The organism is Tatumella sp. UBA2305 (assembly GCF_002345795.1).
GTDB lineage: Bacteria > Pseudomonadota > Gammaproteobacteria > Enterobacterales > Enterobacteriaceae > Tatumella > Tatumella morbirosei.
Window position 1 is genome coordinate 1 of record NZ_DDVT01000013.1, and the last position, 44,649, is coordinate 44,649.

Sequence of the window (44,649 nt, forward strand, 5' to 3'; positions counted from 1 at the left end):
TTAAAAATGGGGAGATTACCGGGGGATTACCCCTACACCTCATAAACTTTACACAATTGCAAGGTACATAATATTTTAAGAGAGGGTCAATAAAAATTGACGGTTTTGAGATGTCGAATACAAAAAAGCCCCTGTATTAACAGAGGCCTGATAGAAAATTCATGACTAAATGTTCTTAGGTAAATCCTAGAACGGGATATCGTCGTCGAAATCCATTGGCGGTTCGCTGCTGGCCGGTGCGCTGCTCTGTTGCGGACGAGCTGCCGGAGCACTGCCGCCGCCGCTGAACTGGTTGCCGCCTTGAGGCTGCTGTGGCTGGCCCCAGCCATTGTTGTTGTTCTGTCCGCCTGCGGGGGCGCCACCGCCGTTGCCGCCCTGACGACCACCCAGCATCTGCATGGTGCCGCCTACGTTAACCACGACTTCGGTAGTGTAACGATCCTGGCCACCCTGATCCTGCCATTTACGGGTGCGCAGTTGACCTTCGATATATACCTGAGAACCTTTACGCAGATACTCACCAGCGACTTCGGCCAGTTTGCCGAACAGAACCACACGGTGCCATTCAGTGACTTCTTTGTTCTCACCGGTCTGCTTATCACGCCAGCTTTCCGACGTGGCCAGTGTAATGTTGGCAACCGCACCACCATTTGGCATATAACGGATTTCCGGGTCCTGCCCCAGATTCCCGACAAGAATTACTTTGTTTACGCCGCGACTGGCCATATAGGTCTCTCCTGAAGAATAATTACTCTGAGTCTAAGCGGATAATCATACCACGTCACGTGTTGTTATTGATACTTTCGAACCGGCTTCCATCCGCATAGCCCCGGGTCTGTTATCTCCGGCTGCCAGGCAATTGTGATGGCCGTCACCCCGCGCGTCTTAGCCGCTTTTAACCACAGATTAGCAGTACTTTTTGTTTTTCACTGGAAACCGAAAATGAACAAATTATTTTAACCTGACCTTTAATCCGTTAGCCTGCTTCCTGTCTCATCTTGCCCCGAAATAGCGCGGAGACCTTCACCGGATAACGCACAGCCTTGTCGTTTAAGCTTTCGGTCCTGTCAGACCGCCTTTTCTGTAAACCACTGGATATTTAATCAGTTTATTTTTTATGCCATAATGATGTGTTTGATTCTTCCCATGTCTCGTCCGAAGGCATGGACGACGCTGATAATCCGGGAAAGGTGAATGGATAAGATCGAAGTACGGGGTGCCCGCACCCATAACCTGAAAAACATCAATCTGATTATCCCCCGTGACAAGCTGGTCGTAGTCACGGGTCTGTCTGGTTCAGGTAAATCGTCACTGGCCTTCGACACGCTGTATGCGGAAGGTCAGCGTCGGTATGTTGAATCGCTGTCGGCCTACGCTCGTCAGTTTTTATCACTGATGGAAAAACCGGATGTCGATCATATCGAAGGTCTGTCTCCGGCTATTTCTATTGAACAGAAATCGACATCTCATAACCCGCGTTCGACGGTCGGTACTATTACCGAAATTCACGATTATCTGCGTTTGCTGTTTGCCCGTGTCGGTGAACCTCGCTGCCCGGACCACGGTGTCCCGTTAGCGGCACAGACCGTCAGCCAGATGGTTGATCAGGTGCTGCAACAGCCCGAGGGCAACCGCCTGATGCTGCTGGCACCCATTATTAAAGACCGCAAAGGTGAGCACAGTAAAACCCTGGAAGGACTCGCCGCCCAGGGGTACATCCGCGCACGGATCGACGGAGAAGTCTGTGATCTCTCTGATCCGCCAAAACTCGAATTACAGAAAAAACACACCATCGAAGTGGTAGTCGATCGTTTCAAAGTTCGTGATGATCTGGCCACCCGGCTGGCCGAGTCGTTTGAAACCACACTTGAGCTTTCCGGCGGTACCGCCATTGTCGCGGATATGGACGACAGTTCCGTACCTGAACTGCTGTTTTCCGCCAATTTCGCCTGCCCGATATGCGGTTACAGCATGCGCGAGCTGGAACCCCGGTTGTTTTCCTTTAACAACCCGGCCGGTGCCTGCCCGACCTGTGACGGTCTGGGCGTACAGCAGTTTTTCGATCCGCAACGGGTGATCCAGAATGAGGAAATCTCGCTGGCCGGAGGGGCAATCCGTGGCTGGGACCGGCGTAATTTCTACTACTTCCAGATGCTGCGTTCACTCAGTGAACACTATCAGTTCGATATTGAAGCCCCGTTCAATACCCTGAGTGACAATGTCCGTAAAGTGATCCTCAACGGTTCAGGCAAAGAAAATATCGAATTTAAGTATGTCAATGATCGTGGCGACACCTCAGTAAGGCGTCATCCATTCGAAGGTGTGCTGCATAATATGGAGCGACGTTACAAAGAAACGGAATCCAATGCAGTGCGCGAAGAGCTGGCAAAATATATCAGTAATCGTTCCTGTACCAGCTGTGACGGCACCCGGCTGCGTAAAGAGGCCCGCAATGTGTTTGTTGCCGAGACCACCCTGCCGCAGATTTCGGAAATGAGTATTGGCCATGCCACACAGTTTTTTGAATCACTGCAACTCACCGGACAGCGTGCCGCAATTGCCGAAAAAGTGCTGAAAGAGATCAGCGAACGGCTGAGTTTTCTGGTGAATGTCGGCCTGAACTATCTGTCGCTCTCCCGTTCGGCCGAAACACTGTCTGGCGGTGAGGCTCAGCGTATCCGTCTGGCCAGCCAGATTGGCGCCGGACTGGTGGGCGTGATGTATGTGCTGGATGAACCCTCGATTGGTCTGCATCAGCGCGATAATGAACGCCTGCTGAATACGCTGATTCATCTGCGTAATCTGGGGAATACCGTTATCGTGGTTGAGCATGACGAAGATGCTATTCGCGCGGCTGACCATGTTATAGATATCGGTCCGGGTGCCGGTGTGCATGGTGGCCAGGTAGTCGCTGAGGGGAATGTTGACAGCATCATGGCCAACGAAGACTCTCTGACGGGGCAATTCCTGAGTGGCAAACGGAAAATTGAAGTCCCGGCGGAGCGGGTCAAAGGCGACCCGGCCAAAGTCCTGAAACTGACCGGTGCCAGGGGAAATAACCTTAAAGATGTCACCCTGACCCTGCCGGTCGGCTTATTTACCTGCATAACCGGAGTTTCAGGTTCCGGTAAATCGACGCTAATCAATGACACCTTATTCCCTATTGCCCAGCGCCAGTTGAACGGTGCAACACTGACAGAACCGGCTCCTTACCGTGATATCAAAGGACTGGAGCATTTCGATAAAGTCATAGATATCGACCAGAGTCCGATCGGTCGTACCCCGCGTTCTAACCCGGCGACCTATACCGGCATCTTTACACCGGTACGTGAATTGTTTGCCGGAGTGCCTGAGGCACGCACCCGCGGCTATACGCCGGGTCGCTTCAGCTTTAACGTTCGTGGCGGGCGCTGTGAAGCCTGTCAGGGTGACGGGGTGATTAAGGTCGAAATGCACTTCCTGCCGGATATCTATGTGCCTTGTGATCAGTGCAAAGGGAAACGCTATAACCGTGAAACTCTGGAGGTGAAATATAAGGGCAAAAACATCCACGAAGTGCTGGAAATGACTATCGAAGAAGCCCGTGATTTCTTTGAAGCCGTGCCTGCGCTGTCACGTAAGTTACAGACGCTGATGGATGTCGGGTTATCCTATATCCGTCTGGGACAGTCTGCCACCACCCTGTCAGGCGGTGAGGCGCAGCGTGTGAAACTGGCCCGTGAATTATCGAAACGAGGTACCGGTCAGACACTGTATATTCTGGATGAGCCAACCACCGGTCTGCACTTTGCCGATATTCAGCAACTGCTGGCGGTACTGCATCAGCTACGCGACCAGGGAAATACCATCGTGGTGATTGAACATAACCTCGATGTGATAAAAACCGCTGACTGGATTGTCGATCTCGGTCCGGAAGGTGGCAGTGGTGGCGGTGAAATTTTGGTCGCCGGTACGCCGGAAAGCGTGGTGGAATGTGCAGAATCACATACTGCCCGATTCCTGAAACCATTACTTAAAACCAAATAAATTCATCCGGTTATATTTATCCCTGCACCACCGTGAATGTTGCCTGTTTCTCTGAGAATTGCAGAAACAGGCAACATTCTGCGACAATCAGGTATACCTATTTCGACGGTCAGGGACTATCCTGAAGTTCAGGTTCACTCTCCCGCACGATCCCCGTGTGGGGGTGTTTGTTGTCTGTCTGACAGGAGAAATAATGAATATTATCCATGCTTACGCCGCACAGAACGAAAAATCCCCCCTCGCTCCGTTCAGCTACCAGCCACGTCAGCTTCGCGAACATGATGTGCAGATTGAAGTGCTGTTTTGCGGAGTCTGCCACTCTGACCTTCACCAGGCGCGCAACGAATGGCACAACACCGTTTTTCCGGTCGTTCCGGGCCACGAAATTGTTGGCCGTATTACCGCCACCGGCAGCTCTGCCAGCAAATTTAAGACCGGTGATATCGTCGGTGTTGGCTGTATGGTCGATTCGTGCCGCAGTTGTCCAAGCTGCCAGGATGGCCTGGAGCAGTATTGCGAAAACGGCTTTGTCGCTACCTATAATGGTAAAGACCGGTTTGATGGCAAAGTCACCTTCGGTGGTTATTCCTCAGATGTCGTAGTCCATGAGGATTTCGTGTTACGGGTTCCGGAGAATCTGGATCTGGCAGGAGTCGCACCACTGCTTTGCGCCGGCATCACCACCTACTCCCCACTAAGTCACTGGAAAGTCGGCCCTGGCCAGAAAGTAGGTATCGTCGGACTGGGTGGACTTGGCCACATGGGGGTAAAAATCGCCCATGCAATGGGAGCCAAAGTGGTGCTGTTTACCACCTCTCCTTCCAAGATTGCCGATGGCAAACGTCTGGGTGCTGATGAAGTGGTGGTCTCTAAAGATCCGGATCAGATGGCAAAACACGTCAACAGTTTCGATTTCATTCTGAACACGGTTGCGGCTCAACACGATCTGACGCCGTTTATTAATCTGCTGAAACGCGACGGGAATATGACCCTGGTCGGCGTACCGGAGCATGATCACCCGGCACCGAACGTTGCCAGCCTGATTTTCAAACGCCGCAGCGTATCAGGTTCTCTGATTGGTGGTATTGCCGAAACTCAGGAAATGCTCGATTTTTGTGGTAAGCACAATATCATTTCCGATATTGAACTGATTGATATTGCCCAAATCAACGACGCTTACGAACGGATGCTGAAAAGCGACGTGAAATATCGCTTTGTTATTGATATCAATACACTGCGTAACAGCGCGGCAGCATAATTTTCTGACCGCACACAGTAACGGCGGCTCCGGTCGCCGTTACTTATTTCGCTGTAACCCTCCGCCCCATCCCTGGCCCCACTGTAGCTTACTCATGCTGATAACGAAAAAAATCGATAAAGGCCCGCAACGCAGGACGCATCTGTCGTCTTGACGGGTAATACAGGAAAAAGCCATTAAATTCCGGACACCAGGCCTCCATCACTGATTTCAGCCGCCCTGCCCGTAGATCCTCAGCCACCGACTCTTCAAACAAGAAAGCCAGCCCGATACCGTCCAGTGCCGCCTGACGAATCAGAGATTGCTGAGGCAAAATCAGATTGCCTGTGACTTCAATACTGAATGGCTGACTATTCTGAGTGAGTTCCCAGCGGTAAACACGGCCACTCTGAAAACGGCGACGAATGCAGTTATGTTTACTCAAATCCCGGGGATGGCGAGGTTCAGGGTGATCAGAAAAGTAAGCAGGGCTGGCTACAATCAGGCTACGGCGAGGCCGGTCCAACGGGATTGCAATCATATCTGCTTCCAGGTTTTCTCCCAGCCGAATCCCTGCATCGCAACCACTTTGCACAATATCCTCAAACCCATCGGCAGTACGAATATCCAGCTCAATCTGCGGAAAGCGCACCATAAACTCAGGTAAACGTGGTGCCACCAGCTGCTCTGCTGCCAGAGAAGGCATAGTCAGGCGCAATGGTCCACGCGGCTTGCCGGTCAGATCCGGTACTTCCGCCAGAGCATTACCGATATCCGATAGCGGCCCGTTGACCCGCGATAACAACAAATAGCCTTCTTCAGTGGGTCGGGTCGAACGGGTAGTACGTGCCAGCAATCTGATACCCAGGCTGCCTTCCAGGTTTGAAACTGCATGGCTGACCGCAGAAGGTGCAATCCCCAGTTGTGCCGCGGCGGCACGGAAGCTACCGGTGCCAGCCACGGTAACAAATACCACCAGTTGTGAAAGCTGAATTCGATCCATTGTTCTAAATTTTAGAATGACCTGATAATGATTGTAGCGATTATCATACAGAGTAATGCGACTTATGATGAGTGAATCAACCAATAATTATCACAGAGAAACATCATGAATTACCGCACACTGGGAAACACTCAGGTCTCTGCTGTCGGGCTGGGCTGTATGGGTATGAGTCAGTCTTATGGCGCGACTGACGATAAAGCCTCTCTGCAGGCACTACAGCATGCAGTCGCGCTCGGGGTCACCTTTTTTGACACTGCTGAAGTGTATGGCCCCTATCGGAATGAAATTTTGCTGGGTAATGCGCTGAAATCCTGTCGGGATCAGGTCACGATTGCCACCAAGTTTGGCCTGACATTTAATCGCCAGCGTACTGATTTTGGCGAGATTACCGGGACTGATGGCAGCCCTGAAAATGCCAGAGCGGTCGCCGAAGCTTCGCTGAAACGCCTGCAAACCGACGTTATTGACCTCTATTATTTGCACCGGGTCGATCCTCAGGTACACATTGAAGAGAGTATCGGTGCTATGGCCGATCTGGTGACCGAAGGAAAAGTACGAATGATAGGCCTGTCAGAGGTCTCAGCGGACACTCTGCGTCGCGCCCATGCAGTCCATCCCATTGCCGCCTTACAGAGTGAATATTCCCTCTGGACTCGCGATGTAGAAACCAATGGAGTACTGGATACCTGTCGGGAACTGGGTATCACGTTCGTCCCCTTCAGCCCGCTTGGCAGAGGATTTTTGACCGGAACTATCGCTTCCGCTGCAGAATTGCAGGAAGGTGATTTCAGAAAAACATTACCACGATTTCAGGCAGAAAATGCAGAGGCTAACCAGCGCCAGCTAAAGATCATCCAACAGATTGCAGCAGAAAAAGGCTGTACTGTGGCACAGATAGCGTTAGCCTGGGTGCTGGCTCAGGGAGAAGACATTATTCCAATCCCCGGCTCTAAACAAATCCCGTACGTTGAGCAGAATGTGGCCGCGGCAGCGATACTGCTGACAGATGCCGAGAAACAGGCCCTGGAACAAAGTTTCCGGCCGGAAAATATTGCCGGAGCAAGGTACCCGGAAGCCTTTGCCAGGATGGGGCAGAAATAAGCCACAGACCGGTAAAGCTATCCTGGGTAGCCAGTCACTGGCAGGGAATTTCAACGGCTGTTCTGAAAACCTTCTCTCAGCCAGTGGCTGAATACCGTAACGGCACGGGGTACCTGTGCCGCATAGGGCCTGACCAGCCATATTTTATCCGCAAATCCGCCCACCACCTGCCACTCATCCAGCACCGGGATTAACTCTCCGTTCTCCAGAGCCGCTCTGGCACTGAAATCAGGCAGCATCGCGATTCCCAACCCGCTGATGGCTGCATCACGAATCGACTCACTGTTATTAGTGGCAAACCCGCCCTTCACCGCCACCGACCGGGTTTCTCCGGTTTGTGGATGAGATAACCGCCATTGCGGTCGTTCATTACCGCGCGGATAGTAAAGGCAGCTATGCTCAGCCAGTTGGCAAGGGTCATCCGGTACTCCCTGGCGAGCCAGGTATTCCGGCGATGCTACCAGCAGAGTCCGTGTATCGCACAACGGCAGCACCACATGGGTTTCCGGCAAACGATGACTGTGGCGCACCGCGAGATCGTATCCTTCACTGCTGAGTGAAACTAACTGATCAGACACTTCCAGCTGGATTCGGACCTCAGGGTACTGCTGCAGAAAACTACGAATATGCACCAGTAACTGTTGGCGGGCAAAGGCCACCGGGGCCGTGACCCGCACCACTCCACGCAATGGTCCGCTGGCATCCCGCAGGGCATTAAAGCTTTGTTCTATCTGGTCAAAGGGCTGCCGGATATCTTCCACCAGCTTTTGCCCCTCATGAGTCAGGCGTACGCTACGGGTGGTACGTTGTACTAACGCGACACCGGCAATCGCTTCCAGCTCTTTTATCTTCTGGCTCATGGCCGCCTTACTCACCTCCAACTGCTCTGCGGCACGGGTAAAACTGCCTTTTTCGGCGAGTACCCTCAACCAGTGTAGATGGTTCCACAAGGCATCGGCATGGCTTTGTTTCATCATTATTGTTCACTCAGAAAAACAATCAATTCGCTGTCAGCGCTTTTTCTGCACCGGTTTACACGACAGAATAACAATAATTTCATCCCTCAGGAGCAGCATAATGCCATTATTACAATTTGATATGATTGAAGGTCGCAGCGAAGACGAGATCCAGACCTTGCTGGATACCGCACACCAGGTGGTACTGGATGCATTTAAAGTACCGGAGCGGGATCGTTATCAGATTGTTCAGGAAAACAAAGCCCGCAATATGGTATTCCAGGACACCGGGCTGGGATTCAGCCGCACAGAAAAATTCGTCATGGTCAGGGTATTTACCAGCCCGCGCAGCGATGAGCAAAAACAGTATTTTATGAAGCGGCTGGCAGAAGAATTCCAGCGGGTGTGCGGGATTGAAGGCAATGACCTGATGATCTCTTTTATCAGTAATAACAAAGGTGACTGGAGCTTTGGCTACGGCGAAGCACAGTATATGACCGGGACGTTATAATCCCTGCCTCACTGGTCTGTCAGGGCCGTGGAAATACCGCTATTTTCCACGGCTAGTCATTTCTTTGCTAATTCCCTCCCGGCTATAATAGCTATCAACAATCCCGGCAGAATCTGTGGGATGATTCATCAATGCAGAAAGCAGATGGAACCGCCAGCTCATAGCCCAGACGGGTCTGTCACCTGAAAATCACCTATACCGTCATTTATCTGCCTGTTGATTTATTTTTCCTTTGGGACCCCCGCCTTTTCGCGGTCAATGCAACATAACAGAAGTGTGATACTGACAATGAGCGATGACAATAAATCAATAAAATCAGCTAAGGCCACCGCAAGTGACGTGGCTAAAGCCGCCGGAGTATCTAAATGGACGGTATCCAGAGCATTTACCGAAGGGTCATCCATCTCAGAAAAATCCAGAATTAAGGTCAGGGAAGCTGCGAAGAAGCTTGGATATAAGCCTAACCTGCTGGCACGTAGCCTGTCCAAAAAACGGACTAACATCATCGGCATTGTGATTGATGAGATGAAAAACCCGCACTGCCTGATGCTGTTAGATGAGGCAACCAGACAGTTGCAAAATCGTGGCTGTATTGCTCTGCTGATTAATCTCTCCGGGGTCAATGATACCGATGTGCTGTCACTGGCGGATCAATTACAGGTCGACGGAATTCTTTTTTTAGGGGCAGTGCTGAGTGAAAACGTCATTTCGATGGCAGAGAACCTGCATCATGTGCCGTTAGTCCAGGTTGGCCGTAACAGTGAACTGGTCAGATTTGACCGGGTTTACAACAATGGCTACGACGCAGGAAAAGAGATTGCCCGACTGATGGCCCCACAAGGTTTTACCCGTTATGGTTATATGAAAGGCCCTGAAGCCCCTTCTAACCATCTGTTTCGCATGCGAGGTTTTCGCGATGGTCTGGCGGAATATGGTGAAGAATTATCAGTGATGTTAGTCGCCGGACACTATGACAGACAAGCCGCGGCTAACGAATATGCCCGCTATATTGAAGCCACCCCCCCCGCGGAGCGCATTGATGCGCTGTTCTGCGAAAATGATATTCTGGCCTTAGGAGTGATGGATCAGCAGATGCAACTTGGATTACCCGCACTGGGGATTGCCGGGTTTGATGATATTGATGAAGCTGGCAGTGCTTCACGACAGCTCACTACCGTGAGTCAGCGGGTTGACCGGCAAATTCATGAAGCACTGAACCGCTTGCTGGATTCGACCGCCAGCCCACAGGACACCTGGAGTACCGGGGAAATAAAAGTCCGTCAGTCACACCTGAAAAAGTAAAAAGGGCCCGTTACCGGGCCCTTGAACATTTCAGACCGAAGTCAGCTGCACTCAGAGTACCGCGGCAAAGGCTTCCGCGACCTGATGGATATTGCGGCTGTTAAGCCCGGCAACACACATGCGACCACTGCTGATCAGGTAGACACCAAATTCTTCACGCAATCTGTCAACCTGCTGTGCACTCAGTCCGGTATAACTGAACATACCCCGTTGTTTCTCCAGGTAGCTGAAATCACGCCCTAGTAATGCATGGCTCAGAGCGGTCACCAGTGCCTGGCGCATATCCAGAATACGCACCCGCATCTCTTCCAGTTCGGCCAGCCAGTTGGCCCGCAACTCACTGTCATTCAGAATGGTCATGACCAGCGTAGCACCATGCGTCGGCGGGCTGGAATAGTTGCGACGGATAGCGGCCTTCAACTGACCCAGTACACAATCGGCTTCGTTGCTGCTTTCACACAGCACCGACAATCCCCCCACCCGCTCGCCATATAATGAGAAGATTTTGGAGAAGGAATTACTGACCAGAGCCGGCAGCCCGGCTTTCGCCGCAGCACGGATAGCGTAACAATCCTGCTCTGCTCCGGCACCAAAGCCCTGATAAGCGATATCCATAAACGGAATCAGCTTACCTGCTTTCAATACTTCAATCGTCTGATCCCATTGAACCGGCGTCAGGTCTGCACCGGTTGGGTTGTGGCAGCACGGATGCAATAACACGATGGTTTGTTCCGGCAGGCCTTTCAGTGTCTCGATAAACTCAGCGAATTTTACGCCATGAGTTTCAGAGTCATACCACGGATAGCGGTTCACCTTGAAACCGGCACCGGCGAAAATGGCCACATGGTTTTCCCAGGTAGGATCACTCACCCATACATCAGACCCCGGGAAATAGTTTTTCAGAAAGTCAGCACCTACTTTCAGGGCGCCAGAGCCACCCAGCGTCTGAATGCAGGCAATACGGCCACTTTCTGCCAGCGGGTTATTCTCACCAAATAACAGAGTAACGATGGCTTTGCGATATGCGGTAATACCTTCCATTGGCAGGTAGAGCGATGCCTGGCCAGAAGCACTTTGCAGGCGTTTCTCTGCCTCAGCCACGGCCTGTAACTGAGGAATGATCCCCTGTTCGTTATAATAGAGACCAATACTCAGATTAACTTTTGCCGGACGCGGATCTTCTTTGAATTTTTCCATCAGCGAAAGGATGGGATCGCCGCCATAGGCATCGACATGTTGAAACACGTTGTACTTCTCCATCATTATCTATGTTATTGAGCCGCAGCCTGTTCAGACCATATAGCGGCCAGGACGGTGGTTCATTGCAATAATCAGATTCAGTATTATGGCGCCACATACCGATGCCAGCAGCATAGGCAGTGATACCACCCACAGCGAGGCCAGTACCACACAGGTATCGACACACATTTGCAGTTTACCGGCACGCAGACCTATTCGTTTCTGCAGCCAGAGTGCCAGAATATTAATGCCACCCAGACTGGCTTTATGGCGGAATAACACAATGAACCCCATGCCCATCACAATATTACCAAACAGGGCTGCATAGAAAGGGTTAAGCTGAGAAAAATGAATAAATAATGGATGCAGGTGCGTAAACAGCGATACCAGTCCTACCGCACTGAAGGTTTTCAGGGTAAATTCCCAGCCCATCTGGCGAACCGCCAGCCAGTAAAAAGGCAGATTGATCAGGAAAAACGCCGAACCGAAGGATAACGGTGTGACATAGCTAATCAAAAAAGCAATCCCTGCAGTGCTTCCGGTTAATGCGCCTGCCTGTTTCAGCATAATGATGCCGAACGACACCAGTAAAGTGCCAAATAAAATCGCCAGTGCATCTTCCACCAGACTGTGAGGCACGGACTCTGCCGCCGAAGTTTTCATAACTGTCATAGCCAAACCCTAATTGATCAATGAGTGCAAAGTGTTGTGTAAGCAAAAAACGCGCCACACTGATAACCATGGCTGGTTATCGGTGAGTGCGGGTTATTATCTTATTGATATTACAGATGTCAGGAGCCGACGCAGGGTTAATCCCTGAAAAAGTGACCTTCATTTCGTGCATCACTGTGAATCCTGATGCACTATTTATGCACTTACTGGCAAATAATGCACGACAATAGTTAACTGTAGTTGATTATTACGTCGGGAGATCGCTGCCTTGCAGCATGATCCCACCTTCTTTTATACGGTTAAGTATCACTGATGTTTTCACATGGGCAACACTCTGATGACCCGCCACCAGCTGACTGATCAACGCACTCAGGGAGTTAAGATCTCCCACGGTCACTTTCAGCAAATAGTCGGCGTCTCCGGTGGTTTTATAGGCATCGGTAATGGCGGGATTAGCCGCAACATGCTGATGAAAATCATTCACGTAGGATGGGGTGTGGTTCATTAGCCGGACTTCGATGAGTCCGGTGATTTCCGGACCAATCGCGTCCGGCGACAGCCTGGCGTAATAGCCGAGAATTTTATCGGTTTGTTCCAGATGAATACGCCGCCTGGAACACTGGGAAGCGGATAACCCCACCAGATCACTCAGCTCCTGATTAGTCAGCCGGCCATTCGACTGCAGCAGGGTGAGAATTTTAATATCGTAATCATCAATTCTGGTCATCTGTTATTCCGTGATGCTTTCAATACATCGTCACAGATAAGCGTATTTTTTAGGGGGTTGTCCAACACTATTTTTAATCAGTCAGCCCCGTAATTTCGGTTACTCGTCATCATACTGAGGGCCGGCATAGTTATCAAAACGCGACCACTGACCATTAAAGGTGAGTCTGACTGTACCAATAGGACCATTACGCTGTTTACCAAGGATGATTTCAGCAATACCTTTCAGGTCGCTGTTTTCGTGATAGACCTCATCCCGGTAAATAAACATGATTAAATCCGCATCCTGCTCAATCGAACCGGATTCACGTAAGTCTGAGTTGACCGGCCGTTTATCAGCACGTTGTTCAAGAGAACGGTTAAGCTGTGACAGGGCCACCACCGGCACATTCAGTTCTTTTGCCAGCGCTTTCAGTGAACGGGATATTTCGGCAATTTCCAGCGTACGGTTATCAGAAAGCGAGGGTACCCGCATCAGTTGCAGGTAGTCGATCATAATCATGCTCAACCCGCCATTTTCCCGGAAGATACGTCGTGCACGTGAACGCACCTCGGTAGGAGTCAGACCGGAAGAGTCATCAATAAACATATTTTTCTTTTCCAGCAGAATGCCCATAGTGCCGGAAATACGTGACCAGTCCTCATCATCCAGTTGTCCGGTACGAATCCGGGTCTGGTCCACCCTTGATAAGGAGGCCAGCATACGCATCATCAGCTGTTCGCTGGGCATCTCGAGACTGAAAATCAGCACCGGTTTATCCTGCAACATCGCGGCGTTCTCACACAGGTTCATGGCAAAAGTCGTTTTCCCCATCGACGGACGTGCTGCCACAATGATTAAGTCCGATCCCTGTAACCCGGCGGTTTTTTTATTCAGATCCTGATAACCGGTGTCTACCCCTGTCACCCCATCGTGAGGAGTGCCGACCAGAGATTCAATACGGTTGATGGTAGCTTCCAGAACCTGTTCAATATTCTGCGGGCCATCGTCTTTATTGGATCGTTTTTCGGCAATTTTAAACACACTGGATTCGGCAAGATCCAGAAGATCCTCACTACTGCGCCCTTGAGGATCAAAGCCTGCATCTGCGATTTCGTTAGCTACCGAAATCATTTCACGTACTACCGCACGTTCACGGACAATATCCGCATAGGCACCAATGTTGGCTGCACTCGGGGTATTTTTTGCCAGTTCCGCCAGATAGGCAAACCCCCCGACCATTTCCAGTTCACCACGGGTTTCGAGTGACTCTGACAGGGTAATCAGATCAATCGGCTGTCCCAGCTCCAGCAAACGCTGCATCTCGGAAAAAATTAACCGATGCGGCCGGCTATAAAAATCTTCGGCGACCACCCGCTCGGAAACATTATCCCAGCGCGCATTATCCAGCATCAATCCCCCAAGCACCGACTGTTCGGCTTCAACAGAATGCGGGGGCATTTTTACCCCTTCCAGCTGACGGTCGCGGGTTTCATTGGATTTGTTCGTGGGTTTATTTCCTGCCATAGTGAATGTCATTACCAGTGTTAAACAAGGGGCGCCACAGTATACTTTTTTTTTCACTGGATTGTCGCCCTGTACTCCGGGCGTTCACCACGTTTTCACAGGAGCTGTTATGCTAAACCGTATTCAGTATGCCCGACATGGCGGGCCGGAAGTTCTGGAGTGGTCATCATTTTCTCTGCCGGAGCCCGGTGAGCATGAAGTTGTGGTAGAAAACAAAGCCATTGGTATTAACTATATCGATACCTATTTCCGCAGTGGATTATATCCCCCGCCCTCACTGCCGGCAGGTCTGGGCACCGAAGCTGCCGGGATTGTGACCCGTACAGGTCACTCCGTCAGCCGCGTGAAACCGGGCGACCGTGTAGTTTATGCTCAGTCGACGGCCGGGGCCTACAGTGAAAGCCATATCGTGAATGAAGATCGCCTGGTGCGGTTACCGGACAGTATTTCCTATGAGCAGGCAGCAGCCTCTTTCCTGAAAGGGCTGACAGTCCAGTATCTGCTACGCCAGACCTACCCGATCACTGCCGGTGAAACCTTTCTGTTCCATGCCGCCGCCGGTGGGGTGGGCCTGATTGCCTGCCAGTGGGCCAAAGCGCTGGGTGCCCGGTTAATTGGTACCGTGGGTTCAGCGGAAAAAGCCAAAATTGCTACCGATGCCGGGGCGTGGGCGACCATTAACTACAGGGAAGAGAATATTGCGGAGCGGGTCCGCGAGTTGACTGATAGTAAAAAAGTGCCGGTTGTTTATGACTCGGTGGGTCATGATACCTGGGAGGCGTCACTGGACAGCCTGCAACGACGCGGACTCATGGTCAGTTTCGGAAACTCTTCCGGCCCGGTCACCGGGGTAAATCTGGCAATCCTTAACCAGAAAGGCTCGCTGTTTGTCACCCGGCCATCATTGTTTGGCTATATCACTAACGCCACCGAACTGGATGCCGCCAGCCATGAGCTGTTTACCCTGCTGGCCAGCGGAGCGATCAAAGTCGATGTTCCGGAGAACCAGAAATTTGCACTCAAAGATGCGGCAGAAGCCCATCGCCAGTTAGAGAGTCGGGCGACCCGCGGCTCCAGCTTGTTGATCCCCTGAGCTATCTTCAGATATTTATTTCTGGCAATGTAAAAGGGCTTCCATCTGGAAGCCCTATTTTTATTTTTAGTTCGCGCTGGTGTAGGGTCAGAGCGATAAATTCCTGTGAACATCTGGAAATATCATCGCAGATTTTTTCAGTAAAAAGCTTGTTCTGTTTCACATTTCCGAAGATTGTTGGTGCAATGCCGGTAAAACATCCGGTGGTTACCAGCGCCGGTTCATCCTGTTGATTTTTGACATAGTTTTGTCAAACCGTCGGTTTCCTGTTTGTACGGAGCGAGAACGGCCAAACGTCTGCCAGATCCAGGCAACCGCCACCGCCAGTAATAACCAGGGAAGCAGTTTCAGGGCAATAAACAGGAAACCCGACAGTAGCATCAACAGGGTTCCCACCAGCAAAGCAACCAGAACACCGATCACCGACACACCGGTCAGCAGCAACATAACAAAAAAACCGGCAACAAATAATAATTCCATGATCCACTCCTCAGCGAATAATGTTCACTTTCAGACTGTGAGGAGTATTACAAGAATCGTGCCAGCCAGTGGAATAAATAACTCACTGAAATTTAATAAAAAAATAATTCAGAGGTTCAGTCGGGGTGGTGAAAATCACTAAAGAGTGGTGTGAAATTCAGGCTATGTTTGCCGGAACATCTCCGGTAAATCATCAACGGTCTGCCACCAGCGACAATGCCTGCTCAACCACGCGAACATCAGCGCCGGGTTTATGCGCATTTTCACTTAAATGGCGACGCCATTGTCTTGCCCCCGGAATTCCCTGGAACAGCCCCAGCATATGGCGGGTAATGTGCCCAAGGTAAGTTCCCTGGCTGAGTTCAGCTTCAATATAAGGGTACATTGAGCGAACCACTTCCGCAGCATCAGGTACCGGGGTATTCACACCAAAAATTTGCTGATCCACCTGAGCCAGCAACCCTGGATTCTGGTAGGCCTCACGACCCATCATCACACCATCCATATGCTGCAAATGCATCTTTGCTTCTTCCAGAGTTTTTATGCCGCCGTTGATTCCCATCCGCAGCTGTGGGAAATCACGTTTAAGCTGATACACCCGTGGATAATCCAGGGGGGGAACTTCACGGTTTTGTTTCGGACTCAGACCGGAAAGCCAGGCCTTACGGGCATGCAGAGTAAAAGAACCGCAGCCTCCCTGGTCAGCTACCGTACCGATAAAATCACAAAGGAACTGATAGCTATCCTGAGCGTCGATCCCGATACGGGTTTTTACCGTCACAGGAATAGTCACAACCTCACGCATCGCTTTAATACAACGGGCCACCAACTCAGCTTCGGCCATCAGACAGGCCCCGAAACGACCATTCTGCACCCTGTCAGACGGGCATCCTACATTCAGGTTAATCTCGCTATAGCCCCGCTGTTCTGCCAGACGGGCACACTCCGCCAGTGCTTGCGGGTCACTGCCACCTAACTGCAAGGCTACAGGCTGCTCTTCCTGAGAAAAAGCCAGATAATCCCCTTTTCCATGGATAATCGCGCCGGTAGTCACCATCTCAGTGTACAACAATGTCTCAGCCGTCAGCTTGCGATGGAAATAGCGGCAGTGCCTGTCAGTCCAGTCCAGCATGGGTGCTACGGAAAAGCGATCTGACTGAAAAACAGCATTCGCGTTTTCCGACGGGAGCGGGGTCTGAGCCAAAGGGGTATCGGTCTGAATATTCATGAAATCATCGTTAAATTGCTGTGGATTGCGATCAGGTGCAGGATAATAGCATAAATTAGCGTCAGGCCCGTCAACTAATACCCGACCAGTGGTTCAAAACAGAAACAAGCCGGGCGTGACCCGATTCAGAGACTCAGTAAGCAACTTTTTTCCTCTGCTCCTCGCGGGACTCCGCTGCCGACACACATCACCAACATTAAAACGCCAGTCATGCTAAGATGGTTGTTTACCGGAGACCATTTGTCGGAGAAAGCTATCATGCAAAAACAACTTCCTGCACAGATTATTGCTGAGGCGCAGAGCCTTTGCCAGAAACGTGGGGTGCGTATGACTCCCCAGCGTGCTGAAGTGTTACGCCTGATGGCTGAACAGTATGGTGCCATCAGTGCTTATGACCTGCTGGATAAATTACGGATTAGTGAGCCGCAGGCTAAGCCGCCGACAGTCTACCGTGCTTTGGATTTCCTGCTGGAACAGGGCTTTATTCACCGGGTGGCCTCAAACAACAGCTATGTTGTCTGCCCGCATTTTGAACATCCTTCTCATACTTCAGTGATGCTGATTTGCGATCATTGCGCTTCTGTCAGTGAACGGCATGCAGAAGGTGTTGAAAAACTGATTGGCACCCAGGCCAAACTGGCGTGTTTTACGCTGCGTCATACCGTCATTGAAGTGCATGGTTTATGCGAAAAATGTGCAGAAATTGCTGCCTGTGAGAGCCAGGATCATTGCCAGCATGATCATACTATTGAGACGAAAATTCGTCCCGGACGATAGGCATGTGCCGGAAGGTGTCAGGGAGTAAACCAGCTCTGATGACGCTGATGATAATTCCAGCGTCTCCACAACGTAATTCCGCGCAGTAACATAAATACACATAACGCCAGCCATACCCCGTGGTTTCCCAGCCAGGGAACCGTACACAGGGTCAGACCGAAACCTGCAGCAGCCACCGCCATACTGTTACGCATCTCTTTCCCCCGGGTAGCACCAACAAATAATCCGTCCAGCAGATAACACCCTACGCCTGCAAGGGGGAGAATGATCTGCCAGATCAGGTAATGGTCGGCCAGTTGGCGCAATGAGGGTAAGGAGGTCAGCATATCGATAATCCAGGGGCCTGCAAGGGCATAAATCAGTGAAAATGCCACCGCTACGATGCCAGCCTGCCGACAGGAAGCATGCCAGACTTCAGGTAACCGCCCTGCTTGCCGCGCACCATAGGCCTCACCGGAGACCGCCTCCACCGCATAAGCAAACCCATCGAGAGCATAGGAGGTAAACGACAGAAACATCATTAGTAAAGCATTCACCGCCACAATATCGCCCCCCAGCCTGGCCCCTGTCATAGTCAGCGAGGCGAAACAGAGTTGCAGCAACAATGAGCGCAGTAAAATATCGCGGTTCAGCCCCAGCACTCGTTTGATATCTCCCCGCCAGGCTCCCGGCAGTGAGCGCGGATCAATTCCCTGCCGGGCCAGTACACGCCATACCAGCACCATCCCGGTCAGCAATGTTACATATTCGGCTATCACAGTGGCTCCGGCTGCGCCCCGTACCCCCATGTGCAGATGCAGTACCAGCAGTAGCTCCAGAATAATATTCACCAGATTACCGGCGACCAACAGAATGACCGGTGCTCTGGCATACTGAACCCCAAGCAACCAGCCCAGAATGACCAGATTAGCAAATGTTGCCGGTGCACTCAGCCAGCGGACATCAATAAACTCACGGGCCTGATACAGGATGGCAGGGTCGCCGCCAATTACCAGGGTGGCGAGATGACTAAGCGGTTGCCGAAACAATAAAAACAACAGACCTGCCAGCAGGCTGACAATCATCGGCTGCACCAGTGCCCGAACCAGTGCCGGATTATTTTTTCCACCCCACGCCTGGGCCGTCAGCCCGGTGGTACTCATTCGCAGGAAAAGCAATAACATAAACAGAAAACTGGTAATCGTGGTTGCTACAGCTACCCCGCCCAGATAAATCGCACTGTTCAGATGGCCAATCACCGCAGTATCGACCAGTCCCAGTAACGGCACGGAGATATTAGACAGGATCATCGGCAGCGCCAGTCGCCAGAGTTGTTTATCGGTGCGGTTAAAAAAAGACATGGACTATCCTGCGGCTGTATACGGCAATGGGGAGAGGTTATTTTACAGAATGCTGATTAAGGCAGGCTGGCCTTAACCTTTCGGGCACGGGGGTCGTTGCTTCAGAACGCCCCCGTATTGCCGTGATTACAATACCGGCCAGAAGCCGGAACAGATCAGGGCAGTTTACAGCCATTCACCATTGCGGATAACACCCACGGCGAGGCCTTCTACTGTCAGGTTTTGCTCGCGGACATCGACCACAATCGGTGAAAACTCACTGTTTTCCGGCAGAAGATGTACCGTGTTCCCCTGTTTTTTCCAGCGTTTAACCGTCACTTCATCGTCAATTCTGGCGACCACGACCTGGCCGTTTCGAACATCCTGAGTCTTATGGACAGCCAGCAGATCGCCATCCATGATACCAATGTCTTTCATCGAAGTGCCGCTGACTCTCAGCAGAAAATCAGCCGCCGGCTTAAACAGGGCCGGGTCAACCTGAAAATGGCTTTCGATATGCTGCTCAGCTAACAATGGCTCGCCGGCGGCGACACGGCCAATCAGCGGTAATCCTTCTGCTGTCTCTTCTTCCATCAGCAGTCGGATCCCCCGTGAAGCGCCTGAAACAATCTCAATGACCCCCTTACGGGCCAGAGCTTTCAGATGCTCTTCGGCAGCATTTGGAGAGCGGAATCCCAGCCGGGAAGCAATTTCAGCACGAGTCGGTGGCATCCCTGTCTGGTGAATATGGTCGCGAATCAGGTCATAGACCTGCTGCTGCCTGCTGGTTAATGCTTTCATCCCGCCCCCTGGTTGTTTATACAGTCGCTGTGAGTATATACAGGTATTTGGGAAATGAAAACTAAAAACCGTCATAAAACAAACAACTGTCGGTGACTATTCCACCGTTCACCACCACTGCCATAGCACAGAAATCCAGACAAAGGCCGCCAGCAGTAAAGCGATAAATACTGCCGCTGACCCCATATCCTTCGCGCGGCCGGACAACGGATGAAGTTCCGGGCCAAAACGGTCGACCACCGCCTCAATAGCACTGTTGAGAATTTCGACGATAATCACCAGTACCACTGACCCAATCAGCAAAATACGCGAGACCGTATCCACTTTCAGACAGGCAGCAATAATCACCGCCATAATCGCGAGCACAGTTTCCTGTCGGAAGGCAGCTTCATGTTGCCATGCTGCGCGCAATCCCTGCCACGAGTAGCCTGCAGCTTTAATGACCCGTCGCCATCCTCCTGTTGCACCCGCCATCAGGGGTTACTCCTTTTCAGAATAAAATTTCCGTCAATCTCAGACATGTTTACTTGCATCCTCACAGATATTCTTTGCAGTTTCTGGTATGCTTGCGCCGCTTTGCTAACATAAGAGGCTACAGATTTGTCTATGTCAGGTTGGCGTAAACTTTATTATAAATTACTGAGTTTTCCATTATCTTTGCTGGTGAAAAGCAAGGTGATACCGGGAGATCCTGTCTCTGAACTGGGTCTGGATCCCACACGTCCTATTATCTATGTATTTCCGTACGATTCCAAAGCCGATCTCATGGCGATGCGGGAGCAGTGCCTGAAGCATGACCTGCCTGATCCATTGCTGCCCGTTGAAATAGATGGCCATTTCCTGCCACGTCATGTGTTTATCCATGACGGACCACGGTTACTGCCCTATTTCACTCCGAATCAGGAAACCGTCAAAATATTCCATGATTACCTGGATCTGCACCGCAATAATCCGGCACTGGATGTTCAGCTGGTTCCGGTATCGGTGATGTTCGGTCGTGCTCCGGGTAAAGAGACCCAGGGAGAAAATACCCCGTTACTGCGCGAGCTGAACGGGGTACAGAAATTCTTCGCTATCCTGTGGCTTGGCCGGGATAGTTTTGTGCGCTTCTCGCCAAAAGTTTCTCTGCGGCAGATGGCCGATGAACATGGGACTGATCAGTCCATTGCCCATAAGTTATCCCGGGTGGCCCACATCCATTTTGCCCGCCAACGGCTGGCCGCCGTGGGTCCGCGGCTTCCTGCTCGTCAGGATCTGTTCAATAAGCTGCTACAATCGAAAGCTATTGCCAAGGCCGTGGAGGACGAGGCTCGCAGTAAGAAGATTTCCTACGATATGGCCCAAAAGAATGCCGTGGCCATGATGGAAGAGATTGCCGCCGATTTCACCTATGAAGCTATCCGCATTACCGATCGCGTGATGGGCTGGCTCTGGAGCCGGTTATATAAAGGGATTAACGTCAGCGGCGGCGAACGTATTCGTCAGTTGGCCCAGGATGGCCATGAACTGGTCTATGTTCCCTGTCATCGCAGCCATATGGATTATCTGCTGCTCTCCTATGTACTTTATCATCAGGGGTTGGTGCCCCCGCATATTGCCGCCGGGATTAACCTGAACTTTTGGCCGGCCGGACCTGTATTCCGTCATCTGGGTGCCTTCTTTATCCGTCGGACCTTTAAAGGTAACAAACTCTACTCCACGGTATTTCGTGAATACCTCGGTGAATTGTTCAGCCGTGGTTATTCGGTAGAGTACTTTGTTGAAGGCGGTCGTTCCCGTACCGGACGGTTACTTGAGCCGAAAACGGGTACCCTGACCATGACCCTGCAGGCGATGCTGCGCGGTGGAAACCGACCCATCACGTTAGTGCCCATCTACATTGGTTACGAACACGTGATGGAAGTGGCGACTTATGCCAAAGAGTTGCGCGGGGCGACCAAAGAGAAAGAGAGCCTGTGGCAGATGTTGCGCGGATTGCGCAAGCTTCGTAACCTCGGGCAGGGCTATGTTAACTTCGGCGAACCACTGCCGCTGGTTAACTACCTGAACAATAACGTTCCGGAATGGCGCGAAGCCATCGACCCGATAGACCCCCAACGTCCGGCATGGATGACCCCGGTCGTCAATGACATTGCCCGCCAGGTGATGGTACGGATTAACAATGCTGGCGCCGCTAACGCCATGAATCTGTGTGTAACCGCGCTGCTGGCCTCACCGCAACGTTCACTGACCCGTGAACAACTGCTTGAGCAGCTGGAATGTTACACCCGGTTATTGCGGAACGTGCCTTATACCAGCGGCACCACGGTTCCTGAGATGAGTGCTCAGGCATTAATCGAGCATGCCATGAGCATGAATAAATTCACTATCGAACACGACAACATTGGTGAGATGATCATCCTGCCGAAAGAACAGGCAGTATTGATGACCTATTACCGGAATAATATTCTGCATCTGCTGGTGATGCCTTCTCTGATTGCCGCGATTATTCAGCAGCATACAACACTTAGCAGAGAGGCTTTACTGCATCAGGTCACGCTGATTTATCCGATGCTGAAGAGTGAGTTATTTCTGCGTTGGGAAATCGTAGAATTGCCGGAGGTCATTGACAGTCTGTGCGATGAGCTGGTCAGTCAGCAACTGATTTCCCGCCACAATGATCACTTCTCTGTCGTTCCGGAAAACGCCCGGGTACTGGGACTGCTGGCTGCCGGTGTCAGGGAGACATTGCAACGCTATGCGATTACCTTTGGCATTCTGAATGCCAAACCATCGATGAACCGGGGAACGCTGGAAAAAGAGAGCCGGACGCTGGCACAGCGACTGTCAGTACTTCACGGAATCAATGCCCCGGAGTTTTTCGATAAGGCGGTATTTACCGGGTTAGTACTTACTTTGCGAGACGAAGGCTATATCAGCGATAAAGATGATGCTGACCAGGAAAAAACCGGGATGATGCGTAAAATTCTGTTGGACCTGACCACCAGTGATGTCCGTCAGACCATCGAAAATGGCATTGCCAGCGATAGCGAATAACTGCCGGTTATTCTGCTGCCAGTAAAAAGGGCGCCCCGTGACAGGAGCGCTCTTTTTTCGCCTGTACCGGCTGGCTACATCAGATTAATAAACGGCAAAGTACTCAGAGCGATACCGCCAAAAATGACCAGCCCGACATGATTATTATTCAGAAAAGCCTGGAAGCAGGCATCTCTGTCGCGGCCTGCAGCCAGACGCTGCTGATAGACAAACAAACCAGCAGCCACTACCAGCGAAAGATAAAACCAGCCATTCAGTCCCAGTAAGCGGCCGACAATCACCAGCAGCACCAGGGTAGCTATCTGCAACAGACCAATAATCAGTTTGTCATGCCGGCCAAACAGAATTGCCGTCGATTTGACACCAATCTTCAGGTCATCATCGCGATCCACCATCGCGTACAGTGTATCATACGCCACTGTCCAGCAGACATTGGCCAGAAATACCAGCCAGCAGGCTAAAGGTAAGTACCCACTCACTGCCATCCACGCCATAGGAATAGCCCAGCCGAATGCGGCCCCCAACACTACCTGTGGCAGATGCGTATAGCGTTTCATAAACGGATACGCACTGGCCAGCAGTATTCCCCCGACAGATAACAATACGGTTTTACTGCCCATGGTCAGCACCAGCAAAAAGGCTATCAGCACCAGACTGATAAATAATATTTTTGCTTCTTTTTCCGTGACCAGTCCGGCGGGTAATGGACGTAGTTTGGTCCGTTTCACATGACCATCAACATTTCTGTCAGCATAATCATTGATGACACAACCGGCAGCACGCATCACGATAACGCCTAGTACAAACACTACCAGCACAGACAACGGTGGTAATGTCAGCCCGGCCAGCCATAGCGCCCAGAGGGTCGGCCACAATAACAACAGAGTCCCGATAGGGTTGTCGATACGCATCAGACGCTGGTACGCCTGGAATTTGGTTACTTTTATAGTGTTCTGCACAGTTCCTGTCATCCTTTAACTCCATCCTGATACAGGGGAGATGACGGTAGAAAAATCTCGGTTAACATCAGGGGCTTTCCTGAAAGACGAAGTAGTGAATATCTGCCCCATAAATCATCATTTTTTCCGGGATGAATAAAATCACGACTTAGTAACGGCGAAGAAAATAAGTAACGACCTAACGGAGACTCCCCGAGCGAGGTTAGTGCAACCTCCCGGCCTGTCAGAGTAGATTCCGGCAGAACAGTTCGCCCCATCAGCCACGGACTGTTATCGCCGCTGAGAACGACTTCACGCAGCCAGTAACGCTGTTCGTGGTCAAATCCGGAGACCTCTGCTTCATGCGGCAGTAATAACTGACTGTCGATAAATCCTTCCCGCAGCACATCAACAGTCAACGACTGGCAATATGACTCCAGCCTGACCGTCATCGAACCTTCCTCAAACAGCCAGCTTCTGGCCCGGGGGGGCAACTCCGGCGTGCCCGGTGGCAGCCATTGAAGCTGGTAAAGTTTGAGAAGTTCCTGTACAGACATTCGGGTTCCCGGAAAATCAGTTATTGTCGCTACGGCTACTGCTGACAGCGCTACAGAGTATTTCACTGCGGCACTATAGCAGACTCACAACTGCTAAGCAGGATCTTCTGTGCATAAAGCTTCGGTGAGTCTGCATAATCTGAATTCGAAGGGCTGACTATTCTCTTTTCAGTCGTTTAGAGTTCGCCAGCCACAGGGTCCCAACCAGAATCAGCAGCGCAGCGGAGTAGCATAACGTATCAAAAGGGTTTTTATGGTCAACAATAATTAAACGGATGATCGCCGTCACACCAATATAGATAAAATAGCGCAGCGGGAAATGAAATCCGGACTGAAAATACTTCACAATCAGAGCAATGAACTCAAAATACAGGAAGTAAATGACAATCCCTTCTATCAGCAAATAGGATGAAGATTCTTCTCCGGTATGAAACAACACGTTAGCCAGATGCAGCGTTTCTTTACCGAGAAAGATGACTAAAATGATTGCCAGCGCAATCAGGCCGATATTGAGTATCCACTGTAAAACTGAAGCGATAATCCCGCCCAGCGAACTCTTATCTGCATTTTCTGATGTTGACATACAGCCCCCCAAAAAAATAAACCTGCAAAAACTACCAAACTGTCGATCCGCACAATAGCGTATCCCGGTACGGCTTGCAGTATTCCTTTGACGAGGACATAAAAAAAAGCGGCACTGCTGCCGCTTTGTTTTTAAACCGTTAATTAGATGTTAACGCCATTCTTTATAACGGTTAATCAGACCATTAGTAGAACTGTCATGGCTGCTGACTTTTTCATCACCACCCAGTTCAGGCAGGATCCGGTTAGCCAGTTGTTTGCCGAGTTCAACCCCCCACTGATCAAACGTGAAGATGTTAAGAATTGAACCCTGGGTGAAGATTTTATGCTCATACAGAGCAATCAATGCACCCAGTGAGAAAGGCGTTATCTCACGCAGCAGGATTGAGTTAGTGGGGCGATTACCTTCAAACACTTTGAACGGCACAATGTGTGCGACTTCAGCGGCAGTTTTACCTGCGTCAGTAAACTCTTTCTCTACCACTTCACGTGATTTACCAAACGCCAAAGCTTCGGTCTGAGCAAAGAAGTTAGACAGTAGTTTCGGGTGATGATCGCTGAGTGCATTATGAGTGATGGCTGGGGCAATAAAATCACAAGGGATAATTTTGGTGCCCTGATGAATCAGTTGGTAGAACGCATGCTGACCGTTCGTGCCAGGTTCACCCCAGATAATCGGTCCGGTCTGATAATCGACAGCATTGCCGGTACGGTCAACATATTTACCGTTAGACTCCATATTACCTTGCTGGAAATAAGCTGCGAAACGGTGCATATACTGGTCGTAAGGCAGAATGGCTTCTGTTTCTGTACCGTAGAAGTTGTTATACCAGATACCAATCAGTGCCAGCAGCACTGGCAGGTTTTTTTCTGCCGGTGTATTGGCAAAGTGCTGGTCCATGGCGTGGGCACCACTCAGCAACTGCTCAAAATTCTCAAAACCTACCGACAGAATAATTGACAGGCCAATCGCTGACCATAATGAGTAGCGACCGCCCACCCAGTCCCAGAATTCAAACATGTTGTCGGTATCAATACCAAATTCGGATACCGCTTTCGCATTGGTCGACAGGGCCGCAAAATGGCTGGCAACGTACTTTTCATCACCGGCACTGGCCAGGAACCAGTCGCGGGCGCTGTGGGCGTTGGTCATGGTTTCCTGGGTAGTGAAGGTTTTTGAAGCCACCAGGAACAGAGTGGTTTCCGGGCTCAGATCCCGCAATGTTTCAGCAATATGAGTGCCGTCGACATTGGAAACGAAATGCATATTCAGGTGGTTTTTATAGGGACGCAGAGCTTCTGTGACCATATACGGCCCTAAGTCTGAACCACCGATGCCGATATTAACAACATCAGTAATAGGTTTGCCGGTATAGCCTTTCCATTCCCCACTGATAATACGTTCAGAGAAGCTTTTCATCTTCTCCAGCACCGCATTAACTTCCGGCATGACATCTTTGCCATCCACAAGGATCGGGGTATTACTACGGTTACGTAATGCAACATGCAACACCGCGCGATCTTCGGTACGGTTGATCTTCTCACCAGAGAACATCGAGGCAATCGATCCACTCAGATCGGTTTCTTTTGCCAGTGCCAGCAGTTTCTCCAGAGTTTCGGCATTGATACGGTTTTTAGAATAATCGATGAGAATTTGATCATCGAAAGTGGCGGAGAATTTGGAGAATCGTTGAGGTTCCTGAGCGAAGTGTTCAGCAATGCTCACATCTTTCATAGTGGAGAAATGCTGTTGTAGCGCCTTCCATGCATCAGTTTGTGTCGGATTAATATTTTTCATAACAACACTCTTATTGATTAATGAACTGTGAATCTGGCTTCAGCATAAATTCACTTCAGGATATGCTGACCGCAGTCATACATTGCCACAAAGTGAAGCTATGATTAAACAATTACCCCCGACGTGGCTGAAGTCAGCGGCCACCCTGGCGTAAAATTAGACTCAGTATGACGACTCTTGCTGTTGAAAGGAAAAAAATTTATGGCGTTATCGGCCCCGATATTATTAGTCATTATTGGCATCAGTTCGCTGGCTGCCCAGTGGCTGGCATGGTTGCTGCGTTTACCGGCCATTTTACCGTTGTTAGTTTTCGGTATTTTGCTCGGACCTGTGACTCACGTTTTACAACCGGACCTGTTATTTGGAAATTTACTGTTCCCTTTGGTATCACTATCTGTAGCAATAATCTTGTTCGAAGGTGCGCTTACCCTGCGTTTTGAAGAAATTCGCGGTCTTGGCGGAGTCGTGCGTAACCTGGTCAGCATCGGAATGTTGATTACCTTCCTGGTGATTAGCCTTGCCTGCCTGTTTTTGTTACATCTGCCAGCGGGTTTGTCAGCACTGGTGGGTGCCGTCACTGTGGTGACCGGCCCAACGGTGATTGCTCCCCTGATGCGGGTCGTGCGCCCGAAAAATGCCATCAACCAGGTCCTGCGCTGGGAAGGGATAATTATTGACCCGGTCGGGGCTATCTTCACGCTGCTGGTCTTTGAATTTATCGTATTGCACCAGAAGTCAGAGTCCTACACTCATCTGTTTATGACCCTGGGTAAAACGGTTGGGGTAGGTTTGGCCATTGGCGCAATTGCCGGCTGGGTTACCGGAATTGCGTTACGCAGAGTCTGGCTACCGGGCTATCTGCAAAACTTCGCGGTACTGGCCATTATGCTCGGGGTGTTTGGTCTGTCTAATCTGCTGGCAGATGAGTCCGGGCTGCTCACCGTGACCGTCATGGGTATCTGGCTGGCAAATATGCGAGACCTGGACCTGACTGATATCATCGAGTTTAAGGAACAACTGTCGGCACTGCTGATCTCAGGACTGTTTATTATTCTGGCCGCAAGGGTCGATATCGGAGGGCTATTCGCCATGGGCTGGCCGCTGGTCGGCGTGCTGTTAGTGATTCAGTTTGTAGCCCGTCCGTTATGTATTGCGGCATCGACTCTGGGATCCTCACTGCACTGGCGTGACAGGTTATTACTGTGCTGGATTGCCCCACGCGGTATCGTGGCCGCGGCGGTCAGTTCGCTGTTTGCCTTGACGCTGGCAAAAAATGGCTATCCCGGGGCGGAGAGGCTGGTCAGCGTCGTGTTCGCTATCATTATCGGTACGGTGGTATTACAGAGCCTGACCAGCCTGCCGATGGCCCGCTGGTTACGGGTACAGAAAAAACAGCCACGCGGCGTACTGATTGTCGGAGCAAATGCTGTCGCACGGGCGCTGGCGCTGGCGCTACAAAAGCAGGATCTTCCGGTTCAGGTGACTGATAACAGCTGGGAAAACTATCGTCAGGCACGGATGGAAGGGCTCCCCGCTTACTTTGGTTATGCCTGGTCGGAACATGCAGAAAACTACCTGGATCTGAATACCACCTCCCGGGTACTGGCGATGTCTTCTAACCGGCATCAGAATGCCCTGGCCGCGTATCATTTCAGCCATATTCTGGGGAAAAATAAGGTCACCGCCATACGCTCGGGAAGTGGCATAGCCAGCCGTGGTAAAAATGACCGTGAAAGCCCGCGCTTCCGTCGCCAGGAAACCTTGTTCAGTCCGGAATATACTTTCGGCCATCTGAGCCGCTTAATTTCCTCGGGAGCAACCATTAAAGCGACCAGGCTTGGGGAAAACTTTGGCTGGGATGATTATCTGGAGAAAAATCAGAGAGCTATCCCACTGTTCAGCCTGGATGAAGAGAAAAAATTACATCCGGTCAACAGTGGTCAGCCACCGCAGCTTCCCTGCACTCTGATTGCTTTAGTACAAAATGACACCAGGGAGGCCGATAGCCGTTGACAGCCAGCGGATTAACGGCTATTTCTAAAGAAGTTCTTACGTATTTTACGTAGACCAGAAGAGGCGCGTCACCCAGGCAGTATGTCAGAGGAACCGTATCCATTGACGACATACCATGGGGAGTGACGCCGAGGCTGCAAACATGCGGTGTGTTTGTTTGTCGACTACAGGGGCTGAATCCTCTGGGTTGTCACTGTCGTAGCGTTTATAATAAACGTTTATCAAGGTGGGGCGCTTCTGGCTGACTCGTTGTTCTGTCACACCAGTCTGCCTGTTTCCGCTCTCCCTTGTGCTAAGGCTGAATTAAAGATCCTGACACGAGGCTGTTCTGAATGTCCCAATCCGCATTAATCGTTGCTAAATTTGGCGGAACCAGCGTTGCTGATTTCGAAGCAATGAACCGTAGCGCTGATATCGTATTATCCCGTTCTGACGTTAAACTGGTGGTGCTTTCTGCATCTGCCGGCGTGACCAATTTGCTGGTTTCGCTGGCTGAAGGACAGCCAGCCGAAGGGCGTCAGCAATTACTGGAAAAGCTCGGCCATATTCAGTATGCCATTGTGGATAAACTTCGTGCAGCCACAGTGATCCGTGAAGAAATTGCGCGGATTCTGGACAATGTTTCTCTGCTGGCAGATAAAGCAGCCCTCAGCCCTTCTGCCGAACTGACAGATGAATTAGTCAGTCACGGTGAACTGTTATCCACCTTGCTGTTTACCGAAATCGTCCGTGAACGGGATGTCCCTGTTCAGTGGTTTGATGTACGCAAAGTGATGCGCACCAGTGACCGTTTTGGGCATGCCGAACCGGATGTGGCAGCAGTCGCAGAGTTGTCTCAGGCATCACTGCTTCCACTGGTTAGCCAGTCTCTGGTGATTACCCAGGGATTTATCGGTCGTGAAGAGAGCGGTCTGACCACCACTCTTGGCCGGGGCGGCAGCGACTATACTGCAGCGTTATTGGGTGAAGCCTTAAAAGCTCAGCGCATTGATATCTGGACCGATGTTCAGGGCATCTATACTACCGACCCGCGCATTGTGCCCGAAGCCAGACGAATCGACGAAATTACCTTCGAAGAAGCCGCCGAAATGGCCACGTTCGGAGCCAAAGTTCTGCATCCCGCGACCTTGTTGCCTGCGGTCAGAAACGGTATTCCTGTATTTGTCGGGTCAAGTAAGGCCCCGGATGCCGGTGGCACCATCGTTTACAATCAGACCAAACAACAACCGCTATTCCGCGCGGTCACACTGCGCCGTAACCAGACTCTGCTGACTCTGCATAGCCTGAATATGTTACATGCGCGAGGCTTTCTGGCTGAGGTGTTTGCCATCCTGGCACGGCATAATATTTCGGTAGACCTGATTACCACCTCGGAAGTCAGTGTCGCTCTGACGCTGGATACCACCGGCTCATCCACTCATCAGGGCAGCCTGCTGACCCAGGGATTGCTGACAGAGCTGTCTTCACTGTGTCGGGTAGAAGTGGAAGAAAATCTGGCGCTGGTCGCGCTGATTGGCAACCATCTGGCCCATGCCCGCGGTATTGGCAAAGCGGTGTTCGGAGTCATGGAGCAGTTTAATCTACGGATGATCTGTTACGGCGCCAGTAGCTATAATCTGTGTTTCCTGGTTCCGGGTAACGACGCCGAGTTTGCCGTTCGTACCCTGCATCAGCATATTTTCGAATAATTCCTCACCGGCAGGCCGTGGGGATACTCTGCGGCCTGCATCGTTCACTGGACCATACGCTGCCCTTTCCGGCATTCGCCTGATAATTCACTGCTTTTACCGCTATTCAAAGCACATACGCTGAAGTTTTGCCTGCCCTCTGTTGTCACCAGATCGAAATGTTATGATAAATTTTCATCTGTAAGTACCCTTGTAGCATGTTTTCTGTGGCAATCATGCGTATAACCTTTAGTTAAAATAATAAGGAATTCTGGCTATGCTCGCCAAAATCACCCGCCTGTTCCCGCTTTGGGCGATCCTGTTGTCCGTTGCAGCCTACTACTCTCCGGGCACATTTCTGCCTGTCGGTCCCTGGGTCAGTGAATTACTGATGCTTATCATGTTCGGCATGGGCGTGACGCTGAATATCGATGACTTTAAGCGGGTGCTTACCCGCCCGGCCCCCGTCATTGCCGGTACATTTCTGCACTATTTCGTGATGCCGCTGGCTGCCTGGGGTTTGGCAAAACTGTTTCATATGCCCCCTGATTTGGCCGCCGGGATGATTCTGGTCGGAAGTGTTGCCAGTGGTACTGCTTCTAACGTAATGATTTATCTGGCTAAAGGTGATGTCGCGTTATCAGTCACTATTTCATCAGTGTCTGCTCTGGTCGGTGTGTTCGCTACCCCACTGCTGACCCGGCTGTACGTTGATACCCATATCCAGGTGGATGTCGCTGGTATGCTGTGGAGTATTGTAAAAATAGTGCTGATCCCAATCGGGCTCGGACTGATTGTTCACCATAGCCTGACCTCACTGGTGAAAAAGGTCGAGCCTTATCTGCCGGCGTTTTCGATGCTGTGCATTTTGCTGATTATCAGTGCCGTGGTGGCAGGTAGTCAGTCGTTTATCGGTTCGGTGGGACTGATGGTCATTGCCGCAGTCATTATGCATAACGCTATCGGGTTACTGGGGGGATACTGGGGAGGCAAGCTGTTCGGCTTTGATGAATCGACCTGTCGTACACTGGCGCTGGAAGTCGGAATGCAAAATTCTGGTCTGGCTGCCACACTGGGGAAAATTTATTTTACCCCACTTGCAGCCCTGCCGGGGGCTCTGTTCTCAGTATGGCATAACCTGTCGGGTTCACTGCTTTCGGGCTACTGGTCAGGTAAACCGATTAAAAAGAAATAATCGTCGATAAAGAGATGCCGGTGAATCCGGCATCTCCTGTGGCATTAATCGCGATGCTCATCCTCTTGCGGTTGTTCCAGTACACTGTAAGCCACCGCACAGAACAACGAATTCAGACGTTTCATATCCCCTAACAAACCAAGATGTAATGAGCTGGTTTCAATGCTCTGTACATTTTGCTGATGAAGACGATTAACATGCGCCAGCGAATAGCGCTGATTAAGTATCCGGAAACGGTGCTTAGCACGACGCAGCCGTTTTGCGGTAGGCATATCCCGCGAAATGAACACCGACAAACTCAGATGTAAATTGTTTAGCAACTGCTCCTGAAGGGTCTCCAGTTCCTGTACGCCGTCGGCAGAGAATGGCCGGTGTGCCGCCAGCGATTTCGCTGCCACATCCGCAGACATTCTTTCAATAATATCGCCAGCCTGTTCAAGATTCAGTGCCAGATCGATAATTTCCGCCCAACGCCGTGATTCCTGCTCCGCCAGGTCTTCTTTCGGCATCTGCGCCAGATAGAGTTTGATGGCGGTATATAACACGTCGACATCATCATCCAGTCTGCGAATATTTCGGTCTTCACGTACTTCGCCGTGCAGTACTTTGGTCAGTGTTTCCAGCATCTGTTCGATCACATCCCCAATTCGCAGGGTTTCACGGGCAGCATTCACCAGTGCCAGAGCAGGCGTATCCAGAGCAGTGTAGTCCAGATGTTTGGGCTTCAGACGCTGATCAGTTTCCACATCATCACTGATCAACCGCGTACACAGTTTCGCCATTGTCCCGCTAAACGGCACCAGAGCAATACAGCGGATCACGTTGTAGAAAACATGGAACGAAATCACCAGCTCAGCGTCGCTCATGGGAACATGAGCTAACCCGCTGGCAATCAGATTCACAAACGGCAGGATAATCACGCAGCCAATCAGCTTAAACAGCAGGCTACCCAGGGCAACCCGTTTACCGGCAGCGTTTGACCGGCTGTTGTTGATCATTGCCAGCAGTCCACTGCCAAAGTTGGCGCCAATCACCAGACAGAGTGCAACTTTGAACGAAATCACATCAGTGGCCGTCAGCGTTGCAGTGATCAGCACTGCAGCCAGACTGGAATAACTGATAATCGCAAACACGGCCCCCACCAGCGCATCCAGAATAATATCGCCAGTCAGAGAGGAGAACAGCACCTGAACCCCGGCAGCCTGAGTGATAGGGTGTGAAGCCTGTACAATCAGTTGCAGCGCCAGCAGAATCAGTCCCAGGCCAATTCCGGTACGACCTATCTGGCCCAGCCTTGTCTGTTTACGGCTGAGGAAAAAAATCACCCCGACGAAAATAAACAGTGGCGATAACCAGGAGAGATCATACGTCAGAATCCGGGCCATCAATGCGGTCCCGACATCTGCGCCCAGCACCACGACCAACGCCGGGGTGAGGCTCATCAGATTCTGAGAAACAAATGAGGTGACCAGTAAGGTCGTCGCGTTACTACTTTGTACCAGTGCAGTCACACCAATACCGGCCAGAAAAGCCAATGGTTTTTTTTCAACACTGCGACTAATGACGCGCCGCAGGTCGGCACCATACACCCGCATAATCCCGGTACGGACAATATGTGTCCCCCAGACCAGCAAAGCGACGGCCGATAATAAATTAAGTAAAGTTAACACGTTAAGGTTGCTCCTTCTCCATCACACTCTCCATCCTGTTGGCAGAAAGTCCGTACTCTTCCTCCTCCGGCCAGCGATACTTGATCATATCGGCCAGCCGTACCGGACAATCGGGTGATGACACCTTAACTTCGGCATCGCAAAGTGAAACCTTCACTGTTTCCTGTTCAGGCGACCTGGCGTACTGCGGAGAGATCCAGTTGCAGCCCCAACTGCTGGCCTGCAGGATAGAGATCATTGTGACTGTGGTTGAGGATATCCACAGAAAGATCAACTCCCTGGCACTCGACGCGGTAACGTATCACATTCCCCAGCAGGCTGCTGCTGAGGATGCGGGCGGATAATCCCTGGCCAGTCTGGCAAAACCGAAGCGTTTCGGGGCGAATCGCTACATGAGAACTGAATGATTGTCCGGTCAATTGCTTAGCCTGTTCGGCTGTTAACAAATTGTAGTTGCCGATAAAGCCTGCGGCAAACAAATCTGCCGGCTGAGTATACAGATCTTCCGCCGCTCCGTTTTGCACAATCTTACCTTTATTCATCAGAACGATACGGTCTGACAGGGTCAGTGCTTCTTCCTGATCATGCGTCACGAAGATCGTCGTCAGCTTCAGTTCCTTTTGTATGAGACGAATTTGATCACGCAGATGGCGACGGATGCGGGCATCCAGCGCCGACAGAGGTTCATCCAGTAACAACAGCTTTGGCCGGGTCACCAGAGAACGGGCCAGAGCCACACGCTGGCACTGTCCACCAGAGAGCTGATGAGGATAACGCGAGGCAAACTCATTCAGTTCCACCAGCGCCAGTACTTCAGCTACCCGCTGGCGGATTTCGCCGGTGGATAGTTTCTGCATCTTCAGGCCAAATGCTACGTTCTTTTCAACGGTCATATTTGGGAACAACGCGTAGCTCTGAAACACCATGCCGACACCGCGTTGCTGGACAGGAACATTCACGATGTTGTTATTTTCCAGCAGGATCTCTCCGCTATCGACCTCTGTCAGTCCCGCCAGACAACGTAATAGTGTGGATTTACCGCAACCGCTGGGCCCCAGCAAAGTGACGAATTCCCCTTCACTGGCAGTAAAGTCGATATCGTGGAATACCGGGGTCGTGCCATAGCTTTTGTTCAGTTTTCTGACATTCAGAGTGGCCATAGTGCGCCTCATTTACGGTTAAGCAGATTGGCCAGCCAGGTAACCACCAGGATGACAATAAAGTAAGAGATCACTAATGCGCTGGTAAAATGGCCACTGCCATTGCGCATATTGTAGAGATAAACCTGTAACGTCTCATAGCGGCTGCCGACCAGCAGGTTAGCAAATACAAACTCACCAATCAGAAATGAGAACGACAGCAGTACAGCCACCAGCACGCCTTTGCGCAGGTTAGGCAGCACCACAAACAGGGCCGCTTTACTGGTTCCTGCACCTAATAAGTGAGCAGCATCAATCAGTTCTTTCAGATTCACCGACTGAATATTGTTAGAAATCGCCCGGTAGATAAACGGCAGTGCAATAGTGAAATAACAGCCGATCAGAATCCACGGTGAACCAGTCAGCATCAACGGTTCAGAGGAGTAAAGTTGCAGTAATCCGACAGAAGAGACCACCGGTGGAACAGCAAATGGCATCAGGATCAGTACATTCATAACCCCGTCGAGCTTCGGGTAATAGTAAGCAATCACAAACATTGCAGGCAGTACCAGCAGTAAAGAAAACAGTAATGCTCCGATACAGATCAGTAATGAGTGTCCCAGCGCAGCAATAAAGCGCGGGTCTTGCCATAGCTGGATAAACCAGGAGAGTGTCAGCCCCTGCGGCAACACCGTATCGCTCCATTCACGTGACAGGGCGTACAGCAAGGTTGCGACCAGTGGCAGAGCAAGGATTATCAGTAACAAGCTGCTGATAACCCGATGATAAATATTTTCGGCCCGGGACATAGTGACTCCCTTCAGGAACGTTTAGCGGTTAAGTAACTACGGCGAACCAGGTACTGCTGTACCACAGTGATTACCGTCAGCAGCACTACCAGCAACATAGCTAACGCGCTACCCATATACGGATCGAGGGAGATATCGCCGGACACCAGCGCCGCAATCCTTACCGGAACCACATTAAAGTTCCCACTGGTCAGCGCGTAGATAGTGGCATAGGCCCCTAAAGCATTTGCCAGCAGGATCACAAAGGTGCCGAGTAATGCCGGAGAAAGCACCGGTAAGGCAATTAAACGCCAGTAACTCCAGCGTCCGGCACCGAGCAAGGCGGCAGATTCCTGCCAGTCTTTTTTCAGACCTTCAAATGCCGGAAACAGCAGCAATACTCCGAGAGGAATCTGAAACCAGGTATATATCAGGATCATTCCGTCACGCGAGAACAACCGAAATCCGTTGCCCATCCCGAGGTGCCGCATTAACAGCGTCAGGCAACCGTTAAGCCCCAGTAAAATAATAAAGGCAAATGCCAGAGGGACTCCGGCAAAGTTACTGGTCATATTAGTGAACGACATCATAAAACGATGGAAACGCCCGTTACCCAACTGATGCAATGAATACCCTGCCACCAGCGAAATAATTAATCCGTAACAGCTTGACCAGAAAGAGATATCCAGCGAGAACCGCAGTGCCTGCTGATAAAAGGGTGAAGTCAGAATGTCATGGTAGTTATCCAGACCCCAGCGGCTGTTAACATCACTCCAGAAACTGTTGCCGGCGACCCACACCAGTGGGGCTACCTGAAAAGCGATATAAAACACCGCAAAAGGCAGTAACCATAACAGAGCTATCCGCTTACCTTTCATTCCCCCGCCCCCGCGGCTGTTGACAACAGCGCCCGGCACACCGGTTTATCATGCACTACCCCAAGAATCTCACAGACTGATCCGCAGAGTTCTGTCTGACGTGGCTTTAGTCCGCTCTGTTTAGAAAATGCATCTCCAAACACGAACAACGGAACACGGACTTCTTCCTGTAAGGTGCCACCATGTGAACGGTCATCGTTCATACCATGATCAGCTGTCACTATGACCTGGTAGCCTTCCTGCAACCAGCCGGGCATCCAGTGTGATAAATAGCCATCCGCCATTCGTGCACGGTTACGATACTGAGAGGAATTAAGACCGAATTTATGCCCGGCATCATCGACATTCATTGGATGAATCAGAAGAAAATCAGGATTATGTAACCGGCGCAGGCTCTCGGCATCTTCAAACAAATGAGAATCCGGATAACCATCGTCGGAATAGAAATGGCCGAACTGAATCGGCAACGCTTCGTCCCGGGTATGACGATCACGAACAGCATCGTAAGGACTGCGGTTGTATAGCTCACTCACCCAGTGGTAGGCAGCCGCCGCAGTTCGCAAACCGGCTGCCCGTGCATAATGGAAGATGCTACGCTGGTTGCTCAGGCGGTTTACCCCGTTATGAATTATCCCGCTAAGCACCGGCGGAACACCGGTCAGAATACACTCGTATAATGGCCGTGACAGTGACGGTAATTCACAGTGCATGGGATAATACTGACCATGACCCTGCGCACATTCAGCATGCAGATAACCCATAGCATGCTCAGCCACCACATCACTCAGACCATCAAGTACCACCAGGATTGTTTTCATCATTTACCTCATGACTTCTAAAGACTTACTGCTGCATATTGATCATTACGTCCTGCTGCCACAGCGCTGGTAACTGTTTGGAAGATTTATCCCAGGCAGCCTGATCTTTAATTGGACGGGCATTTTTATATTCAGCGGCTGGCAACAGTTTGGCCTGAACGTCAGCAGGTAATTTGATGTACTGAGCGCGAATCGGACGGGCATAACCCCGGGCCAGATTGATCTGTCCCGCATCAGAGAAAATATATTCACGGGCCAGTTTGGCGGCGTTCGGGTGCTTGGCATATTTGTTAATGATGGTGGTGTAACCGGAGGTCACTGAACCGTCGGACGGGATCACTACCTCGTAACGGTTTTTATCAATCTGATCGCGGTAGTTCAGACCATTAAAGTCCCAGACCACCGCCACCTGAATCTCGCCTTTTTCGATGTTGGCAATAACAGGATCGGTCAGACCCAGGCGACCTTCTTTCGCCAGTTCACCAAAGAATTTTAGCGCCGGTGTCAGGTCTTTTTCGGTGCCTCCCAGCGCATAGTTTGCCGCCAGCACGCCGTTGGCAGCCTGAGCAGCCACACCTACATCGCCAATAGTGACCACATACTTACCTTTTTTCAGATCGGCCCAGCTATGTGGAATATTCTTAACCTGCTGTTTATCGACCAGAAACGCGATGGTACCGGTGTAAGCCAGCATCCAGTTACCCTGTTGATCTTTCGCCCAGTCTGGCACCTGGTCCCAGTGCGTAGGTTTGTAAGGCTGAGCCAGTCCCCTCGCGACGGCTATCGGACCAAAGGCTGCGCCGACATCCCCGATATCAGCACTGGCGTTCTCTTTCTCAGCAGCGAACTTCGCCAGCTCCTGAGCTGACGACATATCGGTATCGGTGTGTTTAATACCGTATTTGGTGGTGATGTCATGCCATGTGTCTTTCCAGTCGGCCCAGCTGTCAGGCATCCCCACACTGTTGACCTGTCCTTCACTACGTGCTGCTTTTTCCAGCGCAGCAAGGCTTGTATCTGCCGCATGTGCTGCCGGCAGAGCTACAAAAATGGCAGCGGATAAGAGAGTTAAAATACTAGCTTTCATGTCGGGCTCCTGCGATTAGGTTAAAGGACACTGGTCTAGTCCAGCAAAATCTAAGCCAATGTATCGACATCGTATGAAAATTTTATGACAGCGTTGTGATATCTGGATTTTTACAATACTCTGCGGGCAGGATTAACTGACTATGTCGGTGTTTTCGCCTGACTTTGGTTACTACAATGAATTCAGTGAGTGCAGATTTGCACCAATATGGGGCTGACACGTGACCACCAGCAGCATAAAAACTGTCGATATGATCGCGGAATCATTACTTAATCGGTTGAATAGTGGTGAGTTTAGTCAGGGCCGACTACCTGCGGAACGACGGTTGAGTGAAGAATATTCCACCACCCGAATCACCTTACGTGAAGCACTCGCACTTCTGGAAGCCCGCGGAAAAATCTATCGGGAACTGCGCCGTGGCTGGTTTATTGCGCCCCCCCGGCTGGTTTATAACCCGTTACTACGCAGTCACTTCCATGAAATGGCTGCACTTCAAGGCCGCGAAGCTCAAACCGAAGTTATCAGTGCCAGCGAAATCGCGGCTACTCCCCTGCTGGCACAACAACTGTCAGTCGCCCAGGGAGACAATCTTTACTGCATCCGTCGTCTAAGGCGCATCGATGGCCGGGCGGTCCTGTATGTTGAACATTATCTTAATCCGGCCTTTTTTCCTGGTCTGTTGCAGGAAGACCTGACCCGATCACTGACCGAACTGTATGAAAAACTGTATAACATACGCTACGGCGGGGTACGTTTTACGGTGTTACCTGGTCCGTTACCGGCGTTTTCTGCTCCGGCACTGAATGTCGCTTCCGGCAGTCCTGGTATTTGTATTACCCGGATCAACCAGAACCAACACCGCCAGGTGATAGACTGCGATTATGAATACTGGCGTTATGATGCCCTGTGTGTTGATGTGGAGATTAACTGAACCCTCTACGATCGAGTGCGGGTAAAGCTCACCGCGATGCTCGTCTATTCCCCCTAAGTGACGGAGAACTTGCCATGATCTATCAACCTGATAATCAACGCTACGAAGGTATGACTTATGCCCGCTGTGGTGCGAGCGGCCTGCTGTTGCCGCGCGTATCTCTGGGACTTTGGCACAATTTCGGGGAAGAAACCCCCGGCAACAGTGGCAGAGAGTTAGTGTTACATGCCTTTGACAAGGGGATTACTCACTTCGACCTGGCTAACAATTATGGTCCTCCGCCGGGGGCGGCAGAAAGCTGCTTTGGACGGATTCTGAAACAGGATCTACATACCTGGCGTGATGAACTGATTATCTCCACCAAAGCCGGCTATACCATGTGGCCAGGCCCTTACGGTGACTGGGGTTCCCGCAAGTATCTGATAGCCAGCCTCAATCAAAGCCTGAAACGAATGGGGCTGGACTATGTGGATATTTTCTACCATCACCGTCCGGATACCGATACCCCTCTCAGTGAAACTGTCGGGGCTCTGGCTGACATTGTTCTTCAGGGTAAAGCTCTTTATATCGGTATTTCAAATTACCCGGATGAGCTGGCAGCACGTGCTATTGAGATGCTGGAACAGCAAGGAATCCCCTGCCTCATTCATCAGACAAGATATTCGATGTTTCAACGCCAACCTGAGCAAGGGTTACTCCGTACTTTGCAACAAAAAGGTGTCGGCTGTATCGCCTATTCACCACTGGCCGGTGGTTTACTCAGTGATCGCTATTTACAGGGAATTCCTGCAGATTCAAGGATGGCGGGTAACAGTCCGTTCCTCACCCGTGAACGCTTAAACGAGGCAAAACTGGCTATTATTCATCAGCTCAATGCTCTGGCAATTGAACGTGGTCAGAGTCTCGCCCAGATGGCACAAGCATGGCTGTTGCGGGACGACTTAGTGACATCGGTACTGATTGGCGCCAGTAAAACCCGGCAAATTGACGATGCCGTGGCTGCCCTGAACAGTCCGGAATTTACGGTACAGCATCGGAAAACTATCGACGAAATTCTGGCCCGCGACAGCGATTAAGCTGCCCGGACCTTAAAGATTATTCCAGTGTCGGTGTCATATGCTTCAGATCATATGGCGTGATCTGGTAGACATAATAGTTAAGCCAGTTGGAAAACAGCAGGTTGCCGTGACTACGCCAGCTGGCTTTTGGGGTCAGATGCGGATTATTGCCGGGAAAATAATTATAGGGTAACGGTGAGTCAATACCCGCGCCAATATCTCTTAAATATTCACCCGCCAGGGTATCGGCATTGTATTCCGGATGACCGGTGACAAATACCAGCCGTTTGTCACGGCTGGCCATCAGATAGGCTCCTGTCTGCTCAGACACTGCAAACACATCCAGATCTGTATTATTCTGGATGATATCGGTCGGAAAATCAGCATACCGTGAATGCGGGGCGAGGAACTGATCATCAAATCCACGGGTCAGCAACGCATGCGGCTGGACCACACTGTGCTCATACACTCCGGATAACTTCTGTTCACGGGTCATTTTAGGTAACCCATACAAAATATTCAGCGCAGCCTGAACCGCCCAACAGACAAACAGTGTCGATGTGACATGGTCTTTAGCCCAGTGCAATACTTCACGAATTTGCGGCCAGTAAGCGACATCATCAAAATCTACTAATCCCAGGGGAGCCCCGGTCACAATCAGACCGTCATAGTTTTCATGCTGGATATCGGAAAAATTACAATAAAAAGTATCCAGATGTTCTGCCGGGGTATTTCGTGATTCACGATTATCGATCCGTAACAGCTGGATATCTAACTGAAGTGGTGAGTTAGACAGCAGCCGCAGAAACTGATTTTCAGTTTCGATTTTTTTCGGCATCAGGTTAAGGATTAAGATTTTTAACGGCCGGATATTCTGGACCAACGCACGGGACGAGGTCATTACAAACACATTTTCATTTCGTAGAAAATTAACTGCGGGTAAATCATCCGGCACTCTGATTGGCATTACCTGACACCTCAATTAACCATATAAACGTTTAGACATCCAGATAGCCAAGATTAACGTGTAGTGCCTGAAAAGTCGATACTGATCGGCCGATGATGAAAATCTTTCAGCTTAATTCTGAAAATAATTCAATGAACGCTTGTTGCGCCGGATTCAGCTCACTCTGTTGCCTGTAAAGCAGCCAGGTACAACTGTCAGCACCATTGCCTTCCAGACTCAGTGACTGACAAAATAACGAATCAGGCAGCGGCTGATACCCGGAAATAATGGCATATCCTAACCCATGGACCACCATGGCCAGGCAGACTTCGAGTTTATCAACCTGCATAGCAATCCTGGGTGACAGCCGGTAATGCGCGTTCCACCACCGCTCGATCAACTGCGCAGTATGACCGCCATGATTAATATAGATCTGCGGTAACTGAGGGAGCAATTCCATATCGATCGGTTTCGCACTGATCAGCTGATACTGATCTTTACGGATCAGGCGCTTTTGTTCTTTCCAGCCATAATCATCTTTGGTGACCGCAATATCAATTTCATCACGCCGAAGTTTTTCATACATCTCTTTGCTCAGCCCGCTCACCACGCTGACGTGCAGATCACTGTGTTGTCGGCAAAAACCAGCCAGTATTTCCGGCAGGCAATAGGCCGCATAGTTACTGGTGACACCCAGTCGTAACTCTCCCGGTCCCGGATGACGCAGTGCCTGAAGTGTCTGCCGGAGCTGTTGTGATTCTGTCAGCATTTTCGTGGCATGTTCTGCCAGATAGCGCCCCTGTTCGCTGAATACCAGTTTGCGCCCGCTGCCTTCGAATAACTGAATCGAGAGTTTCTGTTCAATCTGCTTCAGACGATAGCTGAGTGCGGGTTGAGTCAGATAAAGCTGCCGGGCTGCCCGGGTAATATTCTGTTGATGCCAGACAGTTGCGATAATTAACCAGTCTTTCTCGTTCATCAGTCACCTCTTAACATCGACATCATTATCATAAAATAATTTTATTATAGTATCGCTGCTTAATAAAAAATCCGAATTGGGATTTTGTCTGTGACAAGGATATACCTGTACTCTAACGATTTGGTGATCAATGGGCGACAGAACCGGAGTATTCAGGATGGCAGCACTGTGAGTGATATAAAAGATAAAATAATTTTATCCGTCGACCAGTTGGCTGGTGAGATGGGTGAGCTGGCGAAAGAGATACATGCTAATCCGGAGCTAAGTTTCCAGGAACATCAGTCTGCAGCACGATTGATAGCACCACTACAGGCAGCAGGCTTTTCTGTAAAGCAGTCAGTAGCAGGACTGGATACGGCCTTTCGTGCAACACTCAATTCCGGTAAAGCCGGTCCACATATCGCCTTTCTGGCCGAATACGACGCCCTTCAGGGACTGGGACACGCCTGCGGACATAATCTGATTGGTACCGCTTCGGTGACCGCGGCGTTGGCATTTGTACAGGCTTGTCCGCAATTCAGCGGAACGGTTGAAGTTATCGGTACACCGGCAGAAGAAGAAGGTGGCGGTAAGATTATTATGGCCAATGCCGGGGTTTTTGACGGAGTGGACGCTGTAATGATGTTCCATCCGCGGGAAAAAAATATGGCTGTCCGTGGTGCTCTGGCCTGTGTCGATACCTGTTTTAAATTCTATGGCAAGGCAGCACATGCGGCATCTGCACCACATTTGGGGATCAGCGCTCTGGATGCAGTGATCCATACTTTCAACGGTATTAATGCTATGCGTCAGTTGTTCACTGATGACGTACGGGTTCATGGGATTATCACCCACGGTGGCAGCGCGACTAATATTGTTCCTGAATATGCCGAAACCTGTTTCCTGTTGCGCGCCGCCACCCGGGCAGGGCTGGAACAGGTCAAACAGAAGGTCTTCGCGGTGGCTAATGGCGCAGCAATGATGACCGGCGCCAGACTCGAAATAGAGGAAGGACTCACCTATGCCGAACGAAACAATAACCAGGCGCTGGCTGGGTTATTTGCTGACAATCTGGCATTGTTAGGACTGACCGTCGAAAATCCGCCGGAACAGGGTGGGGTTGGTTCATCGGATATCGGTAACGTCAGTCAGTTAACGGCGGCCATCCACCCCTACCTGAGGATTGGTGATGTTCGCCCACACACTCCGGAATTTGCCCTGGCGGCGGGTTCTGAACAGGGAATTACCGCCATGCTGGATGCAGCAAAAGCTCTGGCGATGACTGCCAGCGATTTGCAGCAGTCTCACCATTTACAGTCAGTACGTGATGAATTTAGTCACTGGCAGAAAAATAACGTTTAATTACCGGAGATTGCACATGAAAACCGCTCTGCTGCTGGCAGCCAGTTGTGCTTTATTACTCAGCACCAGCAGTTTTGCTGCTGAGAAGACCTTACGGGTCGCTGCAGATCTGTCTTATCCCCCGTTCCAGTTTCGTGATTCTTCAGGAAATCCTGCCGGGTTCGAAATCGACCTGACTAACGCGATCTGCGAGGCAGTTCAGGTTAAATGCACCTATGTCATCACCAGTTTTGATGCAGAGATTCCGGCGTTAATTTCTAAAAAAGTCGATTTTATCTCTCCGCTCGGGGCAACTATCAAACGAAAAAAATCAATAGCGTTCAGTGATTACCTCTACCACGCTCCTTCTAAGCTGGTTGCCCGTAAGAACAGCGGATTATTGCCGGATGTCGCCTCTTTGCAGGGTAAACATATTGGCGTCCTTCAGGGATCAATCCAGGAAATGTACGCTCGCCAGTACTGGATACCTAAAGGGATTGATGTGGTGACCTATCCGGATCAGGACTCAATTTATCAGGATCTGGAAGCGGGCCGTCTGGATGGTTCTCTGGTACCCGGAGCCGCAGTGACCTACGGCTTCCTGAATAAACCGGCCGGTAAAGACTTTGCACTGTTGGGGCCAGAGGTCACCGATGACAAACTGTTCAGCGCGGGATCGGCATATGGCATTCGTCAGGGTGACGCCCCGACACAGGCTCTGATAAACCAGGGGATAAAGAAAATTATGGCTGACGGACAATGGGAAAAAATTAAACAGCGCTATTTTGGTGATCTTGAAATGAAGGTCAACACAACGGCCCCTTAAACGCCCATCAGACACTGAATAGTGATTGTCGCGTTACCCCGGTGTTATAAAGCCATCTGCCAGGATGGCTTTTTTGATTCTTTCACGCAGGTTCAGCTATCACCGCATCTTTTACCCTAAGTCTGATCGGTATTTCAGAGTTTACTAACGCAAAAAGGCCATCCGTGAGGATGGCCTTTCGCTTGATTTGATGCCTGGCAGTTCCCTACTCTCGCATGGGGAGACCCCACACTACCATCGGCGCTACGGTGTTTCACTTCTGAGTTCGGCATGGGGTCAGGTGGGACCACCGCGCTATTGCCGCCAGGCAAATTCTTTTATACCGAAATCATGTTTTTATCTGGTGCTGATACCCAGAGTCGAACTGGGGACCTCACCCTTACCAAGGGTGCGCTCTACCAACTGAGCCATATCAGCACACAAAATTGGATGCCTGGCAGTTCCC

The 44,649-nt window shown here is 50.8% G+C and carries 40 protein-coding genes, 1 tRNA gene, 1 rRNA gene and 1 riboswitch; of the genes, 15 read left to right on the top strand and 27 right to left on the bottom strand.

The genetic code is table 11. From position 1 onward, the window contains the following. Window positions 1-186: 186 nt before the first annotated feature. Window positions 187-726 carry a single-stranded DNA-binding protein SSB1 gene (ssb1, locus tag B3Z23_RS05735; protein ID WP_294902874.1) on the bottom strand — a complete coding sequence of 180 codons (540 nt, stop codon included), beginning with the start codon at window positions 724-726 and terminating at the stop codon, window positions 187-189. Between the two features lie 468 nt (window positions 727-1,194). Between ssb1 and uvrA the strand changes: the two genes are divergently transcribed. Together uvrA and B3Z23_RS05745 are read left to right on the top strand one after the other, a co-directional pair. After that, window positions 1,195-4,026, top strand: a complete 2,832-nt coding sequence (uvrA, locus tag B3Z23_RS05740) for an excinuclease ABC subunit UvrA (protein ID WP_294902876.1) — start codon at window positions 1,195-1,197, stop codon at window positions 4,024-4,026. A 193-nt stretch (window positions 4,027-4,219) separates the two neighbouring features. Continuing rightward, window positions 4,220-5,284, top strand: coding sequence for an NAD(P)-dependent alcohol dehydrogenase (locus tag B3Z23_RS05745; RefSeq protein WP_294902878.1), 1,065 nt, complete (start codon window positions 4,220-4,222; stop codon window positions 5,282-5,284). 88 nt (window positions 5,285-5,372) lie between these two features. On the opposite strand, the gene B3Z23_RS05750 is transcribed toward B3Z23_RS05745, so the two are convergent. Continuing rightward, window positions 5,373-6,266 carry a LysR family transcriptional regulator gene (locus B3Z23_RS05750; protein ID WP_294902880.1) on the bottom strand — a complete coding sequence of 298 codons (894 nt, stop codon included), beginning with the start codon at window positions 6,264-6,266 and terminating at the stop codon, window positions 5,373-5,375. A 105-nt stretch (window positions 6,267-6,371) separates the two neighbouring features. Here B3Z23_RS05750 and B3Z23_RS05755 point away from each other — a divergent pair, with 105 nt between their 5' ends. After that, window positions 6,372-7,367, top strand: a complete 996-nt coding sequence (locus B3Z23_RS05755; RefSeq protein ID WP_294902882.1) for an aldo/keto reductase — start codon at window positions 6,372-6,374, stop codon at window positions 7,365-7,367. A gap of 50 nt (window positions 7,368-7,417) precedes the next feature. Here the strand turns inward: B3Z23_RS05755 and B3Z23_RS05760 are convergent, their stop codons facing one another. Then, window positions 7,418-8,341, bottom strand: coding sequence for a LysR family transcriptional regulator (locus B3Z23_RS05760; RefSeq protein ID WP_294902944.1), 924 nt, complete (start codon window positions 8,339-8,341; stop codon window positions 7,418-7,420). A gap of 103 nt (window positions 8,342-8,444) precedes the next feature. Between B3Z23_RS05760 and B3Z23_RS05765 the strand changes: the two genes are divergently transcribed. After that, window positions 8,445-8,834, top strand: a complete 390-nt coding sequence (locus B3Z23_RS05765) for a tautomerase family protein (protein WP_294902884.1) — start codon at window positions 8,445-8,447, stop codon at window positions 8,832-8,834. Window positions 8,835-9,122: 288 nt separating this feature from the next. Then, window positions 9,123-10,136: a LacI family DNA-binding transcriptional regulator gene (locus B3Z23_RS05770; protein ID WP_294902886.1), complete on the top strand. Its 1,014-nt coding sequence runs from the start codon at window positions 9,123-9,125 to the stop codon at window positions 10,134-10,136. Between the two features lie 51 nt (window positions 10,137-10,187). Here the strand turns inward: B3Z23_RS05770 and B3Z23_RS05775 are convergent, their stop codons facing one another. The 4 genes from B3Z23_RS05775 to dnaB all read right to left on the bottom strand — a co-directional run bounded on the left by B3Z23_RS05775 (window position 10,188) and on the right by dnaB (window position 14,280). Next, window positions 10,188-11,381 carry an aromatic amino acid transaminase gene (locus B3Z23_RS05775; RefSeq protein WP_294902888.1) on the bottom strand — a complete coding sequence of 398 codons (1,194 nt, stop codon included), beginning with the start codon at window positions 11,379-11,381 and terminating at the stop codon, window positions 10,188-10,190. A 45-nt stretch (window positions 11,382-11,426) separates the two neighbouring features. Next, window positions 11,427-12,038: a YitT family protein gene (locus tag B3Z23_RS05780; protein WP_294902946.1), complete on the bottom strand. Its 612-nt coding sequence runs from the start codon at window positions 12,036-12,038 to the stop codon at window positions 11,427-11,429. A gap of 256 nt (window positions 12,039-12,294) precedes the next feature. Then, on the bottom strand, window positions 12,295-12,774 hold the full coding sequence (locus B3Z23_RS05785) for an Lrp/AsnC family transcriptional regulator (RefSeq protein ID WP_294902890.1): 480 nt from the start codon (window positions 12,772-12,774) through the stop codon (window positions 12,295-12,297). A 99-nt stretch (window positions 12,775-12,873) separates the two neighbouring features. Continuing rightward, a complete protein-coding gene (gene dnaB, locus B3Z23_RS05790; RefSeq protein ID WP_038023962.1) occupies window positions 12,874-14,280 on the bottom strand; it encodes a replicative DNA helicase in 1,407 nt (468 codons plus the stop codon). Between the two features lie 109 nt (window positions 14,281-14,389). Here dnaB and B3Z23_RS05795 point away from each other — a divergent pair, with 109 nt between their 5' ends. Then, a complete protein-coding gene (locus B3Z23_RS05795; protein ID WP_294902893.1) occupies window positions 14,390-15,373 on the top strand; it encodes a quinone oxidoreductase in 984 nt (327 codons plus the stop codon). A 207-nt stretch (window positions 15,374-15,580) separates the two neighbouring features. Here the strand turns inward: B3Z23_RS05795 and pspG are convergent, their stop codons facing one another. Then, window positions 15,581-15,853, bottom strand: a complete 273-nt coding sequence (gene pspG / locus B3Z23_RS05800) for an envelope stress response protein PspG (RefSeq protein ID WP_294902895.1) — start codon at window positions 15,851-15,853, stop codon at window positions 15,581-15,583. Window positions 15,854-16,046: 193 nt separating this feature from the next. Further along, a complete protein-coding gene (gene dusA / locus B3Z23_RS05805) occupies window positions 16,047-17,081 on the bottom strand; it encodes a tRNA dihydrouridine(20/20a) synthase DusA (RefSeq protein WP_294902897.1) in 1,035 nt (344 codons plus the stop codon). Between the two features lie 258 nt (window positions 17,082-17,339). On the opposite strand from dusA, the gene zur reads away from it, so the two are divergent. Then, on the top strand, window positions 17,340-17,858 hold the full coding sequence (zur, locus tag B3Z23_RS05810) for a zinc uptake transcriptional repressor Zur (RefSeq protein ID WP_294902899.1): 519 nt from the start codon (window positions 17,340-17,342) through the stop codon (window positions 17,856-17,858). Window positions 17,859-17,875: 17 nt separating this feature from the next. On the opposite strand, the gene dinF is transcribed toward zur, so the two are convergent. The 3 genes from dinF to B3Z23_RS05825 form a co-directional block, all read right to left on the bottom strand. Further along, complete coding sequence (dinF, locus tag B3Z23_RS05815; protein ID WP_294902901.1) at window positions 17,876-19,198, bottom strand: MATE family efflux transporter DinF; 1,323 nt, start codon at window positions 19,196-19,198, stop codon at window positions 17,876-17,878. A gap of 165 nt (window positions 19,199-19,363) precedes the next feature. Continuing rightward, window positions 19,364-19,978: a transcriptional repressor LexA gene (gene lexA / locus B3Z23_RS05820; protein ID WP_294902903.1), complete on the bottom strand. Its 615-nt coding sequence runs from the start codon at window positions 19,976-19,978 to the stop codon at window positions 19,364-19,366. 108 nt (window positions 19,979-20,086) lie between these two features. After that, complete coding sequence (locus tag B3Z23_RS05825; RefSeq protein ID WP_294902906.1) at window positions 20,087-20,452, bottom strand: diacylglycerol kinase; 366 nt, start codon at window positions 20,450-20,452, stop codon at window positions 20,087-20,089. A gap of 132 nt (window positions 20,453-20,584) precedes the next feature. Between B3Z23_RS05825 and plsB the strand changes: the two genes are divergently transcribed. Next, entirely contained in the window at window positions 20,585-23,014 is a 2,430-nt protein-coding gene (gene plsB, locus B3Z23_RS05830; RefSeq protein WP_294902908.1) for a glycerol-3-phosphate 1-O-acyltransferase PlsB, read from the top strand. A 74-nt stretch (window positions 23,015-23,088) separates the two neighbouring features. Here the strand turns inward: plsB and ubiA are convergent, their stop codons facing one another. The 4 genes from ubiA to pgi all read right to left on the bottom strand — a co-directional run bounded on the left by ubiA (window position 23,089) and on the right by pgi (window position 26,889). After that, complete coding sequence (gene ubiA / locus B3Z23_RS05835) at window positions 23,089-23,985, bottom strand: 4-hydroxybenzoate octaprenyltransferase (RefSeq protein ID WP_414716464.1); 897 nt, start codon at window positions 23,983-23,985, stop codon at window positions 23,089-23,091. Continuing rightward, window positions 23,982-24,509, bottom strand: a complete 528-nt coding sequence (gene ubiC, locus B3Z23_RS05840) for a chorismate lyase (protein ID WP_294902910.1) — start codon at window positions 24,507-24,509, stop codon at window positions 23,982-23,984. The genes ubiA and ubiC overlap by 4 nt, the downstream gene beginning before the upstream one ends. Window positions 24,510-24,666: 157 nt before the next feature. Next, window positions 24,667-25,092, bottom strand: coding sequence for a phosphate-starvation-inducible protein PsiE (gene psiE, locus B3Z23_RS05845; protein ID WP_294902912.1), 426 nt, complete (start codon window positions 25,090-25,092; stop codon window positions 24,667-24,669). A gap of 150 nt (window positions 25,093-25,242) precedes the next feature. Further along, the gene (pgi, locus tag B3Z23_RS05850; protein ID WP_294902914.1) at window positions 25,243-26,889 is read right to left on the bottom strand and encodes a glucose-6-phosphate isomerase; all 1,647 of its coding nucleotides are present in this window, start codon (window positions 26,887-26,889) and stop codon (window positions 25,243-25,245) included. 201 nt (window positions 26,890-27,090) lie between these two features. Between pgi and B3Z23_RS05855 the strand changes: the two genes are divergently transcribed. The 3 genes from B3Z23_RS05855 (at window position 27,091) to panS (ending at window position 31,764) form a co-directional block, all read left to right on the top strand. Continuing rightward, the gene (locus B3Z23_RS05855; protein ID WP_294902916.1) at window positions 27,091-28,902 is read left to right on the top strand and encodes a cation:proton antiporter; all 1,812 of its coding nucleotides are present in this window, start codon (window positions 27,091-27,093) and stop codon (window positions 28,900-28,902) included. Between the two features lie 50 nt (window positions 28,903-28,952). Beyond that, window positions 28,953-29,147, top strand: a riboswitch (Lysine riboswitch). Window positions 29,148-29,234: 87 nt separating this feature from the next. Continuing rightward, window positions 29,235-30,590, top strand: a complete 1,356-nt coding sequence (lysC, locus tag B3Z23_RS05860) for a lysine-sensitive aspartokinase 3 (protein WP_294902918.1) — start codon at window positions 29,235-29,237, stop codon at window positions 30,588-30,590. 256 nt (window positions 30,591-30,846) lie between these two features. Beyond that, window positions 30,847-31,764, top strand: coding sequence for a ketopantoate/pantoate/pantothenate transporter PanS (gene panS / locus B3Z23_RS05865; protein WP_294902920.1), 918 nt, complete (start codon window positions 30,847-30,849; stop codon window positions 31,762-31,764). A 44-nt stretch (window positions 31,765-31,808) separates the two neighbouring features. Here the strand turns inward: panS and B3Z23_RS05870 are convergent, their stop codons facing one another. From B3Z23_RS05870 to B3Z23_RS05900, 7 genes are read right to left on the bottom strand one after another with little or no spacing between them, the layout of a single operon-like run. After that, window positions 31,809-33,434, bottom strand: coding sequence for a Na/Pi cotransporter family protein (locus B3Z23_RS05870; RefSeq protein ID WP_038023864.1), 1,626 nt, complete (start codon window positions 33,432-33,434; stop codon window positions 31,809-31,811). Window position 33,435: 1 nt separating this feature from the next. Then, entirely contained in the window at window positions 33,436-33,591 is a 156-nt protein-coding gene (locus tag B3Z23_RS05875) for a hypothetical protein (protein ID WP_294902922.1), read from the bottom strand. Between the two features lie 10 nt (window positions 33,592-33,601). Further along, window positions 33,602-34,594: an ABC transporter ATP-binding protein gene (locus tag B3Z23_RS05880; protein WP_294902924.1), complete on the bottom strand. Its 993-nt coding sequence runs from the start codon at window positions 34,592-34,594 to the stop codon at window positions 33,602-33,604. An 8-nt stretch (window positions 34,595-34,602) separates the two neighbouring features. Beyond that, window positions 34,603-35,382, bottom strand: a complete 780-nt coding sequence (locus B3Z23_RS05885) for an ABC transporter permease (protein WP_294902926.1) — start codon at window positions 35,380-35,382, stop codon at window positions 34,603-34,605. Window positions 35,383-35,393: 11 nt separating this feature from the next. Further along, on the bottom strand, window positions 35,394-36,239 hold the full coding sequence (locus B3Z23_RS05890) for an ABC transporter permease (RefSeq protein ID WP_294902928.1): 846 nt from the start codon (window positions 36,237-36,239) through the stop codon (window positions 35,394-35,396). Next, a complete protein-coding gene (locus B3Z23_RS05895; protein ID WP_294902950.1) occupies window positions 36,236-37,057 on the bottom strand; it encodes an alkaline phosphatase family protein in 822 nt (273 codons plus the stop codon). Before B3Z23_RS05895 ends, B3Z23_RS05890 begins: the two co-directional genes overlap by 4 nt. A gap of 25 nt (window positions 37,058-37,082) precedes the next feature. Further along, window positions 37,083-38,144 carry an ABC transporter substrate-binding protein gene (locus B3Z23_RS05900; RefSeq protein ID WP_294902930.1) on the bottom strand — a complete coding sequence of 354 codons (1,062 nt, stop codon included), beginning with the start codon at window positions 38,142-38,144 and terminating at the stop codon, window positions 37,083-37,085. A gap of 250 nt (window positions 38,145-38,394) precedes the next feature. Between B3Z23_RS05900 and B3Z23_RS05905 the strand changes: the two genes are divergently transcribed. Both B3Z23_RS05905 and B3Z23_RS05910 read left to right on the top strand, forming a co-directional pair. Further along, complete coding sequence (locus tag B3Z23_RS05905) at window positions 38,395-39,075, top strand: UTRA domain-containing protein (protein ID WP_414716465.1); 681 nt, start codon at window positions 38,395-38,397, stop codon at window positions 39,073-39,075. Window positions 39,076-39,149: 74 nt separating this feature from the next. Next, window positions 39,150-40,151 (top strand): aldo/keto reductase, encoded by a 1,002-nt coding sequence (locus B3Z23_RS05910; RefSeq protein WP_294902934.1) that lies wholly within the window; start codon window positions 39,150-39,152, stop codon window positions 40,149-40,151. A 19-nt stretch (window positions 40,152-40,170) separates the two neighbouring features. Here B3Z23_RS05910 and metA read toward each other — a convergent pair whose 3' ends face one another. Beyond that, on the bottom strand, window positions 40,171-41,100 hold the full coding sequence (gene metA, locus B3Z23_RS05915; RefSeq protein WP_294902936.1) for a homoserine O-acetyltransferase MetA: 930 nt from the start codon (window positions 41,098-41,100) through the stop codon (window positions 40,171-40,173). 106 nt (window positions 41,101-41,206) lie between these two features. After that, window positions 41,207-42,058: a LysR family transcriptional regulator gene (locus B3Z23_RS05920; protein WP_294902938.1), complete on the bottom strand. Its 852-nt coding sequence runs from the start codon at window positions 42,056-42,058 to the stop codon at window positions 41,207-41,209. Between the two features lie 168 nt (window positions 42,059-42,226). Between B3Z23_RS05920 and B3Z23_RS05925 the strand changes: the two genes are divergently transcribed. After that, complete coding sequence (locus tag B3Z23_RS05925; protein WP_294902940.1) at window positions 42,227-43,399, top strand: M20 family metallopeptidase; 1,173 nt, start codon at window positions 42,227-42,229, stop codon at window positions 43,397-43,399. Between the two features lie 16 nt (window positions 43,400-43,415). Next, window positions 43,416-44,204 carry a transporter substrate-binding domain-containing protein gene (locus tag B3Z23_RS05930; RefSeq protein ID WP_294902942.1) on the top strand — a complete coding sequence of 263 codons (789 nt, stop codon included), beginning with the start codon at window positions 43,416-43,418 and terminating at the stop codon, window positions 44,202-44,204. Window positions 44,205-44,396: 192 nt separating this feature from the next. On the opposite strand, the gene rrf is transcribed toward B3Z23_RS05930, so the two are convergent. Continuing rightward, window positions 44,397-44,512: ribosomal RNA gene (rrf, locus tag B3Z23_RS05935) — 5S ribosomal RNA — on the bottom strand. Window positions 44,513-44,545: 33 nt separating this feature from the next. Next, window positions 44,546-44,621, bottom strand: a tRNA-Thr gene (locus B3Z23_RS05940). Between the last annotated feature and the right edge of the window lie 28 nt (window positions 44,622-44,649).

Excerpts from the sequence above, each read along its gene's own strand:
- B3Z23_RS05795 (WP_294902893.1), top strand. The coding sequence starts at position 14,390 with ATGCTAAACCGTATTCAGTATGCCCGACATGGCGGGCCGGAAGTTCTG.
- pspG (WP_294902895.1), bottom strand. The coding sequence starts at position 15,853 with ATGGAATTATTATTTGTTGCCGGTTTTTTTGTTATGTTGCTGCTGACC.
- B3Z23_RS05895 (WP_294902950.1), bottom strand. The coding sequence starts at position 37,057 with ATGAAAACAATCCTGGTGGTACTTGATGGTCTGAGTGATGTGGTGGCT.
- plsB (WP_294902908.1), top strand. The coding sequence starts at position 20,585 with ATGTCAGGTTGGCGTAAACTTTATTATAAATTACTGAGTTTTCCATTA.
- B3Z23_RS05825 (WP_294902906.1), bottom strand. The coding sequence starts at position 20,452 with ATGGCGGGTGCAACAGGAGGATGGCGACGGGTCATTAAAGCTGCAGGC.
- lexA (WP_294902903.1), bottom strand. The coding sequence starts at position 19,978 with ATGAAAGCATTAACCAGCAGGCAGCAGCAGGTCTATGACCTGATTCGC.
- B3Z23_RS05910 (WP_294902934.1), top strand. The coding sequence starts at position 39,150 with ATGATCTATCAACCTGATAATCAACGCTACGAAGGTATGACTTATGCC.
- panS (WP_294902920.1), top strand. The coding sequence starts at position 30,847 with ATGCTCGCCAAAATCACCCGCCTGTTCCCGCTTTGGGCGATCCTGTTG.
- B3Z23_RS05920 (WP_294902938.1), bottom strand. The coding sequence starts at position 42,058 with ATGAACGAGAAAGACTGGTTAATTATCGCAACTGTCTGGCATCAACAG.
- B3Z23_RS05770 (WP_294902886.1), top strand. The coding sequence starts at position 9,123 with ATGAGCGATGACAATAAATCAATAAAATCAGCTAAGGCCACCGCAAGT.
- B3Z23_RS05930 (WP_294902942.1), top strand. The coding sequence starts at position 43,416 with ATGAAAACCGCTCTGCTGCTGGCAGCCAGTTGTGCTTTATTACTCAGC.
- B3Z23_RS05890 (WP_294902928.1), bottom strand. The coding sequence starts at position 36,239 with ATGAAAGGTAAGCGGATAGCTCTGTTATGGTTACTGCCTTTTGCGGTG.
- B3Z23_RS05760 (WP_294902944.1), bottom strand. The coding sequence starts at position 8,341 with ATGAAACAAAGCCATGCCGATGCCTTGTGGAACCATCTACACTGGTTG.
- B3Z23_RS05885 (WP_294902926.1), bottom strand. The coding sequence starts at position 35,382 with ATGTCCCGGGCCGAAAATATTTATCATCGGGTTATCAGCAGCTTGTTA.
- dinF (WP_294902901.1), bottom strand. The coding sequence starts at position 19,198 with ATGTCTTTTTTTAACCGCACCGATAAACAACTCTGGCGACTGGCGCTG.
- ubiC (WP_294902910.1), bottom strand. The coding sequence starts at position 24,509 with ATGTCTGTACAGGAACTTCTCAAACTTTACCAGCTTCAATGGCTGCCA.
- B3Z23_RS05855 (WP_294902916.1), top strand. The coding sequence starts at position 27,091 with ATGGCGTTATCGGCCCCGATATTATTAGTCATTATTGGCATCAGTTCG.
- uvrA (WP_294902876.1), top strand. The coding sequence starts at position 1,195 with ATGGATAAGATCGAAGTACGGGGTGCCCGCACCCATAACCTGAAAAAC.
- pgi (WP_294902914.1), bottom strand. The coding sequence starts at position 26,889 with ATGAAAAATATTAATCCGACACAAACTGATGCATGGAAGGCGCTACAA.
- dnaB (WP_038023962.1), bottom strand. The coding sequence starts at position 14,280 with ATGGCAGGAAATAAACCCACGAACAAATCCAATGAAACCCGCGACCGT.
- ubiA (WP_414716464.1), bottom strand. The coding sequence starts at position 23,985 with ATGACAGGAACTGTGCAGAACACTATAAAAGTAACCAAATTCCAGGCG.
- ssb1 (WP_294902874.1), bottom strand. The coding sequence starts at position 726 with ATGGCCAGTCGCGGCGTAAACAAAGTAATTCTTGTCGGGAATCTGGGG.
- B3Z23_RS05780 (WP_294902946.1), bottom strand. The coding sequence starts at position 12,038 with ATGAAAACTTCGGCGGCAGAGTCCGTGCCTCACAGTCTGGTGGAAGAT.
- metA (WP_294902936.1), bottom strand. The coding sequence starts at position 41,100 with ATGCCAATCAGAGTGCCGGATGATTTACCCGCAGTTAATTTTCTACGA.
- zur (WP_294902899.1), top strand. The coding sequence starts at position 17,340 with ATGCAAAAACAACTTCCTGCACAGATTATTGCTGAGGCGCAGAGCCTT.
- psiE (WP_294902912.1), bottom strand. The coding sequence starts at position 25,092 with ATGTCAACATCAGAAAATGCAGATAAGAGTTCGCTGGGCGGGATTATC.
- B3Z23_RS05880 (WP_294902924.1), bottom strand. The coding sequence starts at position 34,594 with ATGGCCACTCTGAATGTCAGAAAACTGAACAAAAGCTATGGCACGACC.
- B3Z23_RS05765 (WP_294902884.1), top strand. The coding sequence starts at position 8,445 with ATGCCATTATTACAATTTGATATGATTGAAGGTCGCAGCGAAGACGAG.
- B3Z23_RS05745 (WP_294902878.1), top strand. The coding sequence starts at position 4,220 with ATGAATATTATCCATGCTTACGCCGCACAGAACGAAAAATCCCCCCTC.
- B3Z23_RS05905 (WP_414716465.1), top strand. The coding sequence starts at position 38,395 with ATGATCGCGGAATCATTACTTAATCGGTTGAATAGTGGTGAGTTTAGT.
- B3Z23_RS05785 (WP_294902890.1), bottom strand. The coding sequence starts at position 12,774 with ATGACCAGAATTGATGATTACGATATTAAAATTCTCACCCTGCTGCAG.
- B3Z23_RS05900 (WP_294902930.1), bottom strand. The coding sequence starts at position 38,144 with ATGAAAGCTAGTATTTTAACTCTCTTATCCGCTGCCATTTTTGTAGCT.
- dusA (WP_294902897.1), bottom strand. The coding sequence starts at position 17,081 with ATGAATATTCAGACCGATACCCCTTTGGCTCAGACCCCGCTCCCGTCG.
- B3Z23_RS05750 (WP_294902880.1), bottom strand. The coding sequence starts at position 6,266 with ATGGATCGAATTCAGCTTTCACAACTGGTGGTATTTGTTACCGTGGCT.
- lysC (WP_294902918.1), top strand. The coding sequence starts at position 29,235 with ATGTCCCAATCCGCATTAATCGTTGCTAAATTTGGCGGAACCAGCGTT.
- B3Z23_RS05755 (WP_294902882.1), top strand. The coding sequence starts at position 6,372 with ATGAATTACCGCACACTGGGAAACACTCAGGTCTCTGCTGTCGGGCTG.